We start from the raw sequence: 43577 nt of genomic DNA on the forward strand, positions 1-43577 counted from the left end.
ATGGTCCGCCGGTACGTCGTCGGAGCTCGGCGCGGCGCCCTGCCGAGCGCCCCCTCGACGACCACGCCGAGGGCGGCGGCGCCCTGGGCGCGGAGCCGGGGACCGCCCATGGTCAGATGCCGCTCCGGGTAGCGCTCCCCGGCGGGGTCGAACGGCGTGACGTAGGTGCGGACGCCGCCGCCGTACACGCCGAGCCGCTCGCCCAGCACCTCGTTGAACCGGTCCTGGGCGCGCAGGTCCGCCAGCCGTACGACCAGGGCCGCCCCGGTGAGGGCGGCGGCCAGCCGGTCGGCGTGGGTGCGGCCGGCCTCGGGCCGCTGGGCGTCCACGGAGACGACCACGGCCGGGACCCGGCGGTGGGGATCGGCGAGCGTCCGGACGAACCGCTCCACCTCGGTCTCGTCGAGCACCACCGGCGCGTCCTCGACGTGCACGGCACCGTCGGTGATCCGGGCGGTGCGCAGGTACGCCGGGAGGAAACCGGGGGCGGTGACCGCCTCCGGCTCCCGGCCGCCGTGCTGCTCCACGGTGACGACGACCCACCCGGTCATGCCCTGCACCGACTCGGCGTAGATCACCTGCGTGCGCAGGATCCCGTCCGGGACCGGCTCGTCGAGCGTGTAACGGCCGCAGCCGCTGCCCCGGCGCTCCATGACCAGGCGGGCTCCGCCGGCCTCGTGGTCGGTCCGGGCCTGGGCCGCGCTCGCGGGAGGGAAGCCCTTCGCCTCGGTCCACTCGGAGAAGGTACGGCGCAGCCGGATCGAGATCGGCGGTTCCCGGTCACGCAGCACTGCCTGGTACAACCGCGTCACCTGAGATGCCATGTGCAGAACCGCCTTCGAACGGGGGGACGTACGGCGAGTGCTCCGCAGATCGGAGACGGAGCGAATCCGACGAGGACCTGCAGGGTTCACATAAGCGTAGGGTTACATCACCCTACGCGTCGATCGCGTCCACCGGGCCGGCGGTCCGCGGGATAGCGGCCGGCGAGGTCCCGCGCCGGACCATCGAAGGCGGTGACGAGGTCGTCGGCGATCCGCAGGACGGTGTCGCGGCCCTCGACGATCGCGGCCCAGTCGGCGGGCAGCGCGGCCTCGCCGTACGCCGCGCCGACGATGTTGCCGCAGACGGCGCCGGTGGAGTCGGCGTCGCCCGAGTGGTTGACCGACAGCAGCAGGGCCCGGCGCGGGTCCGGCTCGGCCAGGGCGCAGTAGACGGCGATGGCCAGCGCCTCCTCGGCGATCCAGGCCCCGCCCAGGGTCTCCACCTTCTCCGGTGCGGGGTGCCCGGCCTCCGCCAGCCGCCGGGCGGCGCGCAGCGCCTCGCGGGTCTCCCGGTGCTCGGGCCCGTGCCCGTCGAGGGCGGACAGCATCCGGTCGGTCGAGTCGACGGCCTCGGGCAGCGGGTCCCCGGCGACGAGCCGGCCGACGAGGTGGGCCAGGGCGCCGGAGGCGATCGCGGCGGTGGGATGGCCGTGGGTGAGGGGGGCGGCGGCGGTGGCCAGGCCGACCGGATCGGCCGGGTCGAGCGGGTCGGCCGGGACGAGCGGGTCGGCCGGGTCGGCTGCGGGGGACGGAGCCTGTGCACCGCGGAGGAGGCCGAAGGGGGCCGAGCGCATCACGGTGCCGCAGCCCTTGGAACCGGGGTTGACGGGCCCGTGCCCGAGGGGCGTCTCCGGCAGGGGAGGAGTGACCCCGGAGCGCAGGCCGGACAGGCAGGCGTTGCCGGGGGCGCGCCGGGCGTACAGCCACCGCTCGGTGCGCAGCCACCCGGTGCGGAAACCGCCGTCCTCGGCGGGCGGGGCCGTGTGGTTCTGGGTGTCGAGCCAGCGCAGGTAGGCATCCTGCACGGCTGCCAGGGGATCGCCGCCGTGCAGGCGGGCGCGGATCAGGCCCTCGGCGCTGAACAGGGTCATCTGGGTGTCGTCGGTGATCTCGTTCTCGATCATGCCGGCGAGCCCGGCCGGGCCGAACCGCGTCCGGATCTCCGTCAGGGACATGAACTCGACGGGGTTGCCGAGCGCGTCGCCGACGGCGCCGCCGAGCAGGCAGCCCCGGACGCGGGAAGGGTACGGGACGGTGGTCCTGGAGTCGTTCATGATCGGGGTCCTCGTCTGGGTTCGGCGGCGGGTGGGGAGGGCGCCGGTGCCTTCCGGGAGATGAAACCACGTGATGTCACCGGGTAGGTCCGACTAGCTCTATTGTGAACTAAATCCACAATATATACGCCGGTTTCCATGGAAAATAACGATTCGGTCCCCGGTCTAGTGATCATTATTCGCATCTGGTTGAATCTCGCCGCAAGTTATGACAAATCTCCTCGGAGGTCGTGTGCTGCCGTTGCACGGGGGCGATCCGCACCAGATCGGCTCCTACCGGATCGTCGGCCGTCTGGGCGCCGGCGGCATGGGCGTCGTCTACGCCGGAGTCGACGCCGCGGGCCGGCGGGTGGCCGTCAAGCTCGTGCACGAGGCGCTCTCGCTCGACCTGGAGTTCCGGCGGCGCTTCAGCCGGGAGATCCGGGTGCTCGGCGAGGTCCGGAGCGCGTGCGTCGCCGGAGTCCTCGGCTCCGATCCGGGCACCGAACGGCCGTGGCTGGCCACCGAGTTCATCGCCGGCCCGACGCTGGAGCAGCACGTGCAGACCGAGGGCCCGCTGTCCGGCGACGCCCTGTACGGCCTGGCGGCCGGGCTGGCCGAGGCGCTGGTGGCCATGCACGCGGCCGAGGTCGTGCACCGGGACCTCAAGCCGTCGAACGTGATCCTGGCCGCCGACGGCCCGAAACTGATCGACTTCGGCATCGCCAAGGTCCTGGACGGCAGCACGGTCACGCACACCGGCACCCTCATCGGCTCGCCGGGCTGGATCAGTCCCGAGGAGTACGGCGACGGCCCGGCGGGCACCCCCGCCGACGTGTACGGCTGGGCCCTGCTGGTGCTCTTCGCAGTCACCGGCGAGCAGCCGTACGGCACCGGCCGCCCGGAGGTGCTGGCCTACCGGATCCGCGAGGAGACCCCGGAGACCGGCGCCGTGCCCGAAGGGCTGCGCGAGCTGGTGGTGCGGGCCCTGGCCAAGGACCCGGCCGAGCGGCCGCCCGCCGAGGAGGTCCTGGCGGCGGTGACCGAGCTCTGGTGGGCGCGGTCGGGCGGGCGGGCGGAACTTCCCGCGGCCGACGTCACCGCGCTGATCCAGCACACCTGGGTGCTGCCCCGGAACGAGACGGCCGACTGGCCGGCGGCGCCGACTGCGGTGGCGACTGCGGTGGCGACCGTCATGGCGTCCGGACCGGACCTCGGCTCAGGACCGGACACGGGAGCGGTCCCCGCCCCGGCACCCGCGTCCTGGAGGCCGGGGCCGTCCTGGGTGCACGCCTACATCGCCACGGCGGTGGGCCTCACCCTGGTCGCGATCACCACGATCGTCGCGATCGCCGTCACCTCCTCCTTGGAACGCACCGATCCGGTGACGGAGCTTCAGGCGGCGCCTGCGGCGACCACCGCTCCGGCACAGGTGACTCGTTCTCCGGCTCCGGCGCCGATGGCGAGCTCGGCCTCTCCGAGATCCCCGGAGCCGGATGTATTCCGCTCCGGTGCCCCCGGGAGAAAGGTCGTATCGCTGCAGGGGATCGAGATGACTCTGCCCGGAGACTGGCGGTTGTTAGAGGTCAACGACGGCTACGCATGCGTCGAGTCGCCGAACTCCCGCGGGACGAGCGGACCGTGGGACTGGCCCTGCCGCCCCGACTCGATGGCGATCGACCTTGATTCCGGTGCCGATGAATGGCCGGGTTACTCCATCGAGGACGAGGAGTACGGCTTCATGATCGGTCAGGATATGCCCTGCCTGGTGGGAGGCGGCGTGGTACGTGCGCCGAACGGCGCACGGTACGAGGCCGCGGACCCCTCCAGTTCGCGGCTGAGCGAATCGGGCCTGACTCGGATGGCGGATGGGAGGAAGGCTTTCTACCGTGAATGGCTGGTCAGTTGCGAGGCCAATGTGGCGTACACGATGAAGGTTTGGCATCTGCCCCAGTCCAGAGTCTCCTTTTATGTACTCAGCGAGCACGCGGAAGACGCCAGAAACCACAAGAAGATCATCGCCTCCATCGACCTCACCGGTTACCGATACGCGGCCCCGCTCTGAGCGGGCCGGTGGGATCGACCGGCCCGTCTGGAATGCCGGATCACCTGGCCATCTGGATTTCCAGCTCCCGCGGGCCGTACGAGGCGGTCGAGGGAGGGGCCGTGCGATCCGGCGGCCGTCGACTTTGGTCGCGCAGCGCCCGTCCGAAGTCCGATGTGCGCCGTACACCGGATTCCTAGCATCGAGGGCATGACCCAGACCACGGCGCCGGTGTCCAGGCGCATCCACGAGATCGACGCCGTACGGGGCTTCGCGCTGGGCGGCATCCTGGTCGCGAACATCGGCTTCCTCGCCGACCCCGGATACGCCTTCGGCATCGGCACCCTGCCCATCAGCGAAGGCCCCGTCGCCCTCGTCGTCAGCACCCTGGTGCTGACCAAGTTCTACGTGATCTTCTCGTTCCTGTTCGGCTACTCCTTCACCCTGCAGATGCGCTCGTGGGGCGAGAAGGTCAAGTCCCGCATGGTCCGCCGCTGCCTGGGCCTGTTCGTCCTGGGCGTGGCGCACGGGCTCCTGTTCTGGATCGGCGACATCCTCACCCTCTACGCCGCGCTCGGCCTCCTGCTGCTGACGATGCGCGGCATCAGGCCCAGGACCGCCGTCAAGGCCGGCTGCTGGATCATCGGCGTGATGTCGGCGTTCTGGCTCCTGCTGGCCGGGCTCGTCCTGCTCGATCCGAGCGGCGCGGCGGCCCCGATCCCCGACACGGCCGCCGCGGCGCGGGCCGAGGCGCTGGTCACCGGCGGGCCGCTGGACTTCCTGCGGTTCCAGGTCGAGACCTACCCGATGCTCGCGGCGTTCGTGTGGCTCGGCCAGGGCCCGATGGCGATGGCGCTGTTCCTGTTCGGGCTGGCGGCCGGGAAGTCGCGCCTGCTGGAGGAGCGGGAGCGCTGGGCCCACCTGGTGCCCCGGATCCTGTGGCTGGGCTACGGTGTCGGCCTGCCCGCCGGGGTCTTCTTCACCTGGTCGTCCCAGACGGGCGGTGCCATGGAACTGGTCGGCCTGGCGGTCAACAACGTGGCCTCCCCGCTGCTGTCGGCCGCCTACGTGGTCACCCTGCTGGCGCTGGTCGAGCGGTTCCCCGCGGTCGGCGGGGCGCTGGCCCCGGCCGGCCGGGTCGCGGCCTCCAACTACATCGGCCAGTCGGTGCTGGCCTGCCTGATCTTCACCGGGTACGGCCTGGCGCTGGCGGGGAAGCTGCCCCCGATCGCGGTGATGGGCGTGGCCGCGGTGATCTACGCGCTCCTGCTGGCGCTGAGCGCCTGGTGGCTGCGCCGCCACCGGCAGGGCCCGGTCGAATGGGTGCTGAGACGCGTCACCCTGCTCTCCGCGGCTCCGCAGAACCCTCGCTGATCGAAGGGAAACCTCCTTCGCGCTCCGAGGACCGCGGGATACCCTCTGTCGATTCGACTCCACAGATCGACATGCCGGTGATCGACATGCGGGTGGAGGCGGAACGGATCGGCCGCGCGGAAGGACGACATGCCATGGATTGGAAACTCGAAGTGGTGCCGGTTCCGGTGACGGACGTGGACCGGGCGAAGGACTTCTACGCCGAAGGACTCGGCTTCGCCCTCGACCTCGACATCCAGGTGGGCGAAGCCCGTATGGTGCAGCTGACACCCCCGGGGTCGGGCTGCTCGATCCACCTGAACACCGGGATCGCCGGCCCGCCGCCGGGCTCGCTGCAGGGCCTGCAGATCGTCGTGCCCGACATCGAGGCCGCCCGCGCCGGACTGGCCGGGCGCGGCGTGGAGGTCAGCGGGGTCCGGCACTACGGCGAGGACGGCGCCCTGGCCGACGGCCCGGGCGGCAGATGGAACTCGTTCGTCTTCTTCTCCGACCCCGACGGCAACGGCTGGGTCCTGCAGGAGCGCCCCGCCGACGAGTGACGCCGGGCTCCGGCAGGGGATCCTCGGAGCGCCGGCGCCGCGAGCTGGAACAGCGCCCTCCACACGCCCCGCTCCACTCGGATCCGGTCGCCCCCGACCTGGCGGGATCCACGGAGTACGGCCTGCTAGAAGGGCGGCTCGTCGTCCTCCGGCCCGGCGAGCGCGCCGGTGACCGCCTCGACCCGGCTGGTCGTGCAGCCCGGCGACTCCAGGATCTCGCCGGTGACCGGGTCGATCACCAGGCCGTCGACCGTCATGAAGGGCCCCTCGTCCGCCCGGGAGGCGTCGCCGCACCAGCGGGAGACGGGGCAGAACCGGCACCAGGGCCCCGGGTTCGCCCGGAAGGCGGTGTCCCGGTGCCAGGGACCGGCCAGTTCCGCCAGGACGGCCCGCGCGGCGGCGACCACCCCGGGGTCGGCCGCGTCGAGTTCGATCACCGTGCCCGACGCCGGGGTGAGCTGCTCCAGCTCGACGGTCCCGGCGGTGTCCCCGAAGACGCCGCCCGCGATCAGGCAGACCGCCAGGGCGAGCTGCGGGACCAGCTCCAGGGCGTTCTCCGCGGTGATGCCGCGGTCCGTCAGCGAGGTCTTCTGCTCCCGGTAGACCAGGCGGCCGTCCACCCGGCGCAGCAGGTCCGGATTCGCGACGACCACGACGTCGGCCGCGGAGTCGTAGGCGGCCACCCTCGGCTCCGGCGCGACGCCGGTGATCTCCCCGGGACCGCGCAGCGGGCACACGTCCACGTGCTGGACCAGGTAGGGCCAGATCTGCTGGTATTCGCCCGGGCTCATCACCTGCTCGGCCAGGCCGTGGAAACTCCCGGTGGGGTCGGGCAGGTCGTCGAGCGTGCACGGCCGATTCCCCGGCCTGCCGTGGGCGGTCTCCAGCCACTGGTGCACCAGCAGCCCGCGCCGGACCGCCGAGCCCTCGGCCTCCTCCGCAGGCAGGTGCAGGTCGCGCAGGTGCGACTGGGCGGGGCAGACCTGGTACTGCCGGGCCGTGGTGACCGACCAGGTACGGCGGTGCGTCCCGGGGCCGGGCAGCCCGAGCAGCCCCGGCGTCCGGGCGAGCGCCTCGCAGGATCCGAACAGCCTGCACTCGGCGCAGCCGGACCCGGGGGCACGGCGGTCGTCGGCCAGCAGGCGCGCGGCCACCGGCCGGACGGAGGCCAGGTACGCCTGCCGTACCTCCTCGGGGGCCGCGTCGATGAGCACCCGGGCGTCGGCGTCGGTGAGGCCCATCTCGACCACCCGGATCCGCTGTGGCCGCACCCCGCCGTGCTCGACCGGGATGGGAACGGACTGGTAGACGTCGCGGGGGTCGACGACCCGGTCCCCGGCCGCCGCGACGTACGCCATGGCGAGCGTGGAGTGGTCGCTGCTCCGTCCCGTCGGGCGGCGCAGCCGCAGCCGGCGGAACTCGACGACCGAGCCGTCCGGCGAGGCGTACCAGCGGCCCCACGCGGTCAGCGCGCGCATCTCCACCGCCGAGGCGCCCCGCGTGCCGTGCTGCACGACCCGGGGCCGCCTGTCCAGGTGGAGCTCGACCCCCTCGGCGGCCAGCTCCGCGGCCAGGCTCTCCGACGTCTCCACGTACGTGCGGCAGGCGTGCCGGACCCAGCGGGCCACACCCCGGTGCACCGGATCGCGGCTCTCTTCGACCGCCATCCCGGCCGCGACGTCCGGGTCGTAGCCGTCGCACTCGACGAAGTCCAGCGCCGAGACGACCAGGCCGAGCGGGAAGGAGGCCCACGGCGGGTAGCGCCGCCGGTCGCGGACCACCGGCCGCATCGCGGCGTAGGCCTTCGCGGCGGCGGACGCGGGGCAGTCCCGCTCGCGGCGGTCGAGAGCGCTCGCCGACAGCCGGACGACGTCCGGGTTGCCGGTGAGCTCAGTGTGCAAGGGCATCGGGTCTCCTGGGGGGATCACGGTCCGTAAGATCTATAGCACCTCTTGCAGCTGTGCCGGGGTTCCCTTGGGGAGGAAGTGCGGGAAACACAGGCGTGGCAGTGAGGTGGGCCGAGCGGTTCCTCGCTGACCGTCGGGACGGCCGTCTTCAAGGGCGGAGCCGTGATCCGCGTCCATGGGGAGATGCGCCCGTCGGGCTATGTGATCATGCAGCCCACCATCGGAACGGTGGTCTAGTCGGCGGGTTCGGCCAATTCCTCCGCCCTGCGCCGTGCCTCCTCGGCGGGCCGCTGCCGTCCGAGGGCGGTGAGCACGTCACCCAGCCGCCGGAGCGACCCGGCCAGGACCGGCCGGAACCGCCCGGGGTCCGCGGCGGCCAGCCGCTCACGGACGGACACGGCCCGCCCCGCCGCCTCCAGGGCCTCGATCGGGCGGCCGCAGGCCATCAGGTAGCCGGAGAGGTCGCTGAGGAGCACTCCGAGTTCCGGAAAGTGCGGGTCGCGGTCGTCGCCGGCGATCGGCTCGAGGAGCGCGACGCCGCGCCGGGCCAGCCGTACGGCCTCCTCGGGACGGCCCAGCTCGGCCCGGCACCAGGCGAGCCGGTCCAGGCAGAAGGCGTGCAGGCCCGGCACCTCGGGGATCGCGGCGGCCAGCTCCACGGCCCGCTCGACGGTCGCGGCCGCCTCCTCGATCCGATCCACTCCGGTCAGCAGGCCGCCCAGATCGACCAGGGCCTCGGCCAGCTCGACGCCGGGTTCCCCGCGCGCCTCGGCCACCTTGACCCGGATCGAGGCGGCGTGCACGGCCCGGTCGAACCTGCCGAGCACCGACGCGTAGTCGGAGGCCCTGCGCAGGGAGAGCACCAGGTCGTCCCGGAACGCCTCCGCGTCCATGCCGTACAGGCGGTGCCGGATGCCCACGGCGCGGTCGGCCGCCTCCCACGCTCGCTCCAGGTCGCCCAGGGCCTCGTGGTAGCCGGCGAGGTTGTGCAGCACGACGGCGAGGTTCCGCAGGTGCCGGGGCTCGTCGGCGATCAGCCTGTCGTAGCAGGCCACGGCGCGGGTCGCGGCGTCCCGGGCGCGTTCGTCCCGGCCGAGCTCGTGCAGCCGTACGGCCAGACCGTTGAGGGAGTTGGCCAGTTCGTGCCGGAGATCGGCCCGCTCGTAGAGCTCGACGGACCTCTGCGCGGCCGCCGCGGCCTCCTCGGTCCTGCCCAGCGCGCCGAGCTTGTTGGCCAGGTTGTTCCAGGCGCCGCCCAGCGGGCCCCGATAGGTCTCCGGGTCCTGCGCGGCGAGCTCCTGCCAGAGCTCCAGCGCCTCCCGGTCGGCCCGTTCGGCCTCCTCGTGGCGGCCGCACCCGGCCAGGCTGCTGCCCAGGTGGCCCTTCGCCCGGGCCAGGCACTCCCGGTCGCCGGAGGTCTCCGCGGCGTTCACGGCCCGCTCGGCGTTGCGCAGGGCGAGTTCGTACCGCCCGCAGCGGAAGTCCAGCTCCGCCAGCCAGCCCAGCAGACCGGCCTGCGGGGTGGTCCAGTCCGGGTCGTCCCTGACCAGGAGCTTGTAGAGGCGGGCGGCCACGGCGGCGACCGCCGCGGCCTCGGTGAGGCGCCCCTCGCCGGCGAGCAGCTGCGACAGGTGCTGGAGCGCCGGGGCCAGCTCTCCCCGGAGCGGCTCGGAGTTCGGTACCGCCGCCAGATACGCCTCCTTGGCCTCCATCAGCCGGCCTCGCTCGATGAGCCGCCCGCCGTAGGAGATCCAGGCCAGAGGCCGGACCAGACCGCTGTCGGGTCCCAGCTCCTCCGCGATCCGTACGGCCTGCACCGCGGCTTCCAGGGCCTCGTCGTCCCGGTCGGCGGCCGAGAGCGGGTCGGACATCAGCTGGAGGGCCAGCGCCAGGAACGGCAGGTGGCCGCGGTCCTCCTCGACCAGCTCCCGGTAGGCCGCGATCGCTTCCATGCCGGGCTCCAACGCCTCCTCGCCGCGGTCGAGCCGGAGCAGTGCGCTCGCCCGGTCGCGCAGGGCGAGCGCCAGCCGGGACCGGAACTGCGGGAACTCGGTGGACAACTCCCGCATCAGCCCGATGGCGAGGTCGCACGCCTCCAGCGCCTCATCGGCCTCTCCGCCCCGCATGAGCAGGTCGAACAGCTCATGGCAGGTCAGCGCCACATCCGGACGGTAGCGGGGACCGGAGCGCAGGCAGACGTCGTAGTAGCGCAGCGCGTCCCGCTTGGCCGCGGCGGCCTCGGCCACCCTGCCGAGCTCGGCCAGACTGGTGCCGCAGTCGCGTACGGCCCGCGCGTACAGGCCACAGAAGACCTCGCCGTCGGCGACGTGCGGGCGAAGCACGGACGCGGCCTCCTCGGACACCTCCAATGCCTCCTCCCACCGCTGCTGACGGGTGAGGATCTCGCCGAGCATGCCGAGGGCATCGGCGTACTTCAGCGGGTCGGTGAGGGCGAACGGCTGCCGCAGGGCGACGATCACCCGCCAGGCGGCCTCCCAGTCGGCCGCCCGGCCGCGCTGCTGGAAAGCCTCGGCGAGCCTGAGGACCTCGGAGACGAGCGACTGGACGACGCTCTGCGGATCATCGAGCAGGCCGGGAAGGGACGGCTGGACCTCGAGACCGGCGGCCTCCGCCCGCCTCAGGAGATCGTGCAGGGGCTCGACGATCCAGGGGAGGTGGGCATGGGCCGCTTCGAGATCCATGAGTCCTTCGCAAACATCATCAAAGGTGACGGTGAGGGAAATACTGCCCTATATCCGGTCCTGGCGGAACGGTCCAAGGGTGTCGGTCGCGGGCCGCTCCGGCGGCGAGGACCGGTCGCGGAAGGCCCGTCATGCGTCTCCGCTGCGGAGGTAAGAGCTTGTTGCGCTGGTCGGAAACAGTCAATCACCATGTGAATAGATGACACAAGTAGTAATTCTCGTCTTTTGATGGAGCGGGCCGGACAGTTGACGACCGGCGGCAGGGATCGCTACGGTCCCGGCAGGTCACGAGTTTCAGCGCCAAGCCCCGGCTCGCTGGACGGCACCCCGCTCGCCGCGGGTGCCCCGGGTGACGACCTGCTCCATGCGCGGTGCGTGGAGAACGGCGGATCACCGGAGTCGTCGGCCACCGGGGTCCGAACCCGGATCCTGGAGATGCCCTGTGCCCACTCCCCGCGACCCGTTGCCCCGCTACCGTCGCCGCCCCAGTTGCAAGGTCGAGTCCGGCCTCGCGGCCACCGTCGTCCAGGAGCGCGTCCTCCGCGCGGGCGACGGCTTCTTCCGGTACGGCGAGTGCCACGGTGCACCCCACGCGGAGCACGTCCGCCTGGCGTGGGAGTTCCGCGTCGCCTCCCGGTACGGCGTCGCGCACCCGTCCGAGGGCCACCCCGGATCCGGAAAGTGACATGTGCGGAGCTGACTTCCCTGAGGACGCCCGCGCGTACCCGATGCTGGACCGGCTGGTCCGCACCTGTCTGGCCGGTTGGCTGGAGGCGGCCGGCCTGCTGGACGAGGCCGGCGGGCTCCGTGACCTGAGACCGATCCGGGACGCCGAAACCGCGTGGGCGGCTCGCATGGTGATCGATCAGACGGTCGACCGTATGCCGGGCCTGTCCGTACCGGGGCGATCGGAGGGCTTCGTTCTTCATGGGATCGCCGGTCGAGCGGCGGGACGTGTGGCCGACTCCGTACTCGCCTCCGCGGCGGACGGACTCCTGGACGGTGATCTCCGTCACCGGGTTCACCGCCTGGTCAGGGACGCGGCCTTCCGGGTGGCCCTCGATGGGATCAGATCCGGTAGCGGCCGAGTGCGGGACCAGGAGATCACCGCTCGCCGGGCCCGTGGCGCCCTCGCCTCCGTCGCCGCGACCCTCCGGTGATCCGCGGCCGTGACCGCCGGTGGCCCGGGCGTGGCGGAGGGCCGCTGGTTCACACTTCGCGGACTGATGGTGGCCGTTCGCTGACAGGATCCCGTCGTGGTGATTCAGGTGGCGGTGTGCGGTCCGCGTGACTGCACGAGCGAAGACGGGTCCAACGCCCGCGAGGTCGGACGGCTGCTGGCGGAGCGCGGCGCGGTGGTGATCTGCGGCGGTTACACCGGGGTCATGGCCGCCGTGGCGGCCGGGGCCCGATCGGCGGGCGGGACGGTGGTGGGCGTCCTGTCCGGGGCGGACCGGGCGGACGCCTGCCCCGACCTGTCCGTCGTGATCCCGACCGGCGCCGGGGAGGCGCGCAACGCCATCATCGTCAACTCGGGTGACGCCGTGATCGTCATCGGCGGGTCGTGGGGCACGCTGTCGGAGCTGGCGCTCGCGATGCGCCGGGGCGGCGTCCCCGTGGTCCAGCTCGGTGGCTGGCGGGTCCTGGACCGCGACGGGCGTCCGGTCGGCGGCGTCGCGCACGCTTCGACGCCGGAGGAGGCGCTGGCGCTGACCGGGCTCTGGCCCGACCGGCCCCGGCCCGGCCGATGACCTCCCGGACGGGCCGGGACCGGCGACGCGCCGGGGCGGCTCCTCATTTGTCCAAAGTCCAAAGCCCGTCCAAAGCCGCAGTTCTGGACAGAGATCGGTTGGTCGGACCGGGAGCGGCGGGCAAGCTGGCGGAGATCCCGGCGCCCGCGGTCCCCGACCGCGACCGCGCCTTCCCGTGCCGGTCGCCGAACCGGCCGGGCCGTGTCAGAAAACGAAGGAAGCCATCTTGAAGTACAGGAAACTGGCGCCTGCCGTGGCCGCTCTCGCCGTGTTGTGCGCCCCGTCCGTCGCCGCCGCCGGCACCGCGGAGACCTCCGCCGACGTGCACAGGAAGTCCGCCGCGTGCGCGTCGCCCAGTGGAGAGAAGATCAATGTCTCCTGGGGCGACGGCAACGTGACCACCACCGTCTACTACAACAACCACTGCAACCAGAAGCGCGCGGTCAAGCTGCAGTTCGTCCGGGAGAACGGAACGATCTTCTACAAGTGCTTCACCGTCGGCGCCAAGAGCAAGGGCAGCAAGAAGATCGATCACAGCATGCCCAACAAGGTGACGCTGCCCGGCAGCTGCTAGCGCCTGTTTCAGAAGCAGGCCGGCTCACCCGGGGCCCGCACCGAAACGGATGCGCCGTCTCGGCGCGGTGACCGCATTCATCAGATCATACTCATCGGATGAGGAGACCTTCATGTCCGCGTACTCCCGTAGGACGAACCTGCGCACCCGCGCCGCCGTCGTCGTGGCCGCCTCCCTCGCCGCCGCCGGTCTCGGCGTCGGCACCGCGGCTCCGGCGTCGGCGGACGTCCACCGCGGGGTCGCCGGTTGCTTCGCCTGGTCGTGGGGGGACGGCAACACCTCCGTGACGGTGTACTGGCACAACCGGTGCGACAACAAGCGCAAGCTGAAGATCAAGTACAGCCTGGGCTGGACCACCAAGTCGTACACGGCTGTCGTCGGGGCCGACGGGAAGGGGCACAAGAAGTTCCAGACCGCCTCGATCGTGTCCATCACCGACGGAGGCCGCGCCTGACATCGCGCGGCCGGTCTTGAGGGGTACGGCGCAGCGCACGCCGTACCCCTCCGCCACTCCTCCGCCGGGGCGTCCACGGGGCGTCCACGAGGGGTCCGCGGCGACCCCGCGCGGCGGCGACACCGCGGACGGGCACGGCGAAGCATCCCGACGGATTCCGGTAATCTCCTCGATTCGGAAACGTGTTGCCGGAAAGGGTTGCGCCGATCCGCAGGTGCGGATGCAGTGCGGCGTCGACCAGAACGGGTGGGGGATGCCGGAGTCACCGGACGTGCGCAGGTCACCGGATTCGCTCCGGGAGAAGCCGGGGGCGCGGCGGGGACGGAGGCCCGCTCGGCCCGATCCGGAGTCCGGCCCGGTGGCGCTGCTCGCGCACCGGCTCTGGGAGCTCAAGGAGAGAGCGGGCGACCCGTCCTTCGCGGAGATGTCCTCCCGCCTGGGGGCGGCGGCCTCGAAGTCGTCGCTGGCGGCCGCCGCCCAGGGGCGGACACTCCCGAGCTGGGAGACGACGTGGGAGTTCGTCCGGGTCCTCGCGGTCGACCTCCTGGGGCAGGAGGAGCGGGAGACCGAGCGGGAGTGGCGGGCGTACTGGGAGCAGGCCAGGGCCGAGAGCCTGCCGGGTTCCTCCACGACGGAGGACGGGCCGTCGGGGAACGGGCCGGTGGGAGACGGGCCTGTAGGGAACGGGCCCGCTCCGGACGCACGACCGTTCCGCATGGGCAGGTCGGCCGTCCTGAGCCTGCTGTCCGCCGTTCTCGCGGGCGGCGCCGGCGCGCTGGTCATCCTGTTCTCGCCGCTCGACGGCGAGAACGCGGGGGAGAGCGCCGCATCGCACGAGCCGCCGGCATGGACGGCGGAGTCGCGCGACGACTCGATCTTCGAGGGGGACGTCACGTATCCGGACGGGACCGAGGTGCGCAGGGGGAGACCCTTCACCAAGGTGTGGCGGATCCGCAACGCCGGAGCGATTCCCTGGCAGGGGCGGTACCTTACCCGGATCAACACCGCTCCGTGCCGTGCTCCCGAGCGGGTCGAGATCGAGCCGACCGATCCGGGTGAGGCCGTCGAGATCGCGGTGCGCGTCCGCGCCGCCGACCGCCCGGCCCGATGCAAGATCTTCTGGAAGATGACCAGTGCGGACGGGACTCCGCTGTTCGCCGGGAAGAAACCGATCTTCCTTGACGTCAGCGTGAAATGACGCGGGACCACCACCGCAGGACGGGCCCGGCGGATCCGGGCGGGGCTCTTCCTCGGCCGGTGGCCGCCTGCTGCTGACAGGACATCTGCGTGAGGTTCGGGATCACCTGGCGTGGGCGATCTTCGAGGATGCACAATCACTGGTGTGAAGGCATATGTCGGCGTGACCGATGCCGAGTGGTACCGCTTCCTGGCCGCCCGTCCCGGGGTGAGCGAGGTCAACTTCTGGCGTCCGTCGAGCGCTCGGGGGTTCAAGGTCCTCAGCCACGGCGAGCCGTTCTTCTTCAAGAGCCACTATCCGCACAACCGCGTGGTCGGCGGCGGCTTCTACAGCGGCTTCGCCCAGCTCCGGGTCTCGGAGGCGTGGGAGTTCTTCGGCGAGGGCAACGGCGCGGCGAGTCTGGCGGAGCTGCGCAGGCGCGTCGGCCGCTACCGCAGCGAGCCGATGGGGCCCGGCGACGATCCGGTGATCGGCTGCGTCATCGTCCGTGACGTCTGCTTCTTCCCCGAGGGAGCCGACGCGGGAACGCCGCCGGACTTCGCCTCCAACATCGTCCAGGGCAAGGGCTACGATCTGGCGGTCCACCCCGAAGCGGCTTACTTCCACGGTCTGCTCGACCGCATGGGCATCGGTGTGGAGGTCGACCTGTCGGAGCCGTGGCACCTCGACGGCCCGGTCTACGGCGATCCGCGGCTGGCTCCCCGGCGGCTCGGCCAGCGGGCGTTCCAGGCCGTCGTCCTGCAGGCCTACGAGCGGCGCTGCGCCGTCACCGGGGACAAGATCCGGCCGGTCCTGGAGGCGGCCCACATCCGTCCCGTCGCCGCCGGAGGCCAGCACCGCCTGGACAACGGGCTGCTGCTCCGCTCGGACGTGCACACCCTGTTCGACCGCGGTTACCTGGCGGTGGACCCGAAGTACCGGCTCCGGGTCAGCCCCCGGCTGCGGGAGGAGTTTGGCAACGGCGAGGAGTTCTACCGGCGGGCGGGAACGCAGATCGCCCTCCCGCACCAGCGCCGCGACCGGCCCGCCGCCGAGGTCCTGGAATGGCACCTCGACGAGGTCTTCCTCGCCTCCTGAGCGTGACCGGACGTATCCGGGCCCTGCCGCGTCCGTGACGGTCGTTCACCAGGCGAGGGAATACGACGGCCGCGCGCTATAGACGATGATCGGCTGGCTGCTTTCCCGCGTGCGGTCAGAATGGAAGCACGGGCAGGAAGGGGCTCGGGTTGCCGTGCCAGGAGAGGGAGAGCTCCTCGCGGGCGCGAGTGCAGGCAACGAAGAGAAGGCACCGCTCCCGCTGTAGGTCATGGTGGTGAGCGATCAGATCTTCGTCGGCGGGGGTAATGGCGGACGCGGGCGGCATGGCGTGCTCGCTGAGGCCGATGACTGCGACACAGCGGAACTCCATGCCCTTCATCCTGTGCATGGTTCCCACGCCCACCTCCGCGTCGTTGTGCTCCTTGGCGAGTGACGTGGCGGGGACACCGACGGCTCTGAGCTTGGCGACGGCCTGGTCTGCGAACATGTTGGAGCGGGCGGCCACCCCGATCTGGCCGGGGGCGACCCCCTGGTCGAGCCATCCCCGCACGGTTTTGACCAGTGCGTCCAGCTCCGCCTGCTGGGTGGTGGAGCCTGCGAGGTGCGGCTCGGCACCGTGCACGTCCGAGCGGTAGCCGGTGAGGGTGTCGACGTCGCCGTTCATGTCGTCGATCCGCTCACTGCGGAGCAGTTTGAGGCTCCAGCGGAGGATCTCTGCCGTTGTCCGGTAGTTGATCTTAAGCCGGGCGGACCGGCCGGTGATGTCGATGCCGAGCTTCTTCAGCGAGACGCGGTAGTCGTAGACCCTCTGGTGGGTGTCGCCGGCCAGGAACAGATCGTCCCGGCCCCGAACGGCCGCAGCGCGCAGGAGCCGCCAGTGCCAGGGACTCAGGTCCTGGGCCTCGTCCACGATCACGTGCCGATACGGCATGCGCGCCCCCTCCTCGAGCAGGCGCGTCGCCTCCAGGCAGATTGTCTCGTACGTCCACACCTTGTCGGCTCGCAGGCTGTCGGTGAAGGCCGTGATGGCGTCCCAGACCTGCGCCCGCTGGAGGTGGCCCAGCGCCCTGCCGCGTCCCGGGCGGGGAGCCTGCTGGTACTCCTCCAGCGAGCCGATGCCCTGGCTGAGGATCACCTGCCGCCACTCGTGGGTGAGGAACGCCTCGTTGAATCGCGACGGGAGACCCAGCGTGCGGACCACCTTGGTCCACCGCTGCTTCTCGTCCTGCGGCCGGAGTACGGCGAGGTTCCCGGTCCCGCCCGTGACGAGCCGGTAGGCCACGCCGTCGATGTGGCGGACCTCGATCCGGTCGAGGACCGCCTGGTCGTCGGTGAGGGAGCGCAGCGCGTCCTCCATGGTGGAGGGCAGCGTCCGGATGAAGGTCGTCAAGAGGACAGACTTGTCCTTGTCGCACCGAGCGGCGAGGTGCTTGGCGCGGTGCAGGGCCACGACGGTCTTCCCGGTGCCGGGGCCGCCCGTCACACGGGCCGGTCCGCTGAAGGAGCCGTAGGCGGCGTTCTGCTGCGACTTGTGCAGATAGATGAGCCAGAGGGCGAACGGCTGGGCGAAGGCCTCCATGAGCTCAGCCGGGCCGTCGACCAGCAGCACCTGCTCGGGGGAGCGCTCGACGGCGGCGGCGACGTCCTCGGGGTCGATCTGCGCGGTCTTCTCAGCGGGGGCAGGCAGGCTCGCCCAGACCTCGTCCACGGTCATGCCGGAGGCGAGGCCCACGAGCACGTCGTACTGCTGCTTGGGGAAGAACGCCTGTGCCTTGTCGAGCTGGTCGTCACTGGTGAACGTGCGGGCCAGCGCGAGCACCTGGGCGTCGACGCCGAGCCGCTCCATGTCGGCGTCGTTGACCGGGGCGAACAGGGGAGCGGCGACCTCGGGCAGGGGGGCGGCCGCCGCGACCTGCTCCTCCAGGGTCACCATGTCGCGCAGTTCGATGATGCCGGTCGCCATGTTCACCGTCACGCGGCGCCGCTTGGCCCACTCGTAGGCCTTGTCGTGCTGGAGCACGTTGAGCAGGACGTAGAGGTCACCCTTCTCCGGGGCGAGCACCACCCCCCGCCAGAAGTCCGTGATCCGGATGGTGTGCATGCGGGCGTCGTAGGCGTTCTTCACCGGTTCGAGGTGCAGCCCGGCATAGGTGGCCTCCTCAAACTTGGGGAAAACCTCCATGACCTGCTCCTGGACCGATTTCTCCAGTTTGAGAAAGTCGCGGAAGAACTCCCGGTAGACGCCGAGCCTCGCCATCCCTTGCCTCCTCGGGCTTCTGCCGTCGTCAGCGTGAGCATACATGTGGTGAGGTCAGTTCACATTAATCAGTCCTGTAACGTTCCATATGATGGTTATGTGTGATTAGAGTGCGTCCGCAAACATACAAGCGACATGGCGGCCGCGCCGTGTAGGTGACTCCCGGACACCCCGAGAAAGGGAGCGGTGACATGGACGTCTTCGAGGTCCACGAGCAACTCGTGGCTGACTACGACGCCTTCACGACCTCGCTCGTCCATGTCCGCGACAAGCGGATCGCCGAGCATCTGGAGGACGACCGCCAGGCCCGGGTCCGCTGGCCGCACCCGTGGGTCTCCCTCAACCCCAGCTTCGCCGGCGGAGGGACGATCTCCGAGCTGGCCGGGGAGGGCCTGCTGCATCCGGGGTGCGAGCGGCTGTTCCGCATCAAGGACGACGCCGACGACCCTGGCGACCGGCCCATCACGCTCCACCGCCACCAGCGCGAGGCCGTGGAGGCCGCCCACGACGGCCGCAGCTACGTCCTCACCACCGGGACCGGCTCCGGCAAGAGCCTCACCTACATGATCCCGATCGTCGACTCGGTGCTGCGCGACCCGGACCCCGGCCGGGTCAAGGCGATCGTCGTCTACCCGATGAACGCCCTGGCCAACAGCCAGCTGCACGAACTCGAGCGCTTCCTTGAGTGGGGCCTGCCCAAGAACGCCCGACCGGTCACCTTCGCCCGCTACACGGGCCAGGAGAGCGAGGAGCAGCGCGCCCGCATCCTCGACCGCAAGCCGGACATCCTGCTCACCAACTACGTGATGCTGGAGTACCTGCTCACCCGTCCCGACGAGCGCAAGCACCTGATCGGCGCGGCCCGGGGCCTGCGCTTCCTCGTCCTGGACGAGCTCCACACCTACCGGGGGCGCCAGGGCGCCGATGTCGCCCTGCTCGTCCGGCGGCTCCGGGACGCGTGCGACGCCCCGGACATGCAGTGCGTCGGGACCTCGGCGACCATGGCCACGACTGAGACCTTCGCCGAGGCGCAGCAGGTCGTCGCCGGGGTCGCCACACGGCTGTTCGGCACGGAGGTCACCCCCGGCCGGGTGATCGGGGAGACCCTCGTCCGGGCCACCGCCGACCAGGATCCGGACCCCGTACGGCTCGCCGCGAGCATGGACCGGGCCGGGTCGGGCCGCTCCTACGCCGAGCTGGCCGCGGACCCGCTGGCGAGCTGGATCGAGTCGGAGTTCGGTCTGACCGCGGAGAAGGGCACCGGCCGGCTGGTCCGCCGCCGCCCAACCAAGGTGGCTGCGGCCGCCGACGACCTGGCCTCGCTCACCGGCCGTCCCCCGGCGGACTGCGCGAAGGCCATCGAGACGCTCCTGCAGGAGGCCTCCCACGCCCGGCACCCGGAGACGGGCCGGCCGCTGTTCGCCTTCCGCCTCCACCAGTTCCTCTCCAAGGGCGACACCGTCTACGTCAGCCTCGAGAGCGAGGCCGAGCGCCACATCACCAGCCAGTACCAGGTGAGCGTGCCGGGAGAGCGGGAGAAGATCCTGCTCCCGCTGGCCTTCTGCCGCGAGTGCGGTCAGGAGTACCTGGTCGTCTCCAAGAGGAAGGACGGCCGCTACGCGGCCCGCCAGGAGGCCGACGTGGCGGGCGGTGACGCGGTCAACGGCTACCTCTACGTCAGCTCCGACCATCCCTGGCCCGCCGACCCCGTCGAGAACGGCAGGCTGCCCGACTCGTGGCTGGAGCCGTCGGCTGACGGCGGCATGCAGGTGCGCCCGAATCTCGCCGACCACCTGCCCAGGGAGGTGTGGCTCGGCGTCGGGGGCAGCGAGACCGAGCACGGCCAGGGCCAGCGTGCCTGGTACTTCCGCGAGCCCTTCAGGTTCTGCCTACGCTGCCGCGTCGCCTACGAGCAGACCCGGGGCAGCGACTTCGCCAAGCTGGCGACCTTCGCCACCGAGGGCCGCAGCTCCGCGGTCTCGGTCATCAGCTCCAGCATCGTGCGGAACCTCCGGAAACAAGAGGACCTGAGCGGTGAGGCCCGCAAGCTGCTGACCTTCGTCGACAACCGGCAGGACGCCAGTCTGCAGGCGGGCCACCTCAACGACTTCGTCCAGGTCACCCAGCTCCGCGGAGCGCTCTATCAGGCCGCGCTGGCCGCCGGGGACGAGGGACTGCGCCACGACGACGTGGCGCAGCGTGTCGCGAGGGCGCTCGATCTCCCTCTCGCGGCCTTCGCCCAGAACCCCGGCGTGAAGCACGGTCAGAAGGAGGCCGTGCTCAAGGCGCTCCGCTCGGTGCTGTCCTACCTGATCTACCTGGACCTGGAGCGCGGCTGGCGCATCACCATGCCCAACCTGGAGCAGACCGGCCTGCTCCGGTTCGACTACGTGGCGCTCGACGACATCGCCGCCGACACCGAATATTGGGATCGCACACACCCGGCCCTGCGCGATGACGCTCCCGCCCACCGCGCCGAGATCATGCGGATCGTGCTCGACGAGATGCGCCGGGCCCTCGCCGTGGACGTGGACGTCCTCACCCCCGAGGGATACGAGCGGATCGTCAAGCAGTCCGACCAGAACCTCACCGGCGCGTGGGCACTCGCCGAGGGCGGCAACCGGGACACCGCCCGGGTCATCGTCGCCCGTCCCGGCCGCCCCGGTCAGAGTCGCGACCGGATCAACTTCACCGGCCGCTCCGCGCTCGGCCGCTACCTGCGCCGCAGCGACGCCTTCCCGCACCACCGCGAGAAGCTCGGTGTCGACGACGCCCAGCAGATCATCATCGACCTGCTCTGGGCCATGGAGAAGTACGGCCTCCTCGTCGAGGTCGAGGAGGACCGCGACGGCGCCAAGGGCTATCGGCTCCGCTCGTCGGAGCTGGTCTGGCGGGCCGGGGACGGCAGGACCGGAGCGCCCGACCCGCTCCGCAAGACCGTCGATCCGGAGGTCGGCACCCGGGTGAGCGGGTTCTTCAAGGATCTGTACCAGCAGGTGGCCAAGGATCTCGTCGGCATCCACGCTCTGGAGCACACGGCGCAGGTACGGGCCGAGGAGCGGCAGGAGCGCGAGGAGCGGTTCCGCAGCGGGAAGCTGCCGCTGCTGTACTGCTCGCCGACAATGGAACTGGGCGTCGACATCGCCACGCTCAACTCCGTGGCGATGCGCAACGTCCCGCCCACGCCCGCCAACTACGCCCAGCGCTCGGGCCGGGCCGGCCGGAGCGGGCAGCCCGCCCTCATCACCACTTACTGCTCCACCGGCAGCTCGCACGACCAGTACTACTTCCGCCGCTCGGAGCTGATGGTCGCCGGCAGCGTGCAGCCGCCCCGGCTGGACCTCACCAACGAGGACCTGGTCCGCTCCCACGTGCACGCCGTCTGGCTGGCCGAGACCGGCGTGCACCTGCACAGCAGGATGACCGAAGTCATCGACGTCTCCCAGCAGGGTCTGCCGCTCCACGGATATCTGCGGACTCAGCTCGAGGACGAGGGCGCGCGCCGCCGCGCCGTACCGCGGGCCAGGGCGGCGCTCGTCGACATCGCCGACCGGCTCGCTGAGAGCGCCTGGTGGTACGACGAGTGGGTCGAGGAACGGGTCCGGAACGCGGCCGAGCGGTTCGACGCCGCCTGCGACCGCTGGCGCGACCTCTACCGCAACGCCCTCGCCGAGCAGGAGGAGCAGAACCGCCGGGTGCTGGACCCCGCGTCCACGCCGCAGGCCAGGCAGCGGGCCCAGCAGCGCCGCCTGCAGGCCGAGAACCAGCTCAAGCTGCTCAAGAACGAGGACAGCGAGCAGCAGTTCAGCGACTTCTACACCTACCGCTACTTCGCCTCGGAGGGCTTCCTCCCCGGCTACTCGTTCCCCCGCCTGCCGCTGGCCGCCTACATCCCGGGCCGCAGGCAGCGCGGCGCCTACGTGCAGCGGCCCCGCTTCATCGCGATCAACGAGTTCGGGCCGGGCGCGCTGATCTACCACGAGGGCCAGCGCTACCAGGTCTCCAGCATCCAGGTCCCGTCCGAGGGGTCCGGCGAGATCGCCACCCGGGAGGCGCGGATCTGCGGTCAGTGCGGCTACTGGCACGACCGCGAGGCCGGCGTGGACAACTGCCAGGAGTGCGACGCGGAGCTGGGCGGCTCGCTCTCCGGTCTCATGCACCTGCAGACCGTGCAGACGGTCCGCCGCCAGCGCATCTCCTCCGACGAGGAAGAGCGCCGCCGCGCCGGGTTCGAGCTGGCCATCAGCTACCGCTTCAGCACGCACGGCAGTCGCTCCGGACGGCTCAACGCGCAGATCCAGGCGGCGGACGAGCCGCTGGCCGAGCTGGTCTACGGCGACACCGCGACCGTGCGGGTCATCAACCGGGGCAACCGGGGCCGCCGCAACCGCAACGACGTCGGCTACTGGCTCGACCCGGTGCGCGGGCGCTGGCTCAGCGAGAGCAGGGCCTCCGAGCGCAGCCCGGAGGAGGAGGGGCTGGCCTCGCAGGAGGACGCCCAGCGGGTGATGAAGGTCGTCCCCTACGTCGAGGACCGCAAGAACATCTGCGTGATCCGCCTCGCCGAGCGGGTCTCGGAGACCACCGCCACCACCCTGCGCTTCGCGCTGGAGCGCGGCATCGAGGCCGAGTTCCAGTTGGAGGACGCCGAGCTCACCAGTGAGACTCTGCCCGACTCGCAGGACCGCGCCCGGATGCTCTTCATCGAGAGCGCCGAGGGCGGGGCCGGCGTGCTCCGTAGGCTCCACGACGAGCCCGGCGCGCTGCGCCGGGTCGCGCTCAGGGCATTGGAGATCATCCACATCGACCCGGAGACGGGCGAGGACCGCGAGCACGCGCCCGGGGCACGTGAGCGCTGCGAGCGCGGCTGCTACGACTGCCTGCTCGCCTACGGCAACCAGTTCTGGCACGAGCGGATCGACCGGCACAGCGCGGTGGATATCCTGCGCCGCCTGGCGGCCTCCGAGACCGTCCCGGCGGGCGGGCACCGCACCGCCGAGGAGCACATGAACGCCCTCAAGGACTCCTCCGAGAGCAGTCTGGAGCGGAAGTTCCTCGACTTCCTGCGCGCGGGCGACTACCGCCTGCCGGACGGTGCCCAGGAGGTCCTCTCCGACGCCCGGGCGAGGCCCGACTTCGTCTACCGCCTGAAAGCAGGAAATGTCGCAATCTTTGTTGATGGACCTCATCATGACGCGACTAATGTGAACGAACGCGACATGGAGGCGGAGGACCGGCTCATGGACCTGGGCTGGCTCGTGATCCGCTTCCGCCACGACGACACCTGGGACGAGATCGTGTGCAACCACCCGAGCATCTTCGGCACCGGCAGGGGGAACTGATGAGCTACACCGCCGGATCCCTCGTCGCGGCCCGGGGCCGCGAGTGGGTCGTCCAGTCCGGCAGCGCCGACGGCTTCCTCCTCGTCCGCCCGCTCAACGGCGACACCGACTTCGAGGCATGCCTCTTCCCCGACGAGGTCAGCCACGCGAGCTTCCCGCCGCCGCGCCCGGACGAGGTCGGCGACAGCGTCGCCGCCGGCATGCTCCGTACGGCGCTGCGCACCGGCTTCACCTCCGGCGCGGGACCGTTCCGGTCGCTGGCGTCGATCGCCGTGACCCCCCGCCAATACCAGTTCGTCCCGCTGCTGCTGGCGATGCGCATGGACACGGTCCGCCTGCTCATCGGCGACGACGTCGGCATCGGCAAGACCGTCGAGTCCGGCCTGATCGCCAAGGAACTGCTGGAGCGCGGCGAGGCCACCGGACTGACCGTGCTCTGCTCGCCCGCCCTCGCTGAGCAGTGGGTGGCCGAGCTGCGCGACAAGTTCGCCATCGACGCCACGCTCGTGCTGCGCTCCACCGTCGCCCGGCTGGAGCGCGACCTCCGCCTCGACGAGTCGATCTTCGAGCGGCACCCGGTCACCGTCGTTTCCACCGACTTCATCAAGTCCGACCGCCGCTACCAGCAGTTCGTGCGGACCTGCCCCGACCTGGTCATCGTGGACGAGGCCCACACCTGCGTGTCGGCCGGCTCGGACAGCAAGCAGAACCAGCTCCGCTACCGCCTCCTGCAGGAGCTCGCCGCCGACCCCGAGCGGCACATGCTCCTGGTCACCGCCACCCCGCACAGCGGCAAGGAGGATGCCTTCCGCGACCTCATCGGCCTGCTCGACCCCGAGCTGGCCACCGTCGACCTGGAGAGCGTCAAAGGCCGCGAGCAGCTCGCCCGGCACTTCGTGCAGCGCCGCCGCCGCGACATCCGCCGCTACCTCGACGAGGAGACGCCCTTCCCGAAGGACCGCAAGGTCCTGGACGTCTCCTACGCCCTGGCCGGTCAGTACGCCAAGCTCACCCGCGAGGTCCTCGAGTACGCCCGCGAGACCGTCCGTAAGCCGGGTACCGGCCTGCAGCAGCGGGTCTCCTGGTGGTCGGCGCTCGCGCTCCTCCGCTCGGTCGCCTCCTCGCCCCGCGCCGCCGCCGCCACCCTTGAGGCCCGCTCGGCCACCGCCGCCGCCGAGACCGGGCAGGAGGCCGACAGCCTCGGCTCCGGCCTCCTCGACCGCGTCGACGCCGAGAACCTCGAAGGCGATGACGCCGCCCCCGGAGCCCGCACCGGCGATGACGAGGCGCCCGCCGACAGCGCGCGCCTGAAGCGCATGGCCGCGGATTTCAGAGCGATCGAGACCGAGGGCAAGAAGGCGGACGCCAAGCTGGCGCTCCTGATCGACGAGGTCAAGAAGTCCCTCGCCGAGGGCTACAACCCCATCGTCTTCTGCCGGTTCATCCCCACCGCCGAGTACGTCGCCGAGCACCTGAGAACAGAGCTCAAGAAGGTGAACGTCGGCTCTGTGACCGGCCAGCTCCCTCCGGACGCCCGCCAGGAGGCCATCGGGCGGCTGACCGCAGAGCCCGGCCCGCACGTGCTCGTCGCCACCGACTGCCTCTCGGAGGGCGTCAACCTCCAGGAGCACTTCCAGGCCGTCATCCACTACGACCTCGCCTGGAACCCCACCCGCCACGAGCAGCGGGAGGGCCGCGTCGACCGGTTCGGCCAGCGCAGCCCTCTCGTGCGCGCTGTGACCCTCTACGGCCTCGACAACCACATCGACGGCATCATCCTGAACGTCCTCATCCGCAAGCACCGCACGATCGCCAAGCAGACCGGGGTCGCCATCTCCGTCCCCACCGGCGGCGACGACATCATCCAGGCGCTCGTCGAGGGCCTGCTGATCCGGGACGGCGACCCCGACCAGCTCGGTCTGGACTTCGGCGTGGCCAGGACCCGCGACCAGATACACCGGGAATGGGAGAGCGCCGCCGACCGCGAGTCGAAGGCCCTCACCAAGTACGCTCACTCCGGCATCAAGCTGGAGGAGGTCCAGCGGGAGGTCGCCGAGATCCGCGCCGCCCTCGGCGGCTCCGCCGACGTGGCCCGCTTCGCCCGAGAGGCCCTGTCCGGATTCGGTGCGATCATCGACGCCCGCCCGGACGGCTTCCACGCCGACACCCGGCAGCTCCCGATCTCCGTACGGCACGCGCTCGGCCTCGGCTTCGACGGCACGGCCCAGACGCTCAGCTTCCATCCGGACATCCCCGTCCCGCCGGACGCGCACGCCCTCGTCCGCACCGACCCCATGGTCCGTGGCCTCGCCCGCACCGTGCTGGACTCCGCCCTCGACGCCGAGGGCCCCGCCCGGCGCTGCGGCGTCGTCCGCACCGGCGCGGTCACCACCCGCACGGTCCTGCTCCTGATCCGCTACCGCTTCCACGTGACGCTGCCCGGCCGCGACGGGACGCGCACCCTCATCGCCGAGGACGCGCAGATCCTCGGCTACCGGGGCGGCGCCGCCGGACGCGAGTGGCTCACCGACGCCGAGGTCGAGCAGATCCTGGCCGCCAAGCCGGAGAACGTCCTCCGCGAGCTCGTGAAAAACGCCGCCAACCGGGCCGTCAACGAGCTCCCCGAAATCACCGAGGAGATCGAGGCGCGCGGCGAGGTCCTCGCCGACCGGCTCCTCCAGTCGCACCAGCGGGTGCGCGGCGCCGCCGGCGCCGGCACGCGCGGACTGAAGGTGACCGCCAACCACCCCGCCGACGTGCTCGGCCTCTACGTCTACCTCCCCGCCGGTGGTGCCTGATGAAGAACGCCTACCTCGCCGTCGATGTCCAGGGCGGTCTCCTCCCGCAGGACGTGCTCTCCCGGATCGCCGCCGCCGACCGCGACCTGCCCGGCATGCGGCCCGAGGACTACCACCTCGCTGTGGCCGAGCGCCTCGGCGACGCCGCCAGCCGCCGCTGGGACTACCTCCTCGGCGCCTACCGCACCTTCCGCGACAAGCTGGCCACCCTCCCCGAGGGCGACGCCGCCACCACGCTCACCCGCGAGCGGTGGCTTCGCATCCTCCTGAACGAGCTGGGCTTCGGTCGGGTCCCGTTCAACCCTGGCAGCCTGCCCGCGGGGGGCAAAGACTTCCCTGTCTCCCACCTGTGGAACAGCGTGCCGATGCACCTGCTCGGCTGGCACACCGACCTCGACCGGAGCGCCCCCGGCGTCTCCAAGCGGGCCCCGCAGTCGATGCTGCAGGAGTTCCTCAACCTCTCCGACGACCACCTGTGGGGCGTGCTCTCCAACGGGCGGCGGCTGCGCGTCCTGCGCGACTCGACCGCGCTCGTCGGCTCCGCTTACGTCGAGTTCGACCTCGAAGCCATCTTCGACGGTGAGCTCTACTCGGAGTTCGCGCTGCTCTACACGGTGCTGCACGCCTCCCGCTTCGAGCTGCTCGCGCCCGAGGAGGGCACGGCCACCTGCGCCGACTGCTGGCTGGAGAAGTGGCGGGCCTTCGCCGCCGAGACCGGCCTGAAAGCCCGCGACCAGATGCGCGACGGCGTCAAGGAGGCCCTGGAGGCGCTCGGCACCGGCTTCCTCGTCGCCAACCCCGAGCTCCGCGAGCAGCTCAGCTCCGGAAAGCTCACCCGCGAGGACTTCCACCACGAGCTGCTCCGCCTCGCCTACCAGCTCATCTTCGTCTTCGTCGCGGAGGACCGCGGCGCGCTCCTCGTCCCGGACGCCCCGCAGGCCGCCAAGGACCGCTACGCCACCTGGTTCTCCAGCTGCCGCCTGCGCCGCCTGGCCGTCCGCCGCGCCGGCGACCGGCACGGGGACCTGTGGAAGACCATGGTCATGGTCATCAAGGGGCTCGGCGCCGACGACGGCCTGCCCGAACTCGCCCTGCCCGGCCTCGGTGGCCTGTTCTTCCGTACGGCGGGAGCCCCGCAGACCCTCACCGACGAGCCCTGCCCCGACCAGCTCCTGCAGTGCGACCTGCCCAACGAGGCGCTGCTGACCGCGGTCCGCAGGATGTCCACCGTCCGAGCCAAGGACGGCCGCCCCCGTGACGTCGACTTCCAGCACCTCGGCGCGGAGGAACTCGGCTCGATCTACGAGTCCCTGCTGGAGCTGGTGCCGTACGCGATGTCGGACGGGCAGCCGAGGTTCGAGCTGCGGGAGAAGGTCTCCGGCAACGACCGCAAGCTCACCGGGTCCTACTACACGCCCAGCTCGCTCGTCGAGGCGCTGCTGGACACCGCGCTCGACCCGGTCATCGACGAGCACGCCAAGTCCGGCGTGGCCGACGACCTGCTGAAGATCACCGTCTGCGACCCGGCCTGCGGCTCCGGCCACTTCCTGATCGCCGCCGCCCGCCGAATCGCCAAGCGCTACGCCGCCCTGGACACCGGCGAGGACGAGCCGGTCCCGTCCGCGGTGCGCAAGGCGATGCGGAAGGTCGTCGAAAAGTGCATCTACGGCGTGGACATCAACCCGCTCGCCGCCGAGCTGGCCAAGGTCTCGCTCTGGATCGAGTCCCTGGAGCCCGGCAGGCCGCTGGCGTTCCTGGACGCGCACATCAAGGTCGGCAACGCGCTGATCGGCGCCACGCCGGCGTTGATCGCCAAGGGCGTGCCCGAGGGCGCGTTCAAGGTCATCGAAGGCGATGACAAGGGCGTGGTCGCCGAGCTGAAGAAGGTCAACAAGCAGGAGCTCACGGGTAGGGTCGGGCGCGGCTCCGGGCGGAGCACCGCCGGGATGGACGCGCTGTTCGGCGACACTGAGGTGAGCGGCCTCGCGGAGAAGCTCGCCGAGAAGGCACGGTCCTACGCCGATCTGCCCGTGCTCACCGTCGCCGATGTGCGGGAGCAGGAGCGGCGGTTCCAGGAGTACGAGACCTCACCGGAGCTGGCCCGAGAGCGTCTGGTCGCCGACGCCTGGTGCGCGGCGTTCGTCTGGCGCAAGCACCCGGACGCGCCCCAGGCCGTCACCACCTCGACCGTGCGCGCACTGGACCGTGGTGGTTCACTGGCCCCCGTCCAGGCCACGGAACTGCGGAAACTGGCCGATCAGTACCGGTTCTTCCACTGGCACCTGGAATTCCCCGAGGTCTTCGGTACAGGTTCCGGCCTCGACATCGACCCCGCCACCGGCTGGAAGGGCGGTTTCACCTGCGTCCTCGGCAACCCGCCGTGGGAGAAGGTGAAGCTCCAGGAGAAGGAGTTCTTCGCCGCCCGTGACGAGGCGATCGCCACCGCCGGCAACAAGGCCGCTCGGGAGCGGCTCATCAAGGCCCTGGCGAACTCGGAGGAGGGCCGGGCACTCCACCAGGAGTTCGTCGATGCCAAGCGGCGGGCGGAGGGCGAGAGCCACTTCCTGCGCATGTCCGGACGCTACCCGCTGACCGCGCGGGGCGATGTGAACACCTACGCCATCTTCTCGGAGAACAACCGGACCGTTCTGCACCCGAAGGGGCGGTTGGGCATCATCGTCCCTACCGGTATCGCCACGGACGCGACCACGCAGCACTTCTTCAAGGACCTGGTCGTCAAGCGTTCCCTGGCCTCGCTCTACGACTTCGAGAACCGGGAGAAGATCTTCGCGCAGGTGGATAGCCGCGTGAAGTTCAGTCTGCTGACCCTGGCCGGACTCAAGACCAGCGTGGACCGTGCGGACTTCGCCTTCTTCCTCCACGACGCCAACCAGCTCGGTAACGACGGCAAGCGGTTCACACTGACCCCCGAAGAGATCACGCTGCTCAACCCCAACACCGGAACCTGCCCGGTATTCCGTAGTCGCCGCGATGCCGAGATCACCCTCGGCATCTACCACCGCGTTCCGATCCTCCTCAAGGAAGGCGACGAGGACGGCAACCCGTGGGGTGTCAAGTTCATGACGATGTTCCACATGTCGAACGACTCGCGGCTCTTCCGCCCCAGTGAGGCGAACGGCGAGAACCTGGAGAAGATGCTCGCCGACGGCTGGAAACTCGACGGCAACGTCCTCGCCAAGGGCAACGAGCGCCTGCTCCCGCTCTACGAGGCCAAGATGATCCACCACTATGACCATCGCTGGGCCACCTACGACCCCGACGGTTCCACCCGCGACCTCTCCCTCCCCGAGAAGCAGAACCCCAAAGCTGTTGTCCTTCCGCGCTACTGGGTGTCTGAGAAGGAAGTCGACGAGAGCCTCGATGAGAAGGGTTGGGACCGAGAGTGGCTCCTGGGTTGGCGAGACATCGCGAGAGCCACAGACGAGCGCACGACGATCATTTCTGCTTTTCCGAAGTCGGGCGTCGGTAACCAGCTCCCTCTGATGGTGGTCGGAGAAATCCCCGTTAGCTATATTGCATCTCTTCAGGCATGTCTAGCTTCTTTGGCTCTGGACTTCTCGGCTCGGTTCAAGGTCGGTGGGACACATCTAAACTTCTTCATCTACCAGCAGCTTTCGGTGGTCAGCCCGGACATGGTAGAGAATCCTGCTCCTTGGGGCGAGGGTGCGCTTGCCGACTGGGTTCAGGATCGAGTGGTGGAACTCTCCTACACCACCTATGACATGGAGTCCTTTGCCCGAGATCTGGGTGACAAGGGGGCGCCCTTCGTATGGGAGGAGGCGCGGCGGGCGATGCTTCGGGCGGAGCTCGACGCGGCCTTCTTCCACCTCTACGGCATCGCCCGGGACGACGTGGACTACATCATGGACACATTCCCGATCGTCAGGCGCAAGGACGAGGCCAAGCACGGCGAGTACCGCACCAAGCGGCTGATCCTGGAGATCTACGACGCCATGCGGGACGCCATCGACGGCCGCCGGCCGTACCGGACCCCGCTCGACCCGCCCCCCGGCCACGGTCCCCGCCACCCGGCCAGGTGAACCGCAGCGTCCGCCATCCGAGGAGCACGGTTGGACAGCAAGCCCCCCAAGCAGGTGTCGCGGCTCGCGTTCGACACCGCGTTACGCCTCGGCGCGCTCTGCGCCCGGCGAGGCATGCCCATCAGTTCCTGCCCGTACAAGCTGGGACCGGACGGGGAGCCTGATCCGCGGACGTTCGCGTTCATCAGGGGATATCGCAGCGTCATCCCGCTCGATCCCGCCGTGGTCAGCTACGAAGACGACGACGGAAACGAGCCTGACGAGTTTCCGGAGATGCTCGCGGTCCACGGATACATCGACGGGGTGGCGTACGCGGTGACGGTCGGCCGCGCCAGGCCGGAGGCCAGGGCCACGGTCGGCGTTGTCTCGGGCTCTCCGAGAGCGGTCGATCTGATAGCCCGCTGTCAGGGCGAGGTCGTCGCGTCCTCACTCGGTGCCCGCGTGCTCGACGCGAATGACACGCTCTCCGTGATCATGGCGCTGCGGCAGTGGACCCAGGTCGTCAAGGTGGAGGATGTCGAGGAGCCGTCTCGATAGCCCTCCACCTCGGCCCTACGCTCTGCCTCCGCGCCGAACGGCGCCGGTCTCGCGACGGATGATCTCCTCGGACCGGGCACCCACGTCCTCGGTCGGACCGTCGAACACGCCCGGCACTCGGAGCGACTCAGCGGCCGCCTCCGGTCGGGGTGTGGAGGGCCCCTCAAGGTCCGATGCTGAGGGAGCCGGCGACCTCCTTAAGGGTGAGGTCCGGGCTCTCCGGTGTCCTGGCGAGCCGCTCCCGGACCAGGGGAGCGAGCTGGATCTCGTCGATGAGATCGGCGAGCCGCTCGTAGAGCTCGAAGCTGATGAGGACGGCCTCAGCCTCGCGGTGGCCGATCACGACGGGTTCGGCCTGGAGAGCCTGCTCGCTGATGCGGGCGATCGCCTCACCGAGCTGAGGGCAGGCAGAGGCCAGCGGCTCGACCTGCGGGAACTTCGCCATGGCCCGACGCTACCTGAACGTGCACAACCACACATGCAAGTCGAGAAGAGCACATGCGATGCGGGAACCGGCTTCGCACCATGAGAGGGGCATGATTGAGGTCGGCTATCCCGGCTCCCTGAGAAGAAGTCCCCTGGACCTCTTGTGACCGACCTCGTCCAGTACACCACGTGCGTACGGATCGTGTCGTCTGGACTTCGGTTGTGGTCGCCATGGAGGCCGTCAGCTATGACGAGCTGGGCACCGGCAGGGACCGTGACCTCACTGGCCCGGCGAGTCCCTAGTACGGGATGGGAAGCAACTCGGCGCGGCTGAGGCGGGTCAGGGCGGCGGTGACGTCCGAGGAACGGAACAGGTGCCGTTTGCGGTCGCTCCATGCCGCCATCTCGTCGGTCAGTGTCACCGGATCGGGCGAACGCCCGGGATGGGAGGCGGCCAGGAAGTGAACTGTGGTGAGGAGCTCCATCCCTTCGGGGTACTCGTATCCGATCACCGCCCGCCGGACGTGGTCCCATGCCCGCCGGAAGTCGTCATCGGAGCTGACCCGGGCTTCGGCTGCCCGTGCTGCTTCGGGCAGTATCTCCAGTTCGGTGCGAGCCCCCACAGTCCCGTCGCCGTAGCCAATGATGTAGTGGCCTTCCAAGCCCGCGAACTCCCGATTGAGACCGACGGAGAACGGCCCGTACTTGTGCGGCACGAACCTCAATCCGAGATCTAGTCCGGCTCCTTGAAGCAGATAGGCGATCTTGTGTGCTTCGACCAGGGAGAGCCGAGGTGCTTCCGTCACGCCGGCCTCGAACGCGAGCGTGATGTAGCGTGACAGAGCGGCCAGTAGCCGGGCGCGCACCTGGGTCAGCTCCGGGCGTTGGGTGCGGGTCGGCATGTCTCCGGGTTCCGGGGTGCCTGGAGAGTAGAGGCGGATGTCGAGATCGAGATCGCCGAGTTTCTCGAGGATCAACGGACGCACATCGGCCCATGGAAGGCCTCCGTTGCCGCAGCCCAGTGGTGGTACGGCGACGCTTCGGAGATCGAGCTCGGTGAGGACTCGCACGAGATCGTCGAGTCCCGTCCGGATGTCCTCCATGCGTGAGGGCTGCCGCCAGTGGCGTTTGGTCGGGAAGTTCAGCACCCAGCGGTCGCTTCCGCGGAGCCGTACCGGGAAGATGCGGCCGGGCTGGATCCGGCCTTCCGTGCAGGCCGAGGTATACGCGGCGAAGACTTCGGGGAAGGCCCGTTTGAACTGCAGAGCGATTCCCTTGCCCATGACACCCACCGTGTTCACGGTGTTGATCAAGGCCTGGGCGTCGTCCTTCAGCAGGTTGCCGCTCGTTTCCGTGATCAAGGCGCCAGCCCTCCCCTCGCCGTCCATCATGGCCGATCGGCGGGATGATGCCGAGGCCGGGTCTAGAAATACCACCAAGGTCTGACAGCCAGGTGAGGGCGGTGCGCGTGCCCGGCGAGAAGATCGCTGACGGAAGCGACCGTTGAGTCATCGTATGCGTAGACATGTGAGATGGCGGTCCATGGCACGGTCCCGTGGACCAGGAGTTCGGCCATGCGGCGCTGCTTGCGGGAACCGTCGTCCTCGGTGTTCGCCCAGTTCTCTGCCTTCATGACTTCCCAGTCGATGTGATGGCGGAGGTCTTGGACCTGCTGAGCGAACCGGGCTTCCAGCGCGGCGTTGCGATCGGTGGCGACCCAGGCGAGACCTGCGGTGATGATCCGCGAGAGCCGGGTGACCAGGTAGACGAGTTCGCTCTGGCCTCTCTGGTAGCCGCTCACGCCGCCTTTGTGGATGCGGTAGAGCATGGGAGAGCGAGCGGCGAAGTAGAAGGGAACGTAGTCGGCGACCACGCCGCCGGGGCCGACGGGAACGGCCTGTTCCCGGCGACGCTGCTTGATCCCCGGTTCGCCGCACTCGACCGACAGGCCCGGCCGCCTGTTGTCAGCGGTCAGTCCCGGGCCGACGATCCCGCGTAGGTTGCCGATGTGTGTGAAGTGCAGCAACCAATGGATCTTCAGTGTCCATCATCGGGGAGACACCCTATCCGGTCGTTCCATTCCCGTGATCTCGTCGAGGAGAAGTCGGTAGCCTGGCGCGGCCGTGCAAACGACCAGATCGGGTGAGGACACTCTGTGACGATGACGTCGTGGACGGAGATCACCGCGAGCACTATGTTCGAGGGCGCGCGGATCCTGGCGGAGCATTCCGAGGGGATGCGGGGAAGAGAGCTGTGGCCTCTCATAGAGGAGCGGTTCCCGGATCTCGAACAGCGGTGGCGGGAGGCGGGGACCGGGACGACGTCGCCCGAGAAGAACTTCCAGTGGTACAGCGTCGATCTGGTGAAGAACGGCTGGCTGAGGAAGACCGAGGGCCGCTGGTACCTCACGCCTCTGGGACGGGCCGCGCTGACCCGCCATCCGGATCACGGATCCTTCTTCGAGGCGGGCAGGGCCGGTTACCGCTACTGGGAGCGGAACAAGCCGGGGTTCGAGACCGCCAAACGGCTGGTGGAGGCCGTACCCGAGGGGAACTGGGCCGCGGCCGGGGATCTGGCCGCCCAAGCCGGACTGGAGACCGCGCCTGGTGGGGTGGCTCCAGGGCGAGCGTCCCGAGGGGTGGCACCGGATCCTCGGCTCGGACGGCGGCCTGCCGGACGACGCCCACGCCGACGAGGAACTGCGTGAGCAATGGATACGGCTCCTCAACGATGACGGCCTGCACACCGTGCTCGGTACGGCCCCGCCGGCACGGCGGATCTCCGGTGCGGACCTCGCACAGTTGCTCGTCGACGATCCCGGCGCGGAAGAGGAGCACGAGCGACGCCGCAGGGCCTGGCTGGTCCGAGGGTCCAACGTGCACGGCGTCAGCCTGATAGCGGACTGGCTGACGGACGGCTACTGCTCCCTCCCCGCCTCCAAACTGAGGGAACTCCCTCCGGGCTCACCCCAGGAGATGATCAAGGCGGCGGTGGACGAGGACTACGCCCACGGCTCCTACAACGACCGGTTCAAGAAGACCGTGGAGTTCTTCGCGTTCCTGACCCGGATGCGCGAGGACGACCTCGTGCTGAGCAACGACGGCGGCAAGATCTACCTCGGGCGCCTCCACGGCGGGCCCGCCTTCCGCGCCAGCGTCGACAACCGGGCCAACCTGCAGCGGCCTGTCGAGTGGCTCAACGCCGACGCGCCGCTCGACTTCGCTGACGACCTGCCCGACGAGATCTCCGCCAGGCTCGCCACCCAGCACGACGTCCTCGACCTCACCGAGTTCGCCGAGGAGCTGGAGCGGCTGATCGAACCCCGGCCCGTCCGCCCGTCGGCACGCGAGTTCGCGCTCCCGGACGCGACGGCGGAGCTCGCCGGGGAACTGCTCGTCGACGAGGACTGGCTCCAGGAGTGCGTTGAGCTGCTGCGGGACCGGCCCCAGCTGGTCTTCTACGGCCCGCCCGGCACCGGGAAGACCTACATCGCCCAGCATCTCGCCCAGCACCTCGCGGGCGGGAAGCCGGAGAACGTGAAACTGGTCCAGTTCCACCCGGCCTACTCCTACGAGGACTTCTTCGAGGGCTTCCGGCCGGTGCAGGCGACGGACGGGCAGGGAGTGGCGTTCAAACCGCTGCCGGGGCCACTGCTCCGCCTGGTCGACGCCGCGCGCACCCGCCCGGACGAGCCGTTCGTGCTGATCATCGACGAGATCAACCGGGGCAACCTCGCGAAGATCTTCGGAGAGCTCTACTTCCTGCTGGAGTACCGCGATCGGGCCATCGACCTGCTGTACTCCTCCGCGGAGGAGACCGGGCAGCCGTTCACCCTGCCCAAGAACCTGATCATCCTGGGCACGATGAACACCGCCGACCGCTCCATCGCCCTGGTGGACGCGGCCATGCGGCGCCGGTTCGCCTTCGTGGAACTGCATCCGGAGGAGAGACCCACCTCCGACGTGCTCCGCCGCTGGCTGGCGCATGCGGAGCTGCCGGACGACGCGGCTCGGCTGCTGGACGAGCTCAACGCCCGCATCGAGGACCGGGACTTCAAGATCGGCCCCTCCTATCTGATGCGCCCGGGCGTCCACCGCGACGCGCGGGGCTTCACGCGGGTGTGGCGGACCCAGATCCTGCCCCTGCTGGAGGAGCACCACTACGGCGAGGGCGTGGACGTGGAGCAGCGCTACGGGCTGGCCGTACTCCGGCGGCACCTTGGGCTGGAGCCGGAGTGATCGTGCTCGTCGAGGGAGGCCCTCCCGTCGAGTACGAGCTTCTCCCGGAGCAGGCGGCGGCGCTCGCGGCGGCGCGAGCCGTACGGGTGGTTCCCGGGGCGCGCGCCGGCCTGTGGAAGGTCCGCGACAACGGATACGTGGGCGCCGCCGTGATCGGCGGGGTCGAGGTCCGGATCACCCCGAAGACACCCATTGACCGGGTGTTCTTCCTCCTCGGGTACGCCCGCAGCCCGCGCGGGTGGCGGCAGGAGGAGGCCGACGCGGGCGAGCACTCCGACCTGCTCCCCGCGCTCGCGCACGCCTACGCCCGGGCGGCCGACCGGGCGTTGCGCCAAGGTGTTCTCCAGGGATACCTGGAAGTCGAGGAGTCCCTGCCGGTCGTCCGGGGACGGATCCGGGAGGCCGACCAGATCCGCAGGCGGTACGGCCTGCCGCTCCCGGTCGAGGTCCGCTACGACGAGTTCACCGTGGACATCGCGGAGAACCGGCTCCTGCTCGCCGCGGCGACCCGGCTGCTCCGGCTCCCCGGCCTGGCGGGGGAGACCCGCAAGACCCTCCGGCACGTGATGGCCAGGCTCGCGGGGGTCTCCGCGCTGACGCGGGGACGGCCCCTGCCGGAGTGGCGGGCGACACGGCTGAACGCGCGCTACCACACGGCCCTCGGCCTGGCCGAACTGGTGCTGCACGGCGCGTCCTACGAGCTGGACGACGGCACCGCGGTGCGGGTCGACGGTCTCCTGGTCGAGATGTGGCGGGTCTTCGAGGACTTCGTCACCGTGGCGCTGGCGGAGGCGTTCAGGCCGTACGGCGGGCGTAGCGAACTCCAGGACAGGCACCACCACCTCGACCACGGCAGGCGTGTGCCGCTCCGGCCGGACCTTGTCCGGTACGCCACCGGGCAGGACGGGGCAGAACGGCCCGTCGCGGTTGTCGACAGCAAGTACAAGATCTCAGCGGGACCGGACGGCCGCAATGGCGATCTCTACCAGATGCTGGCTTACTGCACTGTGCTCGGCCTGGGCCACGGCCACCTGGTGTACGCCAAGGGTGACGCGGAACCGTACCGGCACGTCGTGCGCGGTGCGGAGATCAGGATCGTGCAGTACGCGCTCGATCTGACACTGCCGCCTGCCGAGTTGCTCGAAGCGGTCGGGGAACTCGCCGGGTCGATCGTCCGCTACGGTGACGATCGTGAGTTCGTACCTGCTGATCCTCGGTGAGCGCGAGGCCGTGGCCTGGGTGCTGCGCCAGTCGCGGATGGCCTTCCCGCCGACCCGGCGTACCGAGGTGGACCGGCTCAAGGTCGGCGACGAGTTGTTCGTTCTCACCACCCGGGGCTGCTGGCACAACCCGACGCGGGACCGCACGCGCGTGATCGGCCGGGCGACGGTCACCGCGGGTGTCACCGCCTACGACGAGCCGGTCACCATCGCGGGCCGTGACTTCACGGTCGAGTCGCTGACGCCGTACCTCACCGGGGTCGAGCTGGTAGCGCTGGTGCCCCGGCTGGAGACGTTCCCCGACAAGCGGGACGGTGCGTGGTCGATCCGGCTCCGCCGTCCCTTGCTGGAGGTCACCGAAGCGGACGCGCGGCTGCTCCGGAGCGAGTTGGGCGCCGTCGCGAGCATCCGGCGCGGAGAATGACGGCTCAGGAATGATCGTAGACCGAGTGATTCCCGATACGGCGCCACTGGAGAACGGGTTCGCCGTCGTCATCGGTCGTGAAACGGAAGCTCAGCCCCAGTAGGCGTGCATGGTGTGTTCGTCGGTGATGACCGTCCACCCCTTGGAGCGCAGATACTCCACGATCTCCTCGCCCTCCTCCGGGTGGGCCGCACGGGCCTCGCCGTAGGTGCGGGCACCGTGGACGGCGTCGATGTAGGCGATGTGCTTCTGGAAGACCCGGTAGTCCTCGATGCAGAACACACCCGCCCATTCGCCGGCGACCACGGTCCTTTCGGGGTGGTCGTCGTCCGAGCCGGTGGGCTCTCCAACCGGGAGGGCCTGGACCTCATCGTGTTCGTGTTCCATGGCGATCCGATCTGTCGTCGTCGGCTTTGGGGCGCTGGTGAGAGAGGGCGCCGCAGCGGACGGGTGCCGCCGCGGCGCCGTCGAGGTCAGCTGCGGGTGAGGGACCAGGTGCCGTCGGCCTTGACGGTGACCAGGCGGGTGCCGGTGGGCAGCAGGGCCTTGCCCCTGTAGTCGCCGATCCGGTTGAACAGCAGGTCGCCGTAGGCGCCGACGCGGGGGTAGGCGTGCACGATGAAGTTGCCCTCACCGTTGTGGGCGGCGCGGGCGGTGCGCAGGCCGCGGGTGGGGGAGAGCTTGAGAACCTGGTCGCCCTCGCCCCGGATGGTTCCGGCGCACCAGCAGCGGGCCTTCGACACGGGCTTGAAGACCGCGCTCCAGGCGCCGTCGGCCTTGATCTCCAGCGCGGCGACGCCCTTGCTCCCGGAGGCGTTGTAGAGCACGGTGCCGTCGTAGGAGCCGATCGTGTTGGCCAGGAGGGCCTGCTTCTTCCCGCGGCCGTCGACCGCCCAGACGATGAAGTTGGCCTCACCGTCGTGGGAGAGGGTCAGCAGGCCCGGGGCCTTGGTAGTGCTGATACGGACGACCTGGTCCCCCTCGCCGCGGTAGGTCCGGTCGGCGTGCGCGGCGGTGACGCCACCGGTGGTGAGGGCAGTGGCGGCCAGCACGAGCACGGCCAGGACACGCTTGAACATGGGGCTCCTCGACAGGTGTGTATAGATCGCCTCAAACTGCGTGGAAGAGTAAATCATATTGTGAACTCGATCCACAATGAATATTGATGTTCGGCCAAGGAAGATGCTGCTCTGGCCGATGTTCAGGAGGAGGAGAAGCCCAGGGGCATCGTTTCCGGGAGATCACATGAATGAGAAGATCGCCGCATGACTGTTCGGACCGGGCGTTGGACCGTCTGGGCGGCGATCGGCTGGACGCTGCTCTACGTCGTGTCCGAGGTCAGCTTCGCTCTGGAAGGGCGCCTCGGTGTCACCGGTGGTCCTCGTGTGGACCCGGAGGAGTACCTCGGCTATGGCCCGGACAGGTCGCGCTGGCCCAGTGGGGCAACGTCACGTCCGGCCTGATCATCACTCTCCTATTGATGGCCTCCCTGGCATCGGTCCGGCGGCGGCTGTGGCGGCGGACGCTGCTCGTGCTGTTGTGGGTGTACACGGCGACGGCCGCCGCGGGGGCGGTCGGCATGATGGGCGGCGCGCTGCTCTCGGACTGCGGCGGTGTGCGCTTCGGCGCCTACTGCGTCGTGTGGGCCGTCCTCCTCGGCCTGGCTGCCTTCGCGTTACACCGTCGTGGTCGGACACTGCTGGCGCGAGACCCGGAGCGAACGGACGTGGCCTGGCGGCGAACCTCCTTCATGCCAGGGCTGGAGGCCTGGACTCTTCCGGCCGAGCGAGGGCCTGCCGCCCGACCGGCTCGACCGGGAGGTGCGGGAGCTCGCGGAACGGATTGCTTTCACCGCAACACTGGGATGTACATCTGCTACATTCATGACATGAGTGAACCGGTGATCGAATCCATGGCGGAGGTCCGCAGCCACCTCGCGGACGTCATCGACCGGGCCCGCCGGGACGAGACCCCGACGATCATCACTCGGCGCGGCAGGCAGGAGGCCGTGGTGATCGACATCAACGAGTACCAGCGCCTGCGTGATCTCGCGGAGCAGGTCGAAGAGGCGTGGCTCAACCGGCTGGCCGATGAGGCGGAGTCCGAAGGCGCCGAGGGGGCCGTCTCCCTCGAAGAGATGGCCGCCCTGCTCCGCGACCAGCACGGCTGACCCGGTGGGGTACACCACACGGTTCACCCCGCACGCCCAGCGGGACATGCTCAAGATTCCCCGCCCCGACGCGCTGCGCATCCTCCATCGCCTCACCGAGCTCCAGCAGGCGATGGACGCGGCGGACACCGCCACCTTCGACATCAAAGCCCTGCAAGGGCACAGCTCCCGCTGGCGGCTCCGGGTCGGGGACTACCGTGTCGTCTGCACGATCGAGGACGGCCGGCTGCTCGTATGGGTCCTGGCCGTCGGCAACCGCCGTGAGGTCTACCGCGGCCTGTGAGATCCGCGCGGGAACGCACGGTCTCCTGTCGGGAGCTCAGGAGGGGGAGGCGAAGCCCCGGGGGCGGCAGCACTGCTTGTACTTGCGGCCGGAGCCGCACCAGCAGGGGGCGTTGCGCTCGGGCGGCCAGGGGATCAGGGCGCCGGCCGGGCCGCGGCTCTCGGCGTACGCCAGGATCGTGTCCTCGTCGGGCTGCCCGTCGGCCTTCTCCGCGAAGGACGCGAAGTCCTCGAACGAGCAGCGGAGCAGGGCGACCCGGATGTCCAGCTCACCGGCCTCCAGGGCGCCGGTCTCCACCTCCGCCCGGTGCGCGTCCCAGTCCGCCCCCTCGGACTCCGCCAGCGCCGGCCAGCGCTCGACGAGCCGCTCGAAATCGGCCCGGGGCCAGAACGGTTCGACGTCCGCCGCGGCGCGGTCGTACTCGTCCGCCCCCAGGTCGTAGCCGCCTGCCTCCAGGTCGTAGTCCTCGGCGAGAAGCCGCCGCTCCGCCGACGGCCCCGACGGGGGAGCCTCGTCGGGGAAGCCCATGGCCCGCCGTACCCGGTTGACCGCCGTGCCCAGCTGCTCGGTGCCGAAGCCGTCCCCGGCGTCGCGGGACCGGGCCTCGCCGGAGGCGAAGAGCTTCAACGCGCCCGCGAGGTCGCCGGTCTCCTCGACGGCCTCGCCGTAGATCTCGTAGGCGCTCCAGTCGTCCCTGCCGGCCTGCCGTACCTCCCGGAAGACCTCGGCGGCCTCGTCGGTCCGGCCGAGCTTGACCAGCAGCGCCGCGATCCAGACCTTCGGCTCGGTCGTGTCGTCGCGGATGCCCGCGGCGTCGGCCCGTCTCAGGGTGGCCAGCGCCTCCTCCAGACGGCCGAAGTCCTCCAGGACCCCGCTCACCGCGACCATGGCGAAGGCGGGTTCGAAGTCGTCGTCGCGGCGGGAGGGATCGTCCACGGCCGCGAGCAGGCGGGCGACCACCGGGTCGGGGGAACCCGCCTTCAGGGCGTCGGGCAGGGCGAACTCGATGTCACCGAGCGATACGAGGTCGTTCTTCGCGGGCATGCGGAGACCCTACGCCCTGGCCGCCGCGCAGGTCGGCCGTATCGGAGAAGCCGTCCGTACCTGCCGCGGGGTGTCAGGTACGGACGGCACGATGGGGGCATGGAGACCCTGACGACACGGCGGCTGAACCGTGCGACGCTGGCCCGGCAGATGCTGCTCGCCCGGGAGAAGGCCGACGTCGTCACGGCGGTGGAGCGGCTCGGCGGCATGCAGGCGCAGGAGCCCCGGCACCCCTTCACCGGGCTGTGGACGCGACTGGAGGACTTCCGCCGCGAGGATCTGCACCGGGCGCTGCACGAGCGCGCCGTGGTCCGCGCCACGATGATGCGGGCCACGCTCCACCTGGTGAGCGCGGCCGACTACATGAGGTTCCGGCCGTTCTCGCGCCGTCGCTCGCCGCCGCCCTGCGCGGGCGCGGCGAGCTGACCGCCGGGCTGGACCTCGACGCGCTGCTCCCCGTCGCCCGCGCCGTCCTCGCCGAGGGGCCGCGGGACTTCACCGAGCTGCGCGCCCTGCTCCAGCGGCACTTCCCCGACGTCAACGAGCGCGCGCTGGGCTACGCCGTACGGATGAGCCTCCCGCTGGTCATGGTCCCCACCGAGGACCGCTGGGCCTTCCCGCCCGCCGCGAAGTTCGCCCTGCCCGATGCGCTGCTCGACGCCCCGCCTGCTGCGCTGCCCGACGCCTTGCCCGGCGTGCTGCCGGACGCTCCGCCCGGCGCGGAGACCGGGAAAGCCGGGGAGACCGAGGAAGCGGGAGAGCCCAGGAGGCCGGGGGAGCCGGGGGAGGAGCCGGAGGACCCGGTCGGGGAGCTGGTGCTGCGCTACCTGGCGGCCTTCGGCCCGGCCACCGCCGCCGACGCGCAGACCTGGACCGGGCTGAAGGGGCTGCGCGCCGTACTGGACGGGCTCCGTCCCCGGCTGGCCGTCTTCCGCGACGAGCGGGGCAAGGAGCTGTTCGACCTGCCCGGCGCCCCGCGCCCGGACGAGGACACGCCGGCCCCGGCGCGGTTCCTGCCCGACTTCGACAGCCTGGTGCTCGCCCACGCCGACCGTACCCGGCTGATGGCCGAGGAGTACCGCGGGCGCGTCACCACCAAGAACCTCCGGGTGCGGGCCGTCTTCCTGTGGGACGGCACCGTCCGCGGCATCTGGCAGGCGGAGGTCCGGCGGAAGGCCGCCGTCCTGAGGCTGACCCCCTTCGAGCCGCTGCCGCGGGAGGCGTTCTCCGCGCTGACCGCGGAGGGCGAGGCGCTCCTGCGCTTCCTGGAGCCGGATGCCGCCGCCTTCGAGGTGCGGGCCGAGGACGCCTGACGCAGGGCGGACCGGGACGGCGCCTGCGGTCCCCGCACCGGGTGCCCCGGCTACTCGAACTGGCCGACCCGGTAGTCGCCGGCGGGCTGCCGGACGATGACGTTCGCGCGGTTGAAGGCGTTGATGAGGGCGATCAGGGAGACCAGGGCGGCGAGCTGGTCCTCGTCGTAGTGCTCGGCGGCGTTCGCCCAGGCCTCGTCCGTGACGCCGCCGGCCGCGTCGGCGAGGCGGGTGCCCTGCTCCGCCAGTTCCAGAGCGGCGCGCTCGGCGTCGGTGAACACCGTGGCCTCCCGCCAGGCCGCGACCAGGTTGAGCCGGGTGGAGGTCTCCCCGGCGTGCGCGGCCTCCTTGGTGTGCATGTCGGCGCAGAAACCGCAGCCGTTGATCTGGCTGGCGCGGAGCTTCACCAGCTCCTGCGTCGCGGCCGGCAGCGTCGAACCCGAGATCGACCTGTCCGCCGAGACGAGGTGCTTCATGAACTTGGCGGCGACCGGGTTGCCGAAGAGGTTCAAACGAGCGTCCATGCTGCACTCCTTGCCGCTGCCGGTGGCCGGTACACTTCCGGGACGGGACGGCCCGGCGGGATCGACAGGGGTGGATGCGACCTGCGTCCTCCCTGGGGTCTCGGCCCGCGCCTCGGGAACCGGCTCGCGCCTCAGGTCTCGGCCCACGCGGCGATCGAGTCGAGGATCTCGCCCAGCTCGCGACCGCGCCGGGTCAGCGCGTACTCCACCCGCGGCGGCTTGTCCGGGTGGACGGTCCTCGTGAGCAGCCCTTCGCCTTCGAGGGTCTGGAGGCGGTCGGCGAGCGTCTTGGGACTGATGCCGGGCAGCAGATGCTGCAGCTCGCCGTACCGCTTCGCGCCGGGCAGCAGGTGGAAGATCACCAGAGGCGTCCACTTGGTGCCGACGAACGAGAGCGTCCGCGTCACCGAGCACGTCTCCGGTGTCACGGGGGAGTTGACCTGCGAGCTTCCCATGTCTGAAGTTCCTACAGGAAAAATGCGTACTTCACAATATGAAGTAGCTTCCCTAACGTCACCGGCATGACATCGCTCTCCGCCTCATCCTCCGCGTCTCCGTCCGCCTCATCCTCCGCCTCACCCTCCGCCTCACCCTCCGCGTCTCCGTCCGTATCTCTGTCCGTATCTCCGTCCGCACCTTCGTCCGCGTCGCCCTCCGTCGCGGTCCACGGCGCCACGGGCACCCAGGGCTCGCACATCGCCCGCCGCCTCCGCGCCGCCGGGTACGGTGTCCGCCCGCTGGCCTCCCGCTCCCTCGACCTCGCCGACGCCGCCTCGATCGTCCGGGCCTACGGCTCGGCCGGCGCGGTGGTGGTGCAGTTGCCGCTGGTGTTCGGCCCGGAGGCCCTCACCCACGCCGAGACCCTGCTGACCGCGCTGGCCGAGGCGGGTCCCTCCCGGGTGGTGTTCAACCCCGGCATGGCCCTGCCGCCGGAGCCGGTCGGCGTGCCGTACGTCGACGCGCGCGTCCTGCTGGCCCGGCGGCTGCCCGAGGCGGTCGCGTCGGCGTCCGTGATCGGCCCGGCCGGGATGTACCTGGAGAACCTCCTGATGCCCTGGTCGGTACGGAGGGTCGCGCGGGAGGGCGAACTGGCCTATCCGCTGCCCGCGGCGGCTCCCGCGTCGTGGACGGCCCTGGACGACCTCGGTGACGCGGTCGCCGCTCTCCTGCGCGAGGACGCCCCCGCGGCCGTCGGCCTGCTGCCGACCCAACGCTCACCGGCGACCAGGTCGCGCGGAGGTGGCCGCCGCCGCGGGCCGCGACGTCGCGGGTGCACCTGGCC

At 70.6% G+C, this 43577-nt stretch carries 34 protein-coding genes, 1 pseudogene and 1 riboswitch; of the genes and pseudogenes, 22 read left to right on the forward strand and 13 right to left on the reverse strand.

All coding sequences use genetic code 11. The features are described 5' to 3' along the window. Both ACWJ6R_RS01125 and ACWJ6R_RS01130 read right to left on the reverse strand, forming a co-directional pair. On the reverse strand, positions 1 to 824 hold an 824-nt coding region (locus ACWJ6R_RS01125), incomplete at its 3' end, for a hypothetical protein (RefSeq protein ID WP_449060400.1). 107 nt (positions 825 to 931) lie between these two features. Next, complete coding sequence (locus tag ACWJ6R_RS01130) at positions 932 to 2098, reverse strand: ADP-ribosylglycohydrolase family protein (RefSeq protein WP_449060401.1); 1167 nt, start codon at positions 2096 to 2098, stop codon at positions 932 to 934. Positions 2099 to 2330: 232 nt separating this feature from the next. Here ACWJ6R_RS01130 and ACWJ6R_RS01135 point away from each other — a divergent pair, with 232 nt between their 5' ends. The 3 genes from ACWJ6R_RS01135 to ACWJ6R_RS01145 all read left to right on the forward strand — a co-directional run bounded on the left by ACWJ6R_RS01135 (position 2331) and on the right by ACWJ6R_RS01145 (position 6034). Continuing rightward, entirely contained in the window at positions 2331 to 4142 is a 1812-nt protein-coding gene (locus ACWJ6R_RS01135; protein ID WP_449060402.1) for a serine/threonine protein kinase, read from the forward strand. A gap of 189 nt (positions 4143 to 4331) precedes the next feature. Further along, entirely contained in the window at positions 4332 to 5495 is a 1164-nt protein-coding gene (locus tag ACWJ6R_RS01140) for a DUF418 domain-containing protein (RefSeq protein WP_449060403.1), read from the forward strand. Between the two features lie 134 nt (positions 5496 to 5629). Then, a complete protein-coding gene (locus ACWJ6R_RS01145) occupies positions 5630 to 6034 on the forward strand; it encodes a VOC family protein (RefSeq protein ID WP_449060404.1) in 405 nt (134 codons plus the stop codon). Positions 6035 to 6159: 125 nt separating this feature from the next. On the opposite strand, the gene ACWJ6R_RS01150 is transcribed toward ACWJ6R_RS01145, so the two are convergent. Further along, complete coding sequence (locus ACWJ6R_RS01150) at positions 6160 to 7941, reverse strand: PD-(D/E)XK nuclease family protein (protein ID WP_449060405.1); 1782 nt, start codon at positions 7939 to 7941, stop codon at positions 6160 to 6162. Positions 7942 to 8174: 233 nt separating this feature from the next. Beyond that, positions 8175 to 10643 carry a tetratricopeptide repeat protein gene (locus ACWJ6R_RS01155; protein WP_449060406.1) on the reverse strand — a complete coding sequence of 823 codons (2469 nt, stop codon included), beginning with the start codon at positions 10641 to 10643 and terminating at the stop codon, positions 8175 to 8177. A gap of 283 nt (positions 10644 to 10926) precedes the next feature. Then, positions 10927 to 11035: riboswitch (SAM riboswitch) on the forward strand. 50 nt (positions 11036 to 11085) lie between these two features. On the opposite strand from ACWJ6R_RS01155, the gene ACWJ6R_RS01160 reads away from it, so the two are divergent. The 6 genes from ACWJ6R_RS01160 to ACWJ6R_RS01185 all read left to right on the forward strand — a co-directional run bounded on the left by ACWJ6R_RS01160 (position 11086) and on the right by ACWJ6R_RS01185 (position 15697). Further along, positions 11086 to 11328 carry a hypothetical protein gene (locus ACWJ6R_RS01160; RefSeq protein WP_449060407.1) on the forward strand — a complete coding sequence of 81 codons (243 nt, stop codon included), beginning with the start codon at positions 11086 to 11088 and terminating at the stop codon, positions 11326 to 11328. 571 nt (positions 11329 to 11899) lie between these two features. Next, positions 11900 to 12394 carry an SLOG cluster 4 domain-containing protein gene (locus ACWJ6R_RS01165; RefSeq protein WP_449060408.1) on the forward strand — a complete coding sequence of 165 codons (495 nt, stop codon included), beginning with the start codon at positions 11900 to 11902 and terminating at the stop codon, positions 12392 to 12394. Positions 12395 to 12620: 226 nt separating this feature from the next. Next, positions 12621 to 12968, forward strand: coding sequence for a hypothetical protein (locus tag ACWJ6R_RS01170; protein ID WP_449060409.1), 348 nt, complete (start codon positions 12621 to 12623; stop codon positions 12966 to 12968). Positions 12969 to 13080: 112 nt separating this feature from the next. Beyond that, a complete protein-coding gene (locus ACWJ6R_RS01175; RefSeq protein ID WP_449060410.1) occupies positions 13081 to 13422 on the forward strand; it encodes a hypothetical protein in 342 nt (113 codons plus the stop codon). 358 nt (positions 13423 to 13780) lie between these two features. Then, positions 13781 to 14620 carry an NBR1-Ig-like domain-containing protein gene (locus ACWJ6R_RS01180; protein WP_449060411.1) on the forward strand — a complete coding sequence of 280 codons (840 nt, stop codon included), beginning with the start codon at positions 13781 to 13783 and terminating at the stop codon, positions 14618 to 14620. A 144-nt stretch (positions 14621 to 14764) separates the two neighbouring features. Further along, positions 14765 to 15697: an HNH endonuclease gene (locus tag ACWJ6R_RS01185; RefSeq protein WP_449060412.1), complete on the forward strand. Its 933-nt coding sequence runs from the start codon at positions 14765 to 14767 to the stop codon at positions 15695 to 15697. A gap of 115 nt (positions 15698 to 15812) precedes the next feature. On the opposite strand, the gene ACWJ6R_RS01190 is transcribed toward ACWJ6R_RS01185, so the two are convergent. Then, positions 15813 to 17915, reverse strand: coding sequence for a UvrD-helicase domain-containing protein (locus ACWJ6R_RS01190; RefSeq protein WP_449060413.1), 2103 nt, complete (start codon positions 17913 to 17915; stop codon positions 15813 to 15815). A gap of 191 nt (positions 17916 to 18106) precedes the next feature. On the opposite strand from ACWJ6R_RS01190, the gene ACWJ6R_RS01195 reads away from it, so the two are divergent. The 4 genes from ACWJ6R_RS01195 to ACWJ6R_RS01210 are packed head-to-tail and all read left to right on the forward strand — an operon-like array spanning position 18107 to position 30653. Continuing rightward, positions 18107 to 23257 (forward strand): DEAD/DEAH box helicase, encoded by a 5151-nt coding sequence (locus ACWJ6R_RS01195; RefSeq protein ID WP_449060414.1) that lies wholly within the window; start codon positions 18107 to 18109, stop codon positions 23255 to 23257. Continuing rightward, complete coding sequence (locus tag ACWJ6R_RS01200) at positions 23257 to 26055, forward strand: helicase-related protein (protein WP_449060415.1); 2799 nt, start codon at positions 23257 to 23259, stop codon at positions 26053 to 26055. The genes ACWJ6R_RS01195 and ACWJ6R_RS01200 overlap by 1 nt, the downstream gene beginning before the upstream one ends. Beyond that, positions 26055 to 30116 (forward strand): Eco57I restriction-modification methylase domain-containing protein, encoded by a 4062-nt coding sequence (locus tag ACWJ6R_RS01205; protein ID WP_449060416.1) that lies wholly within the window; start codon positions 26055 to 26057, stop codon positions 30114 to 30116. The genes ACWJ6R_RS01200 and ACWJ6R_RS01205 overlap by 1 nt, the downstream gene beginning before the upstream one ends. Before the next feature lie 30 nt (positions 30117 to 30146). Continuing rightward, positions 30147 to 30653 (forward strand): hypothetical protein, encoded by a 507-nt coding sequence (locus tag ACWJ6R_RS01210; RefSeq protein WP_449060417.1) that lies wholly within the window; start codon positions 30147 to 30149, stop codon positions 30651 to 30653. Positions 30654 to 30816: 163 nt separating this feature from the next. Here ACWJ6R_RS01210 and ACWJ6R_RS01215 read toward each other — a convergent pair whose 3' ends face one another. The 3 genes from ACWJ6R_RS01215 to darT form a co-directional block, all read right to left on the reverse strand. Next, entirely contained in the window at positions 30817 to 31098 is a 282-nt protein-coding gene (locus ACWJ6R_RS01215; RefSeq protein WP_449060418.1) for a hypothetical protein, read from the reverse strand. Between the two features lie 280 nt (positions 31099 to 31378). Beyond that, complete coding sequence (gene darG, locus ACWJ6R_RS01220; RefSeq protein WP_449060419.1) at positions 31379 to 32470, reverse strand: type II toxin-antitoxin system antitoxin DNA ADP-ribosyl glycohydrolase DarG; 1092 nt, start codon at positions 32468 to 32470, stop codon at positions 31379 to 31381. Positions 32471 to 32502: 32 nt separating this feature from the next. After that, positions 32503 to 33105: a type II toxin-antitoxin system toxin DNA ADP-ribosyl transferase DarT gene (gene darT, locus ACWJ6R_RS01225; protein ID WP_449060420.1), complete on the reverse strand. Its 603-nt coding sequence runs from the start codon at positions 33103 to 33105 to the stop codon at positions 32503 to 32505. Between the two features lie 135 nt (positions 33106 to 33240). On the opposite strand from darT, the gene ACWJ6R_RS01230 reads away from it, so the two are divergent. The 4 genes from ACWJ6R_RS01230 to ACWJ6R_RS01245 are packed head-to-tail and all read left to right on the forward strand — an operon-like array spanning position 33241 to position 36961. Continuing rightward, positions 33241 to 33786 carry a hypothetical protein gene (locus tag ACWJ6R_RS01230; RefSeq protein WP_449060421.1) on the forward strand — a complete coding sequence of 182 codons (546 nt, stop codon included), beginning with the start codon at positions 33241 to 33243 and terminating at the stop codon, positions 33784 to 33786. Beyond that, positions 33686 to 35317, forward strand: a complete 1632-nt coding sequence (locus ACWJ6R_RS01235; protein WP_449060422.1) for an McrB family protein — start codon at positions 33686 to 33688, stop codon at positions 35315 to 35317. Before ACWJ6R_RS01230 ends, ACWJ6R_RS01235 begins: the two co-directional genes overlap by 101 nt. Beyond that, positions 35314 to 36537, forward strand: coding sequence for an McrC family protein (locus tag ACWJ6R_RS01240; RefSeq protein WP_449060423.1), 1224 nt, complete (start codon positions 35314 to 35316; stop codon positions 36535 to 36537). Before ACWJ6R_RS01235 ends, ACWJ6R_RS01240 begins: the two co-directional genes overlap by 4 nt. After that, positions 36509 to 36961 (forward strand): hypothetical protein, encoded by a 453-nt coding sequence (locus ACWJ6R_RS01245; RefSeq protein ID WP_449060424.1) that lies wholly within the window; start codon positions 36509 to 36511, stop codon positions 36959 to 36961. The genes ACWJ6R_RS01240 and ACWJ6R_RS01245 overlap by 29 nt, the downstream gene beginning before the upstream one ends. 90 nt (positions 36962 to 37051) lie before the next feature. Here ACWJ6R_RS01245 and ACWJ6R_RS01250 read toward each other — a convergent pair whose 3' ends face one another. Both ACWJ6R_RS01250 and ACWJ6R_RS01255 read right to left on the reverse strand, forming a co-directional pair. Next, positions 37052 to 37348, reverse strand: a complete 297-nt coding sequence (locus tag ACWJ6R_RS01250) for a hypothetical protein (RefSeq protein ID WP_449060425.1) — start codon at positions 37346 to 37348, stop codon at positions 37052 to 37054. Between the two features lie 86 nt (positions 37349 to 37434). Then, complete coding sequence (locus ACWJ6R_RS01255; protein WP_449060426.1) at positions 37435 to 38040, reverse strand: hypothetical protein; 606 nt, start codon at positions 38038 to 38040, stop codon at positions 37435 to 37437. 186 nt (positions 38041 to 38226) lie between these two features. On the opposite strand from ACWJ6R_RS01255, the gene ACWJ6R_RS01260 reads away from it, so the two are divergent. The 3 genes from ACWJ6R_RS01260 (at position 38227) to ACWJ6R_RS01270 (ending at position 39414) form a co-directional block, all read left to right on the forward strand. Next, positions 38227 to 38424, forward strand: coding sequence for a hypothetical protein (locus ACWJ6R_RS01260; protein ID WP_449060427.1), 198 nt, complete (start codon positions 38227 to 38229; stop codon positions 38422 to 38424). A 425-nt stretch (positions 38425 to 38849) separates the two neighbouring features. Next, entirely contained in the window at positions 38850 to 39131 is a 282-nt protein-coding gene (locus ACWJ6R_RS01265) for a type II toxin-antitoxin system Phd/YefM family antitoxin (RefSeq protein WP_449060428.1), read from the forward strand. Between the two features lie 4 nt (positions 39132 to 39135). Further along, on the forward strand, positions 39136 to 39414 hold the full coding sequence (locus tag ACWJ6R_RS01270) for a type II toxin-antitoxin system RelE family toxin (RefSeq protein ID WP_449060429.1): 279 nt from the start codon (positions 39136 to 39138) through the stop codon (positions 39412 to 39414). A 36-nt stretch (positions 39415 to 39450) separates the two neighbouring features. On the opposite strand, the gene ACWJ6R_RS01275 is transcribed toward ACWJ6R_RS01270, so the two are convergent. Further along, positions 39451 to 40458, reverse strand: coding sequence for an SEC-C metal-binding domain-containing protein (locus ACWJ6R_RS01275; RefSeq protein ID WP_449060430.1), 1008 nt, complete (start codon positions 40456 to 40458; stop codon positions 39451 to 39453). A gap of 207 nt (positions 40459 to 40665) precedes the next feature. On the opposite strand from ACWJ6R_RS01275, the pseudogene ACWJ6R_RS01280 reads away from it, so the two are divergent. Continuing rightward, positions 40666 to 41771 (forward strand): annotated as a pseudogene (locus ACWJ6R_RS01280) (winged helix DNA-binding domain-containing protein). Positions 41772 to 41821: 50 nt separating this feature from the next. Here ACWJ6R_RS01280 and ACWJ6R_RS01285 read toward each other — a convergent pair. Beyond that, positions 41822 to 42295, reverse strand: coding sequence for a carboxymuconolactone decarboxylase family protein (locus tag ACWJ6R_RS01285; protein ID WP_449060431.1), 474 nt, complete (start codon positions 42293 to 42295; stop codon positions 41822 to 41824). 131 nt (positions 42296 to 42426) lie between these two features. Continuing rightward, positions 42427 to 42750, reverse strand: coding sequence for a winged helix-turn-helix transcriptional regulator (locus tag ACWJ6R_RS01290; RefSeq protein WP_449060432.1), 324 nt, complete (start codon positions 42748 to 42750; stop codon positions 42427 to 42429). A 66-nt stretch (positions 42751 to 42816) separates the two neighbouring features. Between ACWJ6R_RS01290 and ACWJ6R_RS01295 the strand changes: the two genes are divergently transcribed. After that, positions 42817 to 43577: hypothetical protein (locus ACWJ6R_RS01295; RefSeq protein ID WP_449060433.1), on the forward strand; the 761-nt coding region annotated here is incomplete at its 3' end.

This window comes from Planomonospora algeriensis, assembly GCF_977012225.1.

What these genes read in the sequence shown, in the direction of transcription:
- ACWJ6R_RS01230 (WP_449060421.1), top strand. Translation starts at nt 33,241, where the DNA reads ATGACGTCGTGGACGGAGATCACCGCGAGCACTATGTTCGAGGGCGCG.
- ACWJ6R_RS01260 (WP_449060427.1), top strand. Translation starts at nt 38,227, where the DNA reads ATGACTGTTCGGACCGGGCGTTGGACCGTCTGGGCGGCGATCGGCTGG.
- ACWJ6R_RS01150 (WP_449060405.1), bottom strand. Translation starts at nt 7,941, where the DNA reads ATGCCCTTGCACACTGAGCTCACCGGCAACCCGGACGTCGTCCGGCTG.
- ACWJ6R_RS01145 (WP_449060404.1), top strand. Translation starts at nt 5,630, where the DNA reads ATGGATTGGAAACTCGAAGTGGTGCCGGTTCCGGTGACGGACGTGGAC.
- ACWJ6R_RS01190 (WP_449060413.1), bottom strand. Translation starts at nt 17,915, where the DNA reads ATGGCGAGGCTCGGCGTCTACCGGGAGTTCTTCCGCGACTTTCTCAAA.
- ACWJ6R_RS01140 (WP_449060403.1), top strand. Translation starts at nt 4,332, where the DNA reads ATGACCCAGACCACGGCGCCGGTGTCCAGGCGCATCCACGAGATCGAC.
- ACWJ6R_RS01205 (WP_449060416.1), top strand. Translation starts at nt 26,055, where the DNA reads ATGAAGAACGCCTACCTCGCCGTCGATGTCCAGGGCGGTCTCCTCCCG.
- ACWJ6R_RS01275 (WP_449060430.1), bottom strand. Translation starts at nt 40,458, where the DNA reads ATGCCCGCGAAGAACGACCTCGTATCGCTCGGTGACATCGAGTTCGCC.
- ACWJ6R_RS01200 (WP_449060415.1), top strand. Translation starts at nt 23,257, where the DNA reads ATGAGCTACACCGCCGGATCCCTCGTCGCGGCCCGGGGCCGCGAGTGG.
- ACWJ6R_RS01175 (WP_449060410.1), top strand. Translation starts at nt 13,081, where the DNA reads ATGTCCGCGTACTCCCGTAGGACGAACCTGCGCACCCGCGCCGCCGTC.
- ACWJ6R_RS01195 (WP_449060414.1), top strand. Translation starts at nt 18,107, where the DNA reads ATGGACGTCTTCGAGGTCCACGAGCAACTCGTGGCTGACTACGACGCC.
- ACWJ6R_RS01255 (WP_449060426.1), bottom strand. Translation starts at nt 38,040, where the DNA reads ATGTTCAAGCGTGTCCTGGCCGTGCTCGTGCTGGCCGCCACTGCCCTC.
- ACWJ6R_RS01155 (WP_449060406.1), bottom strand. Translation starts at nt 10,643, where the DNA reads ATGGATCTCGAAGCGGCCCATGCCCACCTCCCCTGGATCGTCGAGCCC.
- ACWJ6R_RS01290 (WP_449060432.1), bottom strand. Translation starts at nt 42,750, where the DNA reads ATGGGAAGCTCGCAGGTCAACTCCCCCGTGACACCGGAGACGTGCTCG.
- ACWJ6R_RS01285 (WP_449060431.1), bottom strand. Translation starts at nt 42,295, where the DNA reads ATGGACGCTCGTTTGAACCTCTTCGGCAACCCGGTCGCCGCCAAGTTC.
- ACWJ6R_RS01215 (WP_449060418.1), bottom strand. Translation starts at nt 31,098, where the DNA reads ATGGCGAAGTTCCCGCAGGTCGAGCCGCTGGCCTCTGCCTGCCCTCAG.
- ACWJ6R_RS01265 (WP_449060428.1), top strand. Translation starts at nt 38,850, where the DNA reads ATGAGTGAACCGGTGATCGAATCCATGGCGGAGGTCCGCAGCCACCTC.
- ACWJ6R_RS01130 (WP_449060401.1), bottom strand. Translation starts at nt 2,098, where the DNA reads ATGAACGACTCCAGGACCACCGTCCCGTACCCTTCCCGCGTCCGGGGC.
- darG (WP_449060419.1), bottom strand. Translation starts at nt 32,470, where the DNA reads ATGATGGACGGCGAGGGGAGGGCTGGCGCCTTGATCACGGAAACGAGC.
- ACWJ6R_RS01250 (WP_449060425.1), bottom strand. Translation starts at nt 37,348, where the DNA reads ATGGAACACGAACACGATGAGGTCCAGGCCCTCCCGGTTGGAGAGCCC.